The 42,318-nt window shown below is 33.6% G+C and carries 30 protein-coding genes, 1 pseudogene and 1 other annotated feature; of the genes and pseudogenes, 11 read left to right on the top strand and 20 right to left on the bottom strand.

From position 1 onward, the window contains the following. Positions 1–22: 22 nt before the first annotated feature. The 6 genes and pseudogenes from ACTYA4_RS20195 to glnA form a co-directional block, all read right to left on the bottom strand. A complete protein-coding gene (locus tag ACTYA4_RS20195) occupies positions 23–526 on the bottom strand; it encodes a PepSY domain-containing protein (protein ID WP_443483337.1) in 504 nt (167 codons plus the stop codon). A gap of 136 nt (positions 527–662) precedes the next feature. Further along, positions 663–1,349 carry a PepSY domain-containing protein gene (locus ACTYA4_RS20200; RefSeq protein WP_443483338.1) on the bottom strand — a complete coding sequence of 229 codons (687 nt, stop codon included), beginning with the start codon at positions 1,347–1,349 and terminating at the stop codon, positions 663–665. After that, complete coding sequence (locus ACTYA4_RS20205; protein WP_443483339.1) at positions 1,350–2,729, bottom strand: sensor histidine kinase; 1,380 nt, start codon at positions 2,727–2,729, stop codon at positions 1,350–1,352. Continuing rightward, a pseudogene (locus tag ACTYA4_RS20210) lies at positions 2,726–3,423 on the bottom strand (response regulator transcription factor). Before ACTYA4_RS20210 ends, ACTYA4_RS20205 begins: the two are co-directional and overlap by 4 nt. Positions 3,424–3,667: 244 nt before the next feature. Continuing rightward, positions 3,668–4,600: a manganese-dependent inorganic pyrophosphatase gene (locus ACTYA4_RS20215; RefSeq protein ID WP_443483340.1), complete on the bottom strand. Its 933-nt coding sequence runs from the start codon at positions 4,598–4,600 to the stop codon at positions 3,668–3,670. Positions 4,601–5,156: 556 nt separating this feature from the next. Further along, entirely contained in the window at positions 5,157–6,491 is a 1,335-nt protein-coding gene (gene glnA / locus ACTYA4_RS20220) for a type I glutamate--ammonia ligase (RefSeq protein WP_443483341.1), read from the bottom strand. A 564-nt stretch (positions 6,492–7,055) separates the two neighbouring features. Between glnA and ACTYA4_RS20225 the strand changes: the two genes are divergently transcribed. The 3 genes from ACTYA4_RS20225 (at position 7,056) to ACTYA4_RS20235 (ending at position 9,745) form a co-directional block, all read left to right on the top strand. After that, the gene (locus ACTYA4_RS20225) at positions 7,056–8,276 is read left to right on the top strand and encodes an aminotransferase-like domain-containing protein (RefSeq protein WP_443483342.1); all 1,221 of its coding nucleotides are present in this window, start codon (positions 7,056–7,058) and stop codon (positions 8,274–8,276) included. After that, positions 8,273–9,259: a D-2-hydroxyacid dehydrogenase gene (locus ACTYA4_RS20230; protein ID WP_443483343.1), complete on the top strand. Its 987-nt coding sequence runs from the start codon at positions 8,273–8,275 to the stop codon at positions 9,257–9,259. The genes ACTYA4_RS20225 and ACTYA4_RS20230 overlap by 4 nt, the downstream gene beginning before the upstream one ends. 153 nt (positions 9,260–9,412) lie before the next feature. Further along, on the top strand, positions 9,413–9,745 hold the full coding sequence (locus ACTYA4_RS20235) for a cupin domain-containing protein (protein ID WP_443483344.1): 333 nt from the start codon (positions 9,413–9,415) through the stop codon (positions 9,743–9,745). A 108-nt stretch (positions 9,746–9,853) separates the two neighbouring features. Here ACTYA4_RS20235 and ACTYA4_RS20240 read toward each other — a convergent pair whose 3' ends face one another. The 4 genes from ACTYA4_RS20240 to ACTYA4_RS20255 form a co-directional block, all read right to left on the bottom strand. Continuing rightward, complete coding sequence (locus tag ACTYA4_RS20240; RefSeq protein ID WP_443483345.1) at positions 9,854–10,549, bottom strand: SAM-dependent methyltransferase; 696 nt, start codon at positions 10,547–10,549, stop codon at positions 9,854–9,856. Positions 10,550–10,610: 61 nt separating this feature from the next. Further along, positions 10,611–10,862 (bottom strand) — a binding site (T-box leader). Between the two features lie 431 nt (positions 10,863–11,293). Next, on the bottom strand, positions 11,294–11,683 hold the full coding sequence (locus tag ACTYA4_RS20245) for a rhodanese-like domain-containing protein (RefSeq protein ID WP_443483346.1): 390 nt from the start codon (positions 11,681–11,683) through the stop codon (positions 11,294–11,296). Between the two features lie 203 nt (positions 11,684–11,886). Next, positions 11,887–14,592, bottom strand: coding sequence for an aconitate hydratase AcnA (gene acnA / locus ACTYA4_RS20250; protein WP_443483347.1), 2,706 nt, complete (start codon positions 14,590–14,592; stop codon positions 11,887–11,889). Between the two features lie 267 nt (positions 14,593–14,859). Beyond that, positions 14,860–15,117: a hypothetical protein gene (locus ACTYA4_RS20255; RefSeq protein ID WP_443483348.1), complete on the bottom strand. Its 258-nt coding sequence runs from the start codon at positions 15,115–15,117 to the stop codon at positions 14,860–14,862. 350 nt (positions 15,118–15,467) lie between these two features. Here ACTYA4_RS20255 and ACTYA4_RS20260 point away from each other — a divergent pair, with 350 nt between their 5' ends. Beyond that, positions 15,468–15,611, top strand: a complete 144-nt coding sequence (locus ACTYA4_RS20260) for a small acid-soluble spore protein P (protein WP_443483349.1) — start codon at positions 15,468–15,470, stop codon at positions 15,609–15,611. Between the two features lie 202 nt (positions 15,612–15,813). Next, a complete protein-coding gene (locus ACTYA4_RS20265) occupies positions 15,814–16,200 on the top strand; it encodes an Hsp20/alpha crystallin family protein (protein WP_443483350.1) in 387 nt (128 codons plus the stop codon). A gap of 6 nt (positions 16,201–16,206) precedes the next feature. Here ACTYA4_RS20265 and ACTYA4_RS20270 read toward each other — a convergent pair whose 3' ends face one another. Continuing rightward, positions 16,207–16,779 (bottom strand): hypothetical protein, encoded by a 573-nt coding sequence (locus ACTYA4_RS20270; protein ID WP_443483351.1) that lies wholly within the window; start codon positions 16,777–16,779, stop codon positions 16,207–16,209. A gap of 37 nt (positions 16,780–16,816) precedes the next feature. After that, positions 16,817–18,211: a MocR-like pyridoxine biosynthesis transcription factor PdxR gene (gene pdxR, locus ACTYA4_RS20275; RefSeq protein WP_443483352.1), complete on the bottom strand. Its 1,395-nt coding sequence runs from the start codon at positions 18,209–18,211 to the stop codon at positions 16,817–16,819. A gap of 108 nt (positions 18,212–18,319) precedes the next feature. Here pdxR and ACTYA4_RS20280 point away from each other — a divergent pair, with 108 nt between their 5' ends. From ACTYA4_RS20280 to srtD, 4 genes are all read left to right on the top strand, one after another. Continuing rightward, entirely contained in the window at positions 18,320–18,871 is a 552-nt protein-coding gene (locus ACTYA4_RS20280) for a pyridoxamine 5'-phosphate oxidase family protein (RefSeq protein WP_443483353.1), read from the top strand. 170 nt (positions 18,872–19,041) lie between these two features. Next, positions 19,042–20,595, top strand: a complete 1,554-nt coding sequence (locus ACTYA4_RS20285; RefSeq protein WP_443483354.1) for an ABC-F family ATP-binding cassette domain-containing protein — start codon at positions 19,042–19,044, stop codon at positions 20,593–20,595. 135 nt (positions 20,596–20,730) lie between these two features. Beyond that, a complete protein-coding gene (locus ACTYA4_RS20290; RefSeq protein ID WP_443483355.1) occupies positions 20,731–21,687 on the top strand; it encodes a processed acidic surface protein in 957 nt (318 codons plus the stop codon). A 52-nt stretch (positions 21,688–21,739) separates the two neighbouring features. Further along, on the top strand, positions 21,740–22,267 hold the full coding sequence (gene srtD, locus ACTYA4_RS20295) for a class D sortase, LPxTATN-specific (RefSeq protein ID WP_443483356.1): 528 nt from the start codon (positions 21,740–21,742) through the stop codon (positions 22,265–22,267). Between the two features lie 93 nt (positions 22,268–22,360). On the opposite strand, the gene ACTYA4_RS20300 is transcribed toward srtD, so the two are convergent. After that, on the bottom strand, positions 22,361–25,717 hold the full coding sequence (locus ACTYA4_RS20300; protein WP_443483357.1) for a hypothetical protein: 3,357 nt from the start codon (positions 25,715–25,717) through the stop codon (positions 22,361–22,363). A 177-nt stretch (positions 25,718–25,894) separates the two neighbouring features. On the opposite strand from ACTYA4_RS20300, the gene ACTYA4_RS20305 reads away from it, so the two are divergent. Further along, the gene (locus tag ACTYA4_RS20305) at positions 25,895–27,271 is read left to right on the top strand and encodes a dipeptidase (protein ID WP_443483358.1); all 1,377 of its coding nucleotides are present in this window, start codon (positions 25,895–25,897) and stop codon (positions 27,269–27,271) included. Between the two features lie 268 nt (positions 27,272–27,539). Here ACTYA4_RS20305 and helD read toward each other — a convergent pair whose 3' ends face one another. After that, positions 27,540–29,843: an RNA polymerase recycling motor HelD gene (gene helD, locus ACTYA4_RS20310; protein ID WP_443483359.1), complete on the bottom strand. Its 2,304-nt coding sequence runs from the start codon at positions 29,841–29,843 to the stop codon at positions 27,540–27,542. A 244-nt stretch (positions 29,844–30,087) separates the two neighbouring features. Next, the gene (ltaS, locus tag ACTYA4_RS20315) at positions 30,088–32,034 is read right to left on the bottom strand and encodes a lipoteichoic acid synthase (protein WP_443483360.1); all 1,947 of its coding nucleotides are present in this window, start codon (positions 32,032–32,034) and stop codon (positions 30,088–30,090) included. Between the two features lie 667 nt (positions 32,035–32,701). On the opposite strand from ltaS, the gene ACTYA4_RS20320 reads away from it, so the two are divergent. Then, complete coding sequence (locus tag ACTYA4_RS20320; RefSeq protein ID WP_443483361.1) at positions 32,702–33,745, top strand: M42 family metallopeptidase; 1,044 nt, start codon at positions 32,702–32,704, stop codon at positions 33,743–33,745. Between the two features lie 91 nt (positions 33,746–33,836). Here the strand turns inward: ACTYA4_RS20320 and ACTYA4_RS20325 are convergent, their stop codons facing one another. The 5 genes from ACTYA4_RS20325 to ACTYA4_RS20345 form a co-directional block, all read right to left on the bottom strand. Then, positions 33,837–34,784 carry a response regulator gene (locus ACTYA4_RS20325; RefSeq protein WP_443483362.1) on the bottom strand — a complete coding sequence of 316 codons (948 nt, stop codon included), beginning with the start codon at positions 34,782–34,784 and terminating at the stop codon, positions 33,837–33,839. Between the two features lie 5 nt (positions 34,785–34,789). Continuing rightward, positions 34,790–36,085: an ATP-binding protein gene (locus tag ACTYA4_RS20330; RefSeq protein WP_443483363.1), complete on the bottom strand. Its 1,296-nt coding sequence runs from the start codon at positions 36,083–36,085 to the stop codon at positions 34,790–34,792. Positions 36,086–36,415: 330 nt separating this feature from the next. After that, the gene (locus tag ACTYA4_RS20335; protein ID WP_443483364.1) at positions 36,416–37,690 is read right to left on the bottom strand and encodes a cation:dicarboxylate symporter family transporter; all 1,275 of its coding nucleotides are present in this window, start codon (positions 37,688–37,690) and stop codon (positions 36,416–36,418) included. Positions 37,691–37,881: 191 nt separating this feature from the next. Continuing rightward, positions 37,882–41,019, bottom strand: a complete 3,138-nt coding sequence (locus ACTYA4_RS20340; RefSeq protein WP_443483365.1) for an SbcC/MukB-like Walker B domain-containing protein — start codon at positions 41,017–41,019, stop codon at positions 37,882–37,884. Beyond that, on the bottom strand, positions 41,016–42,158 hold the full coding sequence (locus ACTYA4_RS20345; protein WP_443483366.1) for an exonuclease SbcCD subunit D: 1,143 nt from the start codon (positions 42,156–42,158) through the stop codon (positions 41,016–41,018). Before ACTYA4_RS20345 ends, ACTYA4_RS20340 begins: the two co-directional genes overlap by 4 nt. Positions 42,159–42,318: the final 160 nt, after the last annotated feature.

A 42,318-nucleotide genomic window follows, 5' to 3' on the forward strand; every position in this document is an offset into this window, starting at 1 on the left:
ACAACAGTTTTCTACTGTTGTTTTAATAACGGTCAATTTGAATTATTTTTCCATTTTCCGCTGATATTTTAATATCTACATCTTTTCCATTTACTTGCACTACTTCGATATCATAATAATATATTCCATTATTATCATCTAGTTCTATGTCTGTCACTGTTCCAGCTTTTTTTTCTAACGCTATTTTTTTTGCTTTCTCATCTGTTATTTTAATATTTTTTAGCATGCTGTTTTTTGACAACACTTCCCCAGTTTCCGCATTAACATATAAATCTTCGTCTTCTTTTTGATCTAATACATCATCCTGCAATTCCACTTCATAAACTGTTTCCCCATTTGCATTCGTTTGTAATTCTACATCTTTTACCTCTTTATTGGTTTCTTCAGCAGCTAGTTTTGTTGCTTCTTCTTTTGAAATTTTTTGTTGTGCTGCTACAGAATTTCCGTTTCCTTTCCCAATATAATAAGCTGATGTACTAATAATTATTACAGCAGCAATTCCAATCCAGATCCATTTATTTTTCATTTTTGCTTCCTCCTTTTTTCTATACGTATATAGTACCGTGGTAAAATGATAAGAAAGAAGAACAAAAATGAGAAATTGATGAGAAATAAGAAATACGTCTCCTAAAATATGAAGACCAAATGTAGTTTACAATATCCTAATCATCTTCCCAATTAATTGAAATCACATCTCCGCTATATGCGTTTATATAAAGTTTTACCTCTTCCTTTTTTTCCGTTTCTATTTCTACTTCATATACAAATTGATCATCCTCTTCCTCTAAATCAATACTTATTATCTTTCCTTCTATTTTTTTTAGCGCAATATCTTTAGCAGCTTCTTCCTTAATCCTGCCCGTTGCTTCGTTATTTACTGGTATTATCTCTTTCGATTGACGGTTAACTAATATTTTATACGGATCTTTTTCCGACTTTAAACTAATTTGAAAATAACGAATGCCATTTTCCGTTATTGCTTGTACTGCTATTATTTCTCCGTCGTATTTTTTTTGCACTTGTTTAACAGCGTCTCTTTCTGTCAATAGACTTTGATTATTCGTATATTTTTTTGATAAAACGACAATATTTGCAATTTTTCCGGTTTTAGCATCCACAGAAATATGATAGGACCCTTTATTATTTTCAATCTTTGCTTCATATACCTCTCTTCCTTGCTGCTTTTTTTTGGATAAACCCATCACATCTCCTTCATACTTACTCGATATGATTTCTTTTACCTCATCTTTAGATAAAAGATCATCCTTTTTTAAAAAAGTAAAAAAGATATAAAGGATAAATGCTGCTACTAGAAAGACTAGCAGCTTCAGCCAGCTTCGCGTTCTCACTTATGCGCCATCTCCTTTTGATTTTTCTTTGTAATCTTCTATTAAAGGAAATTGACATATAAACGTTGTACCTGCTCTAACAGCACTTTTTACAAAAATGATTCCTTTATGTGCTTCCACAATTTTTTTGGCTATCGATAATCCTAATCCTGTACCTTCACTTTCACGTGTTCTCGCTTTATCCACTCGATAAAACCGCTCAAAAATTAAAGCTTGTTCCTCTTTTGGAATGCCTGGTCCTTTATCAGAAATTTCTATCATCAAACATGTAGTGGTTGTATCAATCCTAATATGGATGCTATCAGAACTAAATTTAATCGCATTATCTAATAAGATAAATAATAATTGTTTTATTTTTTGTTGATCTCCATACAAGGAGACTTTATTTTTTTCACTGTAAACGGAGATTTTTCGATGATGTACTGTTTCCATATTTCGAGCTGTGTCTTGACAAATAGCTAGAAGATTAAGGTGATTCATTTCCAACTTCCAATGGCCATCTGCGTTTGCCAGCTCAAGCATTTGATTGGTCATCTCTTTCATGCGAATGGATTCAGAATGAATGGCCTCTATAGCTTCTATTAATACTTCCTCTCTTTTCATTCCCCACCTTTTTAACATATTCGCATAACTTTCTATCACTGTTAAAGGTGTTTTTAATTCATGCGATGCATCAGACACAAATTGCTGTTGCTGCTCAAACTGTCTCTTCAATAACGTAATCATCTTGTTAAAAGTTGCTCCAAGTTGATATAGTTCATCCTTTTTCTTTTCGGGAAGGTCTATTTCTTTCAAATCACCTTTTATTTGTATTTCTTCCATCGTATTAATCATCGATTGAATCGGGTTTAGAATGACATTTGATAATATTCTTCCTGCTAGAAAGGTCGGAATAATTACAATAAGGGTTGAAATAATTAAAATAATACGTAAAGCATGTAAAATAGTCATACTACTTTGGATATTTTCTGCTAGTTCTAATGTTACAACATCGCCATTATGCCAAATCACTGGAAGTGTTGTAACAGTAAATACACGATCATCTTGTTCTATTATTTGTTCTGTTTGTTTTCCGATAAAATGTGCATTTATGTCTACATACTTTTTATCTGTTGTTGAAGTAAAGACTACTGAATCATTACTATTTATCAAACGAATCATTCCGTCTGTAGGTATGTACGCACGCAGTAAACTTTCTGTATTGGAATCAGAAATTGAACGCAAGCTCTTGGCTATTTGTTCCATTTGCACCGTTGTTTTATTTACATTGTCTGTAAGAATTAGTTTTTGAAAAAGAAAATAAATAAACATGTTTACTACTAGTATAATAATAAAAAGAAATAAGGTGGAAAATAGTTGAATTTTCAAGCGCACTTTCATGATGCAACATCCTTTATGATATACCCAACACCCCTAATCGTATGAATGATGGATTCTCAAACTGATGATCAATTTTAATCCGAACATAACGAATATACACATCGACTACATGTGTATCACCTAAATAATCATATCCCCATACATTCGTTAAAATTTGCTCTCTTGTAAGCACAATATTTTTATTTTCTAGTAAGTATACTAATAATTCAAACTCACGTGGTGTTAAGTCTATTTCAATATTTTCTCGTATTACACGATATGATTTTACAAATACTTGTAAATCTGCAACCGTTAATACTTTTTCTTGTTCTTTTTTTATTTGTTGCTGACTTATTCGAAGAGCAGCACGAATTCTTGCCAAAAGCTCTTCGATTTGAAATGGCTTAGTTACATAGTCATTTGCCCCTAAATCTAGCCCAGCAACTTTATCCGGTATCGAATCTCTTGCCGTTAAGAGAATAACTGGCACGTTATTGTTGCCATTTCTTATTCTTCTTAATACTTCTAAGCCACTTAATCCTGGTAACATCACATCTAGTAATACGAGACTACAATCTTCCTTCATTACCCTCTCTAAACCCGTTGTACCAGTATTTTCTATACAAACATCATAACCCTCATATTCTAATTCCATCGTTATCACTCTTGCTATTTTCTGTTCATCTTCAATAATGAGTATTTTTTCTTTTTTCAAAAATGAACCTCCTGACTTTTCTTTTTTTTTAGATTAACAACTTTTTATATAGAGTGGTATCGAATCCACACTATTTACTGTGTAGACAAGGCACCTTTACAACAAATGCAATTATATATAAACTATTGAAGCATTTTAATAAGAAGACTACAAAAAATAGTACTAATTTGCAAATAAAAATGCCCTAAAAGATGACGCTTTTAGGACATTTTTATAATAATTTGTTTTGTAGATTAATTATAAATTAAAGATTATTAAAAGTATCAGTTAAAACTGGAACAATTTGCTTTTTGCGAGATACAACACCTTTTAATAGAGCAGTATTATTTTTTAAATCGACATTAAACGCTTTTTCCACAACTGCTGCTTTATCACCTAATGCTAAAGCGACAGAATCATTGTTTAAAATATCAGTTACAACTAATAAAAATAAATCAAGATTTTTCGCAGAAATTGTGTTGTTTAATGCTGCTTCTAATTCAGCTTGTTTTGCTAACACATCGTTTGTATCAACAGCATTTACTTGTGCAACTTCGACTTTATATGTACCCATTGGAAATTCTTTTGCATCAAGTGAAATTAATTGTTCAACTGTTTTATCACTTAAATCAGCACCTGCTTTTAACATTTCAAGACCATACTGTTCCGCATTTACACCAGCAATTTCAGCTAATTCACGTGCAGCCGCTACGTCTTGCTCTGTGCATGTTGGCGATTTAAATAATAAAGAATCCGAAATAATGGCAGAAAGCATAAGACCTGCGATTTCTTTGTTTATTTCTACGCCATTTTCTTTGAACAGCTTGTTTAAAATAGTTGCAGTACAACCAACTGGCTCGCAACGGTAGTATAACGGATCGCTTGTTTGAAAATTTGCAATACGGTGATGGTCGATAACTTCTAATATACTAACATCTTTAATATCTTCCACACTTTGTTGGAACTCATTATGGTCCACTAAAATGACACTGTTAGTTTCAGTTGAAGCTTTTTCAATAAACCTTGGTGCTTCTGTATTAAAATAATCTAGAGCAAACTTAGTTTCCCCGTTTACTTCGCCAAGGCGAACTGGTTCTGCAGCAATCCCTAAGCTATTTTTTAAGCTTGCATATGCAATTGCTGAACAAATAGTATCCGTATCTGGATTTTTATGACCGAATATTAACACTTTTTCCATGAAATAATTCTCCTTGTAACAATAATAATGATGGTTCATATAGATGTACATCTTAACTATCCTATGGAGCCACCTACAGTTATTTTAACATATCCCAATAAAAATAAAAGAACTGAACAAAAATTTCTACTATTCATATAGAAAAGCGTAGTTGCCTTGTTCAGCCCTGTAGAAAAATGGTCTCTTGACTCAAAAAGTGTTTTTTTATTTAGGCTTTTTTCGTATAGATTATTGTGATTTACCCCGCAGCCTGAATACGCTTCGCTTTCCGCGGACGAGTGCCGAGCCTCATCGTCGCTACGCTCCTGCACAAGTCTCGTCTTTCGCGCTTTTCTAAGCAGGAGTCTACGTGTATTCAGGCAGCTCAGTGCTTAAGCCATATTTATTATTTTATTCAAAAACAACAAACTTTTAGAAAACAGCCTTACTTTAAGAAAACGTGCGGTTATCTTTCATGAGAGCTAGACACTTATCTAAGTTAAAAACCTAATATTTCCTCATCTTTCCACAAAAAAAGAGAAAGGAGTTAACCTTTCTCTTCCCTCTATTTTACAAATTAGAATTTAAATTTGTAGTTATCAATTTCCCAAGCATGGATTGTTGTACGGTAGTTATCCCACTCTTCTTTTTTCGCAGCTAAATATTCTGTGAATACATGCTCTCCAAGAGTTTTAAGACCGATTTCACCAGCTTCTAACTCAGCAATAGCTGCATCTAATCCACCTGGCAAGCTGTCAATTCCAAGCTCTTTACGACGATCATCTGTCATATGGAAGATATCTTCGTTAATTGGAGCTGGAGCTTTTAAGCCTTTTTCTACTCCATCTAAACCTGCAGAAGCGATTACTGCAAATGTTAAGTATGGGTTAGCAGATGGATCTGGACAACGAAGCTCAACACGAGTAGCCATTCCACGTTTAGCAGGAATACGAATTAATGCTGAACGGTTTGATGCAGACCAAGCAAGGTAGCAAGGTGCTTCATAACCAGGTACTAGACGCTTATAAGAGTTTACTAAAGGATTTGTTATCGCAACAAAACTCTTAACATTTTCTAATACTCCAGCAATGAATGAATATGCTTCTGTTGAAAGCTGTAATTCATCAGACTCATCAAAGAATAGATTTTCTCCATCTTTAAAGAATGACATATTAACATGCATACCTGAACCATTAATACCGAAAACTGGTTTTGGCATAAATGTTGCAAATAATCCATACTGAGCTGCAATAGTTTTAACAACCCATTTATATGTAGTAGATAAATCTGCTGCAGTTAATGCATCAGCATATTTAAAGTTAATTTCATGTTGGCCTTCTGCTACTTCATGGTGAAGTGCTTCAATTGTAAAGCCCATAGCTTTTAACGTTTTGAAAATTTCAACACGAACTTTTTCGCCTAAATCTTTAGGAGATGGCTCAAAATATCCACCAAGATCGCCTAGTTCATCAGTTGGATATCCTTTTCCATCTGTTTCGAATAAGAAAAATTCTAATTCTGGACCAACTGAGATTGAATAACCTTTTTCAGCAGCACGTGCAACTGTTTTCTTAAGAACGTTACGAGTATCCCCTTCAAATAAAGTTCCATCAGGATTTGTAACAGAGCAAAGGAAACGTGCTTCAGAATAACCTTCTGTTTCAGTCCAAGGCATTACTACAAATGTATTTAGATCTGGTTGTAGGTAAGAATCTGATTTATTAATAGGTGAAAAACCTTTAATAGATGAACCATCAATCATGATTTTACCTTCTACAGCATCTTCTAATTGTGCAGCAGTAATAGTGATATTTTTTAAGATTCCTTCAATGTCAACAAATTGAAGATGTAATAATTGAACGCTTTTTTCTTTAATTGTACTTTGAATTTGTTCTAATGTAATCTGTGCCATGTCATTTTACCTCACAATTCATGTTCTATTATTTAACCTGAATCCATTATAAGTAATCTTTGATTTTTATACAATGTTTTTTTAAAAAGTTTTTCAGTATTTTTTAAAAATTTTACTAGATAACGCTTTCATCCTTTTGAACAAATTTAAACATAAATAAATTTGGTGAATTTGTGAAAAAAACAAGGCAATACTACGTATTTTTTATCATTCCTTTCTTTTTTATTTCCCTATTCGAAATAAATAGCATATATTAACACTAGCGGGATTTATGTAATGGTTTCCTAACTTACAGAATGAAGAACAAAATAGGATGTTTCTTTCCATAATGAAATTCTTAATAGAATAGAAGTGAAATTATAGATATTTAGTAAGGTAGTTTAGTTTTTTGCAATAGCCTTTCAATCTTTATATCTTTAATTATTTCACTATACCGAAAAAAATTAAAAATTTTTCCAAAATAACACTATTTTTTTTATAATTATAATGGATAAATTTTTAGAATAGTGTTAAATTTTCAAATAAGCAGTTAATTTCAACTAATTTTAGGATGGTGTTACCTTTATGAATGCATTAAAACCTTTTACTCTTAGCAAAAGATTTCCTGATATGCCTATCATAGGTTCTTCCTTTGCAGGCAGTTTAGAGGATGTTATTCCGTTGTCATTTGGATTTCCTGCACCAGAGTCATTTCCACTTGAGACTATGGTAACAGCAACGGAAGCAGCAATGAAAACACAAGGAACTGGTGCACTTTCCTATCTTGGAGGTACTGGTCCAAGCAATATTGTCAAATGGATAAAATCTCGTTCCAAACTCCGTGAAGTTTATGCAAACGAAGATCAAATTCTCGTTACAGCAGGAAGCATGCAAGCCATTGATCTTGTGACACGAACATTGACGGACCCTGGTGATGATTTATGGATAGAAGCCCCTTGTTTTTTTGGAGCAATCCGTTCTTTTCATCTAGCAGAAGTAAAACTTACTTCCTTTCCTATCGATGAAAATGGTTTACAAGTAGATCTAGTAGAGCAAGCATTAATAAAAGCAAGAGCAAATAATAAACCGATGCCAAAAATCCTTTATGTCATGCCGAACTATCATAATCCAGGTGGGGTTAATCTTTCGTTGGAAAGAAGAAAAAAACTTGCCGAATTAGCGTATGAATATAACTTTTTTATTTTGGAAGATGATGCTTATGTTGAACTTACATTTGATGGAAGTTATTTACCATCCATTCATTCCTTTGGACCGGAAAGAGTCATTTATTTGAGTACTTTTTCTAAAGTGATTGCACCAGGTATTCGCATGGGCTGGGCTATAGGAAATAAACAAGTAATTGATAAAATGCGCATCTTAAAAACGGACGGTTTTACAAGTGTTTACGTACAGGAAGTAGTATACAATGTGCTTCAGAAGCTCGATATAGAAGAGCATATTCAGTATTTAAGCGCCACATATAAATCGAGAAAAGATGCGATGGTAAGTGCAATAAAAGAATATTTCGGAGATGATGTATCTTTCGTAGTGCCAGATGGTGGTTTTTTCCTATGGTTAACCTTCCCCCTTGGTGTTAATACAAGTGCTTTTGTTGACGAGGCAATGCAGGCAGGCGTGTCCTTCTTAGATGGACGACATTTCTACTTAAAGGATGAAGGTTTTAATACGATGAGACTATGTTTTACTTATTGTAATGAAGAAAAAATTACAGAGGCAATCAAACGTCTTGCCAACACGTATTATGCTTATGTAAAAAGATTAACGCCTGAGGAAATTAATAAATGATTCATACAGACCAAAAGAAATTAGTTATTTATATTCGAAATAATATTCCAGAAAAATTTATAGATCAATTAAAACAGCTTGGGGCAACGGTAATGTTTGAGCCTTGGACATACGGAGAAGATGAACCTATAGTGCAGCATAATTTGTCCGAATGTACTATTATACTAACATTAGGTTTACATGATCATTTAAACATTATCGAGCAAGCACCTAATATACAGTGGATCCAATCCATTAGTGTTGGCTTAGATAGTGTTCTGAATGAAAGAACACTGAACAGTGATATTATTATTACGAATACAAAAGGCTGCACTTCTGTACCTATTGCAGAACATACTATTGCCATGATTTCTAGTTTTGCTAGAGGAATTCCAGCGATGATTCAAAATCAGCAAAATAAAATTTGGCAAAATACTTCCATTACTGATTTAGAAGGTGCAACAGTAGGGATTATCGGATATGGAGAAATCGGGAAAGAAATTGCCAAGCGTTGTAAAGCATTTGATATGACCGTTATTGGCTGCAGAAAAAGGCCTACCCGTACAATAGAAGAGGATCCAGCTGATCAAGTAGTCGGATTAGAAGAAATGGATATGGTCATAAAAGAATCCGATTTTCTTATATTAGCACTTCCTTCTACACCAGAAACATTTCATATTATTAATAAAGAAAAGCTCCAATTAATGAAGCCAACGAGCTTTTTAATAAATGTTGGGCGTGGGAACACGGTTGCAGAGCAAGATTTATTAGAGATTTTACAAACAAAAAAACTTGCAGGAGCAGCTTTGGATGTGTTTGATGTAGAACCTTTGCCAAAGGATCATCCTTTTTGGAAACTAGATAATGTCATTATTTCGCCACATAACGCCTATTTTTCACCAAAAAGCATGGAACGTTATATGAATATATTTTTAGAAAATGTTTACCGTTTTCAAAATGGGCAGGAACTCATTAATGTGGTAGATAAAAAATTAGGGTATTAAGAAAAGTACTTACAATGACAATAATAGACGAATTGGTATTGGGTGTAGGGAAAGGAATATACCTTTCCCTAACTTGCTAATTTAGTTTATTATTGTTATCTACTACATAAATGATAGAATGTTTATTTTTAACTTTGAAAGGAGATATATAAGTTGGAACAAAATTTACAAAAAATCAACTTATTAGACTTAGTCTCAGATGTTAATAAATATAATAATTTTGTAGTTACAGATATAAACGATCATGTTTTAAGAATCGCTGTTATCGATGGTGAATTTCATTGGCACGAGCATGAAACCGACGAATTATTTATGGTACTCGAAGGTGAACTGATAATTGACCTAGAAAATAATAAAAGCATTTCATTACTACCTGGAGAAACCTTCACTGTACCAGCACATACACAACATAGAACAAGATCAAATACTAGAACTGTAAATCTTTGTTTCGAAAAAAAAGATAACGATATTAATGGAATTTCTTAAAGCACCAATAATCATTGGTGTTTTTACTAATCAACAGAGACTATTAATCTTATCAATTCTACTTTTTTTACAAACTTGCTTAATGAGTTAATATTATAATTAGCTCTCCTACCCTATTTTCTTTATTCTCAACATCGAATTAGCATTTTTTTGAAACTCGTATGAAACCTTAACCTCCTCAACCTTACAGCCATTGTCTTCGAGATAACTTATTATTTCATCTAAGTGTTGATATCGGTTTCCTTCTAAATCAACTAATGGAAAAATACGAACTTCTTCTTTTGAAACCCTCAATAATTCCTTCAATGTGCTGATATGGAAATCAACATCTAATCGGTCAGAATACGTAAATAAAAAATGAGCAGAAAGGATAATATCAAATTCCTTATCTTTAAACGGCAAAGATGGAAGAGTAGTTGGTATATATCTCTTGCTATTTTTCTTCCTATCGTTATAAGAATCTATTAAAGCATTGGTTCGATGCCTTCCTAATCCCTCTACGCTTTCAAAATAATCCCATAGAAAATTGTCTTTCGCTTTTTCCATCGTTTCCACTGTGTGTTCAATATCCTTCAGCCCTTTATTTTTTAATTCTTCATTTGAGTGATAATAGGCAATATCAGCTGCCGTCACATCTAACCCAAACTTGTTGCCAACTGCTGTAAATGAGCAAGCTCCTGCTGGACAATCGAGTATCTTCTTGCCATTTAGTTCTAATGATGAAAGGGAAAACATATGTAAATATTCTTCATAAGTTCTACCAATAAAAATGATTCGTTCCAAGTCTAATCCAGATTTACTCATAGGTTTCCATCTCCTTAAATATTTCAGTTTTTATGCATAAAAAAAGGGTTTCTCATCCTAGTAAAAGGACGAGAAACCCGTGGTGCCACCTTATTTCGTTTATTAAAAATAAACGCACTTACTGTACAGAAATAATCTATGCTATTTCGATACATTGTCTCTTTTATATCGGTAAGACTTTCCGCCATAACCTACTATTCGTTCAGTTTGGCTGCTCAGAAGCCCATTCAACAAGATTTCCACACTGATTTCCACCAACCATCAGCTCTCTGAAGTGTTCTTTATGTTTACTCCTCTTCATCATCGCATTTTTTATTCGAATGTCATTTACCAAAATTACCATTTTCTTGATTTTATCATTTTATAACAAACTCAGAAGATAGTCAAAACATTTGCAATCTTATTTTACTAACGCATCCTTAGTAAAACAAAATGAGAATTACCAATTAGCAATAAAGAAATCTTCTTTGATTGGAGCCAGGAAGCACGATATTATAGGTGCGAATAATACTGGAATTCATTCTATTGGAGTTACTTATGGATATGGTTGATTTAAGGAATTAAGTCATTCCAACCCTACTCAAAACACTATCGTCTCATATATTAAGCGTAAATATATGAATAATAACAAGACGAAAAGACCAAATCATCGAGCGATTTGGTCTGCTAATTGCATTTGTTTTTCTATAAAAATAGAATTACATACCTTATCTATTATATAGATATATAGAAGTCTCTTCTTATTTAAACTGTTTCAAAACCTGCGTCTTTCCATGCAGTTGTTCCACCTTCAATAAAAGCAACGTCTGTAAAGCCCATTTTTTTAAGTAAATAGGCACCTAACGCAGCTTGTCCTCCTAAACCACATGTTACTAAAATTGGGCGGTTGCGATCCGCTAACTCTGGATTGCGAAATTCTTCTGGAAGTTCTAAATCAGCACGAATTGGAAGCATGCCTAAAGAAATATTTACACTGCTTGGAATCAGCCCACATGCACCAGCATCAGCTGCGTCCTGTACATCAATAATATATGTAGTTGGTTGTTCTTCTATCTTTTTTTTCGCTTCAATCGATGAGATGCCTGGAACATTATTTTGTGCTTCTTCTACTAATTTACCAAAAGTTAAAGTCATTTTCATTCCTCCTTTTGTTTGTCATGTAAATCGTATCAAATTACGCTGTATTTATCTAATAATTTGCTTTATATATCGACAACATGGAACTTTTAAAAAAAGAGCTAATCAGTATGTACAACTCCTCTAGTTCATAAAATAAAAATATGAATAGTGGAATTTTACGTACATACTAATTTAGCTGCCCCATCGTTTACTTGGTTTTAGTTTTTTAATTTATCTCTTAATACCATCGGTAAAATACCGCCATGTCGATAATAATCGATTTCGACTTCAGAATCAAAACGAACTAATGCTTCAAATGTTGTTTTGTTACCTTCTTCATCCATTGCTGTTACTTTTACATAATCTTGCGGCTTGACTGTTTCATCTAAATTCACATGATATGTTTCTTTTCCTGTTAATCCTAAAGATTCGGCGTTTTCTCCGTCTTTAAACTGAAGCGGCAGCACACCCATTAAGACAAGATTGGAACGGTGAATCCGCTCAAAGCTTTCTGCAATGACTGTTTTTATACCTAAAAGGTTCGTACCTTTTGCTGCCCAGTCACGTGAAGAGCCCATCCCGTAATCTTTACCTGCAATAACCATTAATCCTGTTCCGTCTTGTTTATATTTCATACATGCATCATAAATAGACATGATTTCTCCTGTTGGCCAGTAAGTAGTATAACCGCCTTCTGTTCCAGGAGCAATTTTATTGCGAATACGAATGTTGGCAAATGTTCCTCTCATCATTACCTCATGGTTCCCCCTGCGAGATCCATAAGAGTTAAATTCACGAGGTTCAACACCGTTTTCTTTTAAATACTTGCCGGCAGGAGTATTGATGCCAATTGCACCTGCTGGAGAAATATGATCTGTTGTAACAGAATCGCCGAATTTCCCAACTATTTTTAATCCTTTTAATGGAAGCACTTTATTTGGCTCAGGTGTTAATCCTTCAAAGAATGGCGGGTTTTGAATATAAGTGGATGTTTCATCAAATGTGTACAATGGATCACTATTTGTTTGAATGTCATTCCAACGTTTATTATCATCAAATACTCGCTCATATTCTTTTTTAAATAGTTCAGGTGTCACGGTACGGTGAACCACTTCATTTACTTCTTCAGTAGATGGCCATATATCTTGGAAAAATACATCATTGCCATCTTTATCTTTTCCGATTGCTTCTTTCTGCAAATCAATATTTACCGTTCCTGCCAAAGCATATGCTACTACTAATGGCGGTGAAGCAAGATAGTTTGCTTTTACAAGCGGATGGATGCGTCCTTCAAAGTTGCGGTTACCAGATAAAACACTTGTAACAAGTAAATCAGAATCCGCTACAGCCTTTTCAATTTCTTCAAGTAACGGACCAGAGTTTCCAATACATGTTGTACAACCATAGCCAACAAGATTAAAGCCGATTTGTTCTAAATATGGCAATAGTCCAGAATCTCGCAAATATCCAGTTACTACTTTTGAACCTGGCGCTAATGATGTTTTCACAAATTTAGGGACTTCCATACCAAGTTCTACTGCTTTTTTCGCAACTAGTCCTGCACCTACTAATACGTATGGATTAGATGTATTGGTACAGCTTGTAATCGCAGCAATGGCAACTGATCCTGTTTTCATCGTTGTCTTGTCGCCATTCGTAAAATCAACGACCACTTTTTTGTCGAATTCTTCCTTTTTTAAACCAAAACCTTGATTTCCTTCTGGCGCAGTCACTGAATCAACAAATGATTGCTGCATTTTTGATAATGGAATCAAATCTTGAGGTCTTTTTGGCCCAGATAGGTTTGCTTCTATTGCAGAAAGGTTTATTTCTACCACATCTGAATAAACTGGTTCTAAAGCAGGATTAAAAAATAATCCATTTTCTTTGCAGTATGCTTCTACTACTTTAATTTGTTCTTCAGATCGTCCAGTTAAACGCATATAGGTGAGAGATTCTTCATCAACAGGGAAAAATCCGCAAGTTGCTCCATATTCAGGTGCCATATTTGCAATGGTCGCACGATCAGCAAGTGGCAGCTGCGTGACACCAGGACCGAAGAACTCTACAAATTTTCCAACTACCCCTTTGCTTCTTAACACTTGCGTTACTTTTAAAGCAAGGTCTGTAGCTGTTGAACCATTTGGCATATCACCGACAAGTTTGACCCCTACTACTTCCGGCACTGGGAAATAAGAAGGCTGACCTAACATGCCTGCTTCTGCTTCAATTCCACCAACACCCCATCCAAGCACACCGATACCATTTATCATGGTCGTATGTGAATCAGTTCCTACTAAAGTATCAGGGAATGCTTCAAACTCGCCAGCATCGGTTTCATTAACATGAACAACGCTTGCTAAATATTCTAAGTTTACTTGGTGCACAATACCGGTTGCTGGCGGTACAGCACGATAATTGTCAAATGCTTTTTTAGCCCAGCTTAAAAATTGGTAGCGTTCTGCATTGCGTTCAAATTCCAAATCCATATTTGCTTTTAATGCATCAGGTGTACCAAATTTATCTACTTGGACACTATGGTCAATAACTAAATCTACTGGTTTTTCAGGATTAATTTTATCTGGGTCTCCTCCAAGATCAGCCATCGCTTTACGCAAAGATGCTAAGTCAACGACAGCTGGAACGCCAGTGAAATCTTGTAAAATTACCCGTGAAGGTTTAAATGGAACATCGATTGCTTGCACTTTATCTGTTCCCCATTTTGCTAAGTTTTCAACGTGTTCTTCTTTAATTACAAATCCATCCATTTGTCTTAACACGGATTCTAATAGAACTTTAATAGAATACGGCAAGTTGGAAACTTTACCGATTCCAGCTTCTTCTAAAGCAGCTAATTGATAATAATGATAACGCTTCCCATCCAATTCAAATGATTTTCGAGCATTAAATATATCTTTTGCCATATGTATTACCCCCTCTATGTAATCATATACCAATAATAGAATAATAGTCGAACAATTCGTACTTTTCATCCGTTCTATTCCCTATTTACTGCTTTTAATTTTAATATAACTTTATTCATAAGTAAATTATAATAAAGTTATCATTTATAATAAGATAATCTTATGTTATTGCAACTGAAGGAAATATATAGATGACAAACAAAAGCCAGACAACTCTACCTAACAAAATTTAGTTAGATATTGTCTGACTTGTTAGTCGTTTACTTTTTAAATGTCGTTTACCTCATCTACTATTGTTTTTAAATCTTTTTGAAATGTTTCTAATTGTTCTCTTTGATGTTCAGAAGCAACTTCTAATGCATTTTCAATTTGTGCATATGTTTCGTTAATTTCTTGTTTTAAATGCTTTAATTGATGTCCATAGCTTGCAGAATCTTTGACAATATCTTCATATAATGTTTTTGTTTCAATTAAGCCTCTTTGAGCTGCTTGAAACGCTTGTTGTTTATTTTTTGGATATAACATGGAATTCCTCCTAAATATATTAAAGTGTTTCCTCACATATTAAAAAAAGGCTCTGTTAAACTTGCCTATTGATTGCAGCGAGAGGCGTTCGCTTTCCGCGGGCGGTTCGGGAGCTTTCTCGGCGCTGTGCGCCTGTGGGGTCTCCCTTTGACTCGCTTTTTGCCGCAGGAGTCTTCACGCCTTCCGCTCCAATCAACAACGTATCAAAATCAACAATTAGCTTTAACACAGCATTAAAAAAATCTACTTTCTATATAAAAAACTCTACCGTTAAAATGTGCAAGAGTTCAAAAAAATATTCGGTATAAACTGATGATATTTCTACATTCTAATAAAAGGAGGGATGTTATATGAATAAAAATGACAGTAAAGATATGCGCAAAAATGCTCCAAAAGGCCACCAAACTGGACAACCAGAACCGTTAAGCGGCAGTAAAAAAGTAAAAAATCGAAATCATACTCGTCAAAAGCATAACAGCAGCCATGATATGTAAAATCACTTTTCTTAGGAGAAGCCTTTTCTTCTCCTAAGGCTATCGGAAAACGATTGTATAAAAAGTGAAGCGTTTGTCAGTTTAAAATCTTTTTACACACTGAAAAATAAAGAACCCGTTATCTTTAGTACATGACATTCTCCTTTGATTCACATCTTCCTTTTTAACAGAATAAGATGTGTAATAATAAGGAGGATTTACTATGAATAACAAGAAAAAACCTTCGAAATGGAATGGTGAAATGGAAGAATGGTTAAAAGAATTTTTTTTAGATCCTTTCACCACATATTTAGATGAAACGGAATTCAGAATTGATATATACGAAACAGATACTAGTTATATTGTAGAGGCATTGTTACGTGATTACTCCAAAGAAAATATTACGATCACAGCAGAAAATAACTTTATCACCATCTTCGCTTTTTCTCCCTTAAATTCACAGACGATTAAAAAACAACGAACGATATTTTTTCCGTTTTCGGTTGATACAAAAAAAATAACAGCCGTTTTTACTTGTGACATTTTGGAGATTTTTGTTTGCAAACATTCTATTTGTACACGCCAAAATAAACTTATTCCTATTCATTAAAATTATTTAGATGCCATATTTTCCCCAATAATACTTTTTCAATTGATAATACTGAAAGCCTCTTGCAGCATGTATCGCCTTTTTTGCATGTAACTGTGCTTCTTCCATTTGTCCTAGCATTTCTGCTTGCTCGGCAAAAATAGATTCCTTCATCCACTTTCGTTTCATATTCATTAATGGTTGAGCTTTTACGAATGGTCCTTCTTTTTTCAGAAGAAATAATGTTTGATAATACAAACGGTATTGCGGTGATTTTAGTTTATTTATTTCGTCTTCCATTCCTTTCATATTATTAAAATAAAAAGAAAAAAGGACCGTAAAATAAGCATAGTTCTTTTTGTTTGTTTTTATTGTTACCAGTTTGCGGTAAGATTCGATCACTCCTTTATCATCATGGTTAGTTAAAGAATATAAAAAACGATAATATGGACTCTCCAGCCTTTTTTGCAAAAAGGTATGAATTGCGTGCTCATCTGTACTAATATAGGCATTAACTATCCCATGAATAAGAAATACGATAATTAATATAGAGTCTATTATTTCTTTTAATCCAAAATAAGCAGTAAAATATGTACCCATAAAAGACCCTCCTTCCTACCTATTCGTCAGATGCTGATTATCCCTTATCAGCAAACCAGGCATGAGCCAATAATCTAATGCCCTCTTCTATCTCTTCTTTCATTATTCCTCCAAAACCGAATATGATCGGGTATGTTTGCCTTCCTTTTTCTCTCCAATAATATTGTTCTGCAGAGTAAATGTTAATGTTGAATAACTTTGCTTTTTCGCAAAGTTTGTCTGGATCATTCCCTTTAATGAAAACCAATAAATGCAACCCTGAATTTTCTCCAATAATCTCTACCTTATTGCCCATATATTTTTTTATACTTCGCACTAATATTGTCCGTTTTTCTTCATATACTTTGCGCATTTTACGAAGATGCCGGTCAAACTCCCCTTTTTGCATAAACAAAGAAAGTGCTTTTTGAATGATAGGAGAAGCTGCCTGCGATTCAACATGTTCATTAGCATGTTTTAATAAACTTTGTGGCAACACCGTATAACTTACTCTAGCAGCAGGCAAAAATGACTTAGAAAAGGTGCCTAAATAAATGACTCGATCATTTGTATCCAATCCTTTTAAGCTTGGAACCGGGGCCCCTTCATAACGAAACTCACTATCATAATCATCTTCTATAATATAAGCATTATTAGCGTTAGCCCATTGCAGCAATTGCATCCGTTTAGCAATTGGCATGATCAAACCTAATGGAAACTGATGGGATGGTGTTACATAAGCTAGATGACAGTTGCTATTTTTTAAACATTCGACACTATACCCATCCTCTACAGATACTGGAATATCATGCAAATAGCATCCTTCCTTTTGAAAGACCTTTTTCACCCCATCATATCCTGGGTTCTCCATTGCCACTTGCAGAGATGGCTTAATAAAAGAAAGTATTTGCTTGATTGCATTTCGTGTACCTGCAGTAATCATAATTTGCTGAGGATCGCATATGATTCCTCTTGCCTTATATAAATATTTGCTGATTTCTACTCGCAATGGATAGTATCCTTTTTTATCCCCATATAACATGACTTCTTTTTCTAAAGAATCGATGCTTTCTGCGATATTTTTTTTCCAAGCTTTTAATGGAAAATGGCATAAATCAATGTCACCATACTCAAATTCAATCATGTGTTCTTCTGTTGTTGGTTGTTCCAATGGAATAGGAAGTGGTTTCAAATTTCGTTCCGGAATCGTTACGTTATCCCCCAGTTTCAAAGCCCAAAAACCTTTTTTCTGTTTACTCTCCACATAACCTTCTGCCAATAATTGCTGATATGCCTCATTTATCGTATTTTTACTCACCTTTAACATTTCCGACAACTGTCTAATAGAAGGAAGTTTTGTTCCTTCCTTTATATTGCCAGTTAATATTTCTTTTCGATAATATTCATATACTTGCATGTAAAGTGGCGATTTAGTCTCTTTTTGTAAAAACATGTTTCCCCCTCTAATCTGTACCTATTAAAATTTTATTTCTGTCACTTTTCTATAAGACATATATTTTTTACAATAAGTGTAACATACATAGAAAGGAAGAAAAAGGATATGAATAAAATGAGATTCTCTACAAGAGAAATAACTGATCAACAGGCGATTGAAGCATTTTTGCATACTGCAAGAACGGGATACCTTGGTTTAACAGACGGAGTAGAGCCCTATGTTATTCCATTAAATTTTATTTGGCATCAAAACACGATTTATTTTCATGGAGCAAATGCTGGCAGAAAAGTACGGATTATTGAGAAAAATAATCACGCTTGTTTTACACTTAGTGACGATCTAGGGACAATATGCCACCCTGTTCCAGCACACACAGATACCGCTTATAAAAGTGCTATCGTATTTGGAAAGGTGAAAAAAGTAGAAGATGTATTAGAATGCACAGAAGTAATGCAAAAAATGCTCGAAAAGTATGTCCCTGGCTACTATGATCGTCCATTATCTTCATCACATGTGGAAAAATATCAATCTTCATTAGGAAGCCGAACAGTTGTCTACCAATTGATTCCCGAAAAAATAACAGGAAAGGAAAATCCGCTGCAGGAAGAAAATAAATTCACTCCTGGCAGAACGGTACAGATGGATAGGAACAATTAGAATAGTTTTTTTCCTTTCTTTTCTATAAAAACTTATATGAAGCTGACTCGCCTGCATGATATTAATATTTTAGGAAAAATAAAAATAGAATGAAGTCTAGTTTTCTACTGCTACTTCTAGTATGATGAAACGTATGAATTACTTTTTTAATAAAGCGAGGATAATGATACATGAGTTTATTAAATGTTGAAAATTTAAGTCATACATTTGGGGATCGAACATTATTTAAAGATGTTTCTTTCCGCCTTTTAGCAGAAGATCATATTGGCTTAGTAGGAGCAAACGGTGTCGGTAAATCGACATTAATGAATATTATTACAGGTCAGCTTATCCATGATGGTGGAAAAGTCGAATGGATTCCTAGTGTTCAGTATGGCTATTTAGATCAGCACACTGTTCTTACACCAGGAAAAACGATTAGAGACGTATTAAAAGATGCCTTCCTGCCTCTTTTTAAAGAAGAAGAAAAATTAAATGAAGTAACTGCGAAAATGAGCGATGCTACTCCAGAGGAATTGGAAGCTTTACTAGAAGAAATGGGCAAAATTCAAGATAAATTGGACGCTGGTGGATTTTATACACTTGATATAAAAATTGAAGAAGCTGCACGCGGTTTAGGCTTGGATGCAATTGGACTCGATCGCGATGTATCCGCACTCAGTGGTGGACAAAGAACAAAAGTATTGCTTGCAAAACTTTTGTTAGAACAGCCAGAAGTATTATTATTAGACGAACCAACCAACTATTTAGATGTTGAGCATATTAAATGGTTGACATCGTATTTAAAAGAATACCCGTATGCTTTTCTGCTAATTTCACATGATACGGAATTTATGAATCAAGTATCTAATGTGATTTTTCATCTTGAGTTTTCTAAATTAACAAGATACACGGCAAGTTACGATAAATTTTTAGAACTTGCTGAGATTAATAAAAACCAGCATATAAACGCCTATGAAAAACAACAGGAGTTTATTAAAAAGCAAGAGGATTTTATCAGCAAAAACAAAGCGCGCTACTCAACAACTGGTCGTGCAAAAAGTAGACAAAAACAATTAGATCGTATGGAACGCATTGATCGTCCGGAGACGGCCGTTAAACCGACCTTTGAGTTTAAAGAAGCTCGCGGAAGCAGCCGATATGTGTTTGAAGGGAAAGATTTTGAAATTGGCTATACACATCCCCTTCTGCCTAAAATGTCGATTTCGATTGAACGCGGCGAAAAAATTGCAATCGTTGGCTGCAATGGTGTCGGGAAATCCACTTTATTAAAAACAATGCTTGGAAAAATCGATCCAATTAGCGGAAAAATCGAACGTGGCGACTTTCTATATCCATCTTACTTTGAACAAGAAGTAAACGCAGGAAATATGACGCCGATTGATGATGTTTGGAATGCTTTCCCTATTATGGATCAACATCAAGTTCGTGCTGCTCTTGCACGCTGTGGATTAAAAAATGAGCATATTTCAAGACCTCTGAACCAATTAAGCGGTGGTGAACAAGCAAAAGTACGCTTATGCAAACTATTAATGGAAGAAAGCAACTGGATATTATTTGATGAACCAACGAACCATTTAGATGTAGTTGCAAAAGAAGAATTAAAAAGAGCGTTAAAGGCATATAAAGGGACGATTGTCCTTGTTTGCCATGAACCGGATTTTTATGAAGATTGGGTAACAAAAGTTTGGGATGTAGAAGCTTGGTCTAATCAAAATGCTTAAATAAAGAAGAAAAGCGCAGCTGTTACATACAGTTCTGCGCCTTTTTTCATGGCGGAAAATATTATTTTTTTCGTATTTTTTTCATGTATAAACAAATACTACCAATGATGTAAATTTAATTGGAGGTTTGTTTTCATGAAATGGATTCTTTCTATATTATTTGTTTATGTTTGCTGCACTTTTTCAAGTGCTGCATTAGCAGCTCCATCCGAAACAGAAGTTGCCGCACTTGCCAAATCATTAGGATGGACAACAGAAGATTTAGAAAACTACTTGTCTTTTAAAGAAATAAAGCTCGACGATTTTGATAATATAAAGGAATTAAAGGAGTGTTTAGGAACTCCAATTACCCCTGATTCACTTGAGCAATTATTACAATCCTATAATTTGACAAGAGAAGAGTTAGATATTTTATTAGCAGGTTTTCACGAAACAGTCCAAGATTTCTGGTTTATAGAAGACTTGGATGTTGCAATTGACTTTTATCAAAACCATGAACAAACAATGGAAAATCTAGAACAATTTCTAATTAGTGTTGGTATAACGGAAAAAGAAAAAAAACAATTGTACGACCATTTTAAACAATTAGATGCAAAAGTTTTACAAGATAAAGTGTATGAATGGAAAGAAACATTAGAGACGATTGATTCCCTTGATCAAGAAGAGCCATTAACAACAAAACAACAAGGGCAATTAATTTCCCTTTGGAAAAATATGATGGATACCCTCGGATTACAGCCTATGTTTTACACGGTAGATGATAATGGAAAACGTTCAGCATTAAAACCGCAACACTTCTTAGATCATATAACTGATGATACTGTAGCATTGGAGCTACATGACGAAAAAGAAAAATTAGTAATGGATACGGTTATTTCACCTGAAAAATTATCCAGCCGTTTTGCTGTTGATGCTGCGGATAAAGTGGTTCGTCTTACTGAACTAAGCAGCGAGCTATCTACCTTGTATTATTCCCAATTGCCGAATACAGCTTCCAATCACCCATTGTTCCTTTTTCTTGGATATCTGTTCCTTTTAGTTGGCGTTCTATATATTTTTTTGAAAAGAAATAAAAAAATTCATGATAAATAATCGGTTTCTTTCTTCTAGATGGATCGGGTACTGTTGTCTTTTTATTGGAGGCTTGCTTGTTTTTTATCATGGTGGTTTGCTTTTAAAAAGTGAGATTCCATTACGTATTCCAGATAAACAATTTAACAAAATGGAGAAGCAAGAGTTAAATACGCGGAAGTTTTATAAAGAAGGAGCATGGATCGGCGCTATTTATTTACCATCTGTAGATCAGTCTATCGATATTTATGAAGGAACGAATGATAAAGTATTAAATAAAGGAATCGGTCATTTTACTAGAAGTTCTTTTCCAGGAGAACAAAATAATAGTGTATTATCAGGGCATCGAGATACTTTTTTTCGTGTATTAAAGGATGTAAAACGAAATGATTTTATTTCGATCCAAACAGTTTATGGAGCATTTTATTATAAAGTAAGAAAAATTGATATCGTATCTGCTGATAGCCGAGACATTTTAACTCCAAAATCAAGACCTGTCTTAACATTAACTACTTGTTATCCATTCTATTTTATTGGTGATGCACCACAACGATATATCATTACAGCAGATCTAATTAAATCTGTCGACGCTACATTATGAATGGTTAAGGAGGATATAATAAAGCAAAAATACTGCTTATTAACATCCTCCAACCTTCATTTTTCCATTAACCTAAAAAACGTGTATCATTGATTATTGCCACCTTGATAAAGATTTTCTTATTTTATTCTTCCATTCTGTTACCTTCAACATAAATTTCCCGCCGCTTTTTTGCTTTTGCATTTCATAAAAACTTGCAACAATGATGAGAACACTTCCAGCTATAAGAAGATAAGCCCACCATGGGAAATTTCCCCAATACGGTCTTGTTTGCAGCATAACATTTAGCAAAAGCACGATGATGCCAATAAAGAAATACGATTTATATTTATAATAAAATCCGCAAATAACAGAAAGTACAGATAAGCTTCCAACGATAATAGCATCAGTAATAGTGGCAGTTTGCAGTGCATCTATAATTAAAAAATAGGAAACGAGCAGTAAAATCCCCCACTCTACCTTGTTGATTATATGGATATAGTTTCCCTTTACAATTTTTTTGCTAATAATGACCATTAATACCCAGGGAAGCACGATACTTTCTTTTGAAAAATAATATGGTATCGACAATTGCTCTATTATTGCATAATACGGCTGCAGCAAATAGACAACTGCTGCTAGCACAGGAACCCACGCTATCTTTTGTGGTACTCTTCCTTTTTGGATAAATAAAGTGACTGAAATAAATAAACCGGGAAGAATCTTTCCCCAAACAAAATCGATATTGAAAGAATATAAATAGACAAAAATCACAATACTTGTAAAACTATAAAAATCAAGATAAGCTCCTTCCCTATTATAGACAGTTTTATAAGCACATGATCCTATAAATACAAGCAATACACCGATCACACTGTAAAGCAAAAATTGATCCATCGCCATCATATTAATGGAATATACAAGCCGTTCTGTGCCTGCTACTAACATGATAAGACCAGCTATACTGAAGTAATGCTTTTTTGATATATACATAAGCAGTAAATATATAGAAATATAACATAATACCACAATATAAGCAGTTGTAGAAAATGCCGAAGTGATGATCCAACATCCAATCCCAATGATGGACAAAGGGATAAAGAAATAGATTACCGCTTCTTTATTCAGTTTTTGGAACAAAACATAAACAATAAATAATAGAATGCTAGTTAATAAAAAGGCTTGAGAAAATGCACCGCCTCCAGCAACATCTTTTTGAATGGTATTTGCAAAAAATAAAAAGAAACAACAGTAACAAGCATATTGGAAAAGAATTTTCATCCAATTTGACTTTACAATAAACAGACTAATCAAATAAGCACATAAAGCATATAAAAAATGCATATACATCCCATTTCCATTGGTAACATAATCTACGGAAATCGAAATCAACAAATATACATGAGCAAGAATAATAAATGGACGTTTAAACAGTTGTTCTTTTACCATCCATCTTAAGACAAATAGTACAACCCAGCCATATGTGTGCCATTTCATTTGCATGGACTCAGATTGTGCAAATATGTCTGATATACAGGCAAAATAGGTCATCGTGGCAACTATACTGATTAACCAGGCTACCAACTCATCCTTCCTTGCTTGATAAAATGCGATAAAAACGAGTATGCCTACAGCGTATATGCATGTTCGTGTCCAATCACCATAAACTGGATATGTCAACGACACAAATATAGCGATAATATACAACCCTTGCCCAATTAAAAAGCTATTTCGTTTTAAAACCAGATCATTCTTAAAAAAGAATGTTTTAGTTGCTAATAAAATAACACTTGAAACGGCAATGTTGAATGCCATCCCCTTATTTCCTAAAAATGAAAAAGATTCACCAAAAGCAAAATAAGCAGCAGCAAAACATAACGGAATCAAATATCGTAAAACGGACAAATAAAATACAGACCAACCTTCTTTTTTTACAAGTATAAAACTAAACCCTAACAGAAGGAATAAACAGCCCACATACCATTTTCCTAAATAAAAGATTCCCGAGACTAAAGCGAAACAAATCATCATTCCTAATCCAATTGTTGCAGAGCTGTACTTAATTTTTTTAAATATTTTAATACGATTATAAAATCCCAAAAGAGCGAACAAAACGAAGCCAATACTATATAAAGTAATCAGTGCTGATTGAAACGACGTAATAACATCATATTTTAAAGCAACTTGACATAAGGAGAAACCGATAAATACAGCAGGTAAATATTTTAAGATCTTAACTTCTAACTTATATACAAGATAAGTAAATTGACAAGCTATCAATAAATATGTGATTGCTATTACGATAGAACCTTGAGAAATAATTCCCATGTTAAATGACTGACTATATACAAAAGTTAAGACAATTACAACAACACTTGTAATCTCCCACGTTTTCCCCCAGCTTATAGAGCCTTTTAGAACTGATCCAAACATCAAAATGATCAAAACTACACATGCAAAAAGAAGCGGACTCCAATTATAAAAAAGATCGGTTGTAAAAATTCTATAACATCCAATAACAAACATTAATGTTACAAAAACATGATACTGCTTAAATTTTGTTTCATATAAAATGCCAAAATATAAGACACTTAACAATAAAAAATTTATTCCGTGTAATATTGCACCTCCATAAAATATCGATAAACAAATAGTAGTAAGGACAAGATGAATCTGCGTATAAATGGGCAGTTCTCTTCCAAACCTCTTTACCCACTTCTTCTCTTTCCATTTAGAGAGAATGATGATCAAAAGGCTATTATATCCGATAAAAAAGAAGAAAAATAAATTCTCTGATACGTGTAAGCTTAATAAAAAGAAAGCTGCCATACAAGAAATCGTGGCTAATGTTACGACACGAAAAAAACGGGAAAGAAGCAAATTGGCTAAATAATAGTAAATTGGTATCAAGCAGGCAGTACCTATCACACCAAGGAGATAGTTTCCCTCTCCCTCAAAAGATAAATAATTTCCTAATAATTCAAACCAACTAACTGATAATATACCAATTGGTAAAAAGAAACTTCCTAACACAAAAAAAGCAAAAGCTGTTTTTTCTATTTTTACTATTTTTTTTGCAAATACAGCAAATCCGTAAAAAAGAAACGAAACGAAAAAGATCGAGCCTGCTTTCATCCATCCTGTCATACTATCCCAATTGCTTGTAGCAACAAATAATCCGCCAATTAATAGTAATAGTACACCAATATATAATAAAAACCCGATATTTCTTTCACGCAGCTGCTCTGCTGTGCGGACTTTTTTTTCTTTTTGTTTTTTCGGAGATGACTCTTTCCTTTCTTTTTGATTTGCTAATTTAATAGATGCATCTGATGTTATTTTCTTGTCTTCATAAAATGTATGATACGCATGTAATACATGGTCATGTTCTGCAGTTGTTATGTATTGATGGATATGCAGCTGTTTTAATTCGGATGTAAAGATATCTTTTTTGCCTTGTTCAGCAGACATTTTTCCCCCACCTCTTCCTGATAAATTCAACACAAAAACAATTAATTTATACTTTATGTGTAATTTTACATTATTCTATACTTTTTTTCAAACATTTTCTTTAAGTGAAAAAAGGAAACACAGGCTTTTTTATCGAATTTTTATTTCGATACTCTAAATTACATGAGGAGGTTGGAAATGGATAGTCGAATTATTTCTTATTTAACGAAAAATAGAGAGGATCATTTACACGAATTATGCCAATTTTTATCAATAGAAAGTATTAGTGCACTTCCTGATTACAAACAGAAAGTGAAAGAAACAGCGGAATGGACAGCAGAAGCATTAAAAAAATCTGGCATGGAAAATGTGAAAGTGTACGAAACAGAAGGTCATCCTGTTGTTTACGGCGATTACCTTCATGCAGTTGGAAAACCGACGGTGCTCGTTTATGGACATTACGATGTTCAACCTGTTGATCCGCTGCATTTATGGGAAAGTCCCCCTTTTTCGCCTGAAATAAGAGACGGTAAAATTTTTGCAAGAGGCGCTAGTGATGATAAAGGCCCAGTTTTTATGCATATTAAAGCAGTTGAATCCATTTTAAAAACGACTGGAACGCTGCCGGTTAATATTAAATTTTGCATAGAAGGAGAAGAAGAAATCGGCAGTCCCCATTTGCCATTATTTGTAGAAGAAAACAAGTCATTGCTAAGTGCTGATGTGATTGTGATTTCCGATACTACTATGCTAGATAAAGGGAAACCAACCATTTGTTATGGTTTGCGAGGTCTTTGTGGGCTGCAAATAAATGTAAAAGGTCCAAATGGAGATTTGCATTCAGGTCTTTTTGGCGGAGCTGTGCAAAATCCGATAACAGCACTTGTACATACTATATCGACGTTTCATAATGAAGATGGAGAAATAACCGTTTCCGGTTTTTACGATAAGGTAGCTTCCTTAACAGAAGAAGAAAAACAAGCATATAAAGCACTGCCTATTCAAGATCGTCAATTTATCGATCAAACTGGTGTTCCAGCACTAGTTGGGGAAAAAGGATTTAGTACATTGGAAAGAATATGGGTTCGCCCAACACTTGACATAAATGGAATAAATGGTGGATTTCAAGGAGAAGGAATCAAAACCGTAATTCCATCTGAAGCGAGCGCCAAAATAACTTGCAGATTAGTTCCAAATCAAGACCCAGACGAGATACTTTCCTTGCTGCAAGCACATATAAAAAAACACACTCCTGCTGGTGTTGAAGTGACAATGCAATTATTTGATAAAGGAGCCCCTTTTCTCACACCATTTGATCACCCTGCCATTCAAGCTGCTGGCAAAGCATATGAACAAGTGTATCAAGTACCAACTTCTTATACTCGTGGAGGAGGATCTGCAGCTATTGTAGCTGTATTCGATGAACTGCTGCAATTGCCAATTGTATTGATGGGTTTTGGACTTCCAGATGAAAACTTTCACGCTCCTAATGAACATTTTCATTTAGAAAATTATGATAAATGCTTGCTAACCATCTGTACATACTGGTATGAACTGTCTTCAATATTATCATAAAGAATAAGCCTTCCATTAGTCGTTCTGCTATTGGAAGGCTTTATTAATAGTTAAGGCTGTTTTCTCAAGTTTGTTGTTATTTACGTAAAAAAATGGGAGAAGAAGTACTCAGCAGACTGAATACACGTAGACTCCTGTGGGAATGCGAGAAAGACGAGACTTAAGCAGAGCGTATGCGACGAGGAGGCTTGACGCTCGCTAAACTGACGAAGTGTATTCAGGCTGCGAGTTTAAAAGCAACAATCTATACGAAAACAGCCATAGTTAATTATATTCTGCCTCTTTCAAAAAGATAAGTATTGTTATGGATCCTTTTAATAAATGGATTAAGACGGTCTTTTTCTGTAAATAGAATTAATTCATGCATCGCTCTTGTGCATGCTGTGTAAAATAATTCTTTCTCTAGCTCATTGTGATAAACCGAACTATTATAAATAATGACTCCATCAAACTCAATTCCTTTTGCTAAATAAGCTGGAATCACCGAAATTCCTTTTTCATAGGCAATCGTGCCTTTTTCAATTAAACGAACATCCATTTGTTTTTTTATTACTTTATACAACGTATTGCTTTCTTTTTGTGTTTTACAAATGACTGCAATGGTTTCATAACCCTTATTTTTTAGTTGCTGTAATTGCGTCATCACATCAGTTGGTAGCGATGTTACATTTGCTATTTCTTTCACTATCGGCTTTTCTCCGTGACGATTAAAAGGTTCAATCAATTCTCCATTTACAGCGATGCCTCTTGTAAACTCAACGATTTCTTGTGTCGATCGATAGCTTTTTGTTAATACAATCCTCTCTACCTGTTCTTCTCCATCATCTCCCATTAACATTTTGTTGTCGTGTGCATATATAGCTTGATTCACATCCCCTAATAAAGTCATTTTACTATACGGATACAGTTCTTTTAAATAAGCCATTTGAAATGAGGAATAATCTTGTGCTTCATCAATAAATACATGCTTTATACTTGTAATGGACTTTTTCCCTTCTATTTTATCTTTAAAATAGGCAAATGGTGTTGCATCTTCATTCCATAGCTGCTTGTTTTTTAGCGTATGAATCGTTTTTTCTCGGATTAGCTCCCACTCTTTTTCCGTAGAAGATTCTCTTGAAAATACTGCTTGATACATCGCCGCATAATCAATAAAACGCAATGATTTTATGTCTTTATATATTTTTTTAAACCTTTTATTTACAATCAATTTTCGTAATATTTGCTCCTCATGATGAAAATAGGAAAAATCATCTTCCTTTTTTTGTGTTGCTTTATACGCCTCTAAATACTCCTCTTTGTCTAATAACTGTATCTCTTCTTCTACCCAGGATTGCTTTCTTTCTTGTTTTGCATGCAGTTTCATTTCTTTTTGAACCCATTCTTTTAATAATTGCAGTCTGTTCGTTATCGAAATAGATGGATCCAATTCATAAAATTTTCTTGTCAGTTCTTCTTTTGAAAAAAGCACTTTATTCCGAAAAGAAATAGCATGAAAAATCATTCCCTCGGTTGATAATTTTTCTACATATTTATCTAATTTATTTTTAAATTCGATGCTGCTTTTATAGGAAATGCTTTTTAGACGCATCGTTTGTAACTTCTGTTTTCCTTCTGATAACAGAACCTCTAATTGTGAAAAAGGATCTTCTACTTTCCATCCAGCCCCAATTCTATTCACTACATATTCCTGAAAAGTCGACTGTTGCATATTCTCTTCTCCAAGCTCCGGAAGCACGGTGGAAACATAACTATTAAACAAAGGATTGGGTGAAAACAGCATAATATGATCAGACTTTAATGTTTGTCGATGCCGGTATAATAAATAGGCAACACGCTGCAAAGCAGCAGAGGTTTTCCCACTTCCTGCAACACCTTGAACAATTAATATTTTACTTTTATCATTACGTATGATTTTATTTTGTTCTTTTTGGATCGTTGCAACAATTGTTTTCATTAAGGTGTTAGCATTATTTCCTAACACCTCTAATAATAATTCATCACCAATTGTTACCCCTGTATCAAATAATCGAACTATTTTGCCATTACGAATAATAAACTGTCTTTTTAACAACAGCTCCCCATCAATTTTGCCTGCAGGCGTATTATAACTTGCTAATCCTGGTAAATAATCATAATAAATACTCGATATAGGCGCTCTCCAATCATATATATAAAAATTTTGTTCTTCTTTATCCATAAAAGAAGCAATACCAATATAAATTGCCTCTATTCCTTCTCCTGTTTCTTCAAAATCTATTCGTCCAAAATAAGGGGAATATTTTAACTTGCCTAATGTTTTAAGTTGTTTATGTAATTGGCCGTAGCTTCTTTCCCGTTCACCTAATAGCTCTGCTTGTTGTTTTATACTTATATAGGTTTCCGCCAAATCATCAGGTTCATCTACATTGACGGTTACATCCTGCCAAAATGTTTTACGAATTTGTTCTGCATCTCCAACTATCATATTGCTCGTTTTTTTATCTTTTTCCATCTTTTCGTCAATTTCTTTTATTACTTTCTCTACTCTCTTTTGCTCTAAAAAAACTTCTTCTTCCTTTAAATCAGCCATATAACCCACTCCTTAAAGCTTTTTATTTGACTAGTAAGAATAATGATGGTATAATTAAATTAGGTATATTTATACAAAATTGAAAATAGTTGTATTCTTTAATTATACTATGCTTAGAAAAATAATTCTACTCATAAAAAACCCATGTCTTTTAAGGAAGGCATGGGTTTTTTATGCATTTGCCAATTTTCTTATAACTCAAGAAAAAACCTCTTATCTGATGGAATAAGAGGTTTTTTCCTAACTATTTATTTGTAGTTGTTTCTGCATTTTTTATATAATTATAATCTTCACGATTGATTGGTTTAAATCCTTCAGGTGTGTAAAAGCGCAATAAATCTTTATTGACGATGTTGTCCGAAACTTTTAATTCTGCCGCTGCACCTTCCGCTTGTTTATCACATGATTCTCCAGCAAGAATTTCACCAGAATTTGTATCATAACAATTATCCCCTATTTTAGTAACCGTTGGCGATACAAAATCTCCATTTCTAAACGGGATAGTTTCACGATGATCTTTTGATAATAAATCGGAACCAACTTGTAAATAATCTTTTGTATTAACACCTAATAAATGTAATACAGTTGGCATAACATCTACGTCTCCGCCATATTTGCTTACGACTTTACCTTCCACTCCTGGCACATGGATAAACAATGGCACGCGCTGTAATTTTGCATTTAATAATGGCGTAATTTCATCTTCCCCCATCACTTTTGCCATCGCGCTGTTATGATTTTCTGAAATACCGTAATGGTCTCCATACATAACAATCATTGTATTATCGTATAATCCAGCTTCTTTTAACTGGTCAAAAAACAGTTTAATCGATTCATCTAAATAATGGGCTGATTTGAAATAGTCATTAACGACAGTATCCCCAAAATCTCCAGCTGGGAAATCAGTGTCGCCTTCATCCATTTCGAATGGATGGTGATTTGATAAAGTAATAAATTTCGTATAAAACGGCTCTTTTAAGCCTTCTAACAACGGCATACTTTCTTGAAAGAAAGGTATATCTTTCATTCCGTAGTTTTTTATTTTTCCTGGTGACATATCATAATATTCAGCATCAAAAAATTTATCATATCCGATGGATTTATACATTTCGTTTCTATTCCAGAATGTTTTATAGTTTCCATGGAATGCTGCTGAAGTATACCCTTTTGTTTTTAAAATAGCTGGTGCAGCTTGCAAAGTATTTTGTGCTTTATTAACAAAAACAGATCCTTGTGACATCCCATACAATGAATTGTCCATCATAAATTCGGCATCTGAAGTTTTCCCTTGACCTGTTTGATGGAAAAAATTATCAAAATAAAAAGTGTTTTTATCCTTGGTTAGCGAGTTTAAAAATGGTGTTACTTCCTGTCCATTTAATTTGTAGTCAATAATAAAGGATTGCAATGACTCTAATGAAATATAGACAACGTTCATACCTTCAGCTTTTTTAAAATATACAGAATTAGGTGCAGCAAAGTTTGCACTTATGTAGTTCTGTACTTCTGAAATATCACTACTGTCTGCCAAGGCTCTTTGGCTTTCAGAACGGGCATTTTGGACAATATCATAAATAGTAAAATTATATGCCCCTAAATATTTCACTAAATAATTGCGGTCAAAAGAACGACTCAATAATTCTGGACGATCAACCTCAGCTAAACCAAGATTAATAATAAAAGTTAATATCGCTAAAGCAAAAATAGACTTTGCTTTTCTTCTGTTTTTTTGCACAGTTGGTTTATAAATCTTTTTGACAAGCAATACTATCAGTATGATTACATCTAAGAAGTATAAAACATCATATACTTTAATTAAGGATAAAATACTGTCACTCAATTGACCGCCATTTACTTTTACTTGCATCATAACGGGAACAGTGATGAAATCAGTAAAAAAACGATAATAGACAATATTTGCATACAGTAACGCAGACATCAGGCCGGTAATGACTGTTATCATAATTGGCTGTAATTTGCCTTTAATAAATAATGCAAGTCCGATAAAAAATAAAGCGGAGCTGATTGGATTTATAAATAAAAGAAACTGTTGAAACGCTCCATTTACCCCTAAACTAAACTCAATTTGATATGCTGCATATGTTTTAACCCAAAATAAAACAATGGCGATTAAAAAGAAAGAAGAATGTTTAGATATAAATTTATTAAATAATTCTACTGTACCTTTCAATCTTGTTCACCTCAATTCAAAATATAACCTCAATTAAACTTAATCTTTTCTTTCAGACTGTCAACAAACGCTTTCGAGCAGACTGTAAAGTTTCCAAATAATAATTACCACTTGGAAGTTTCGTTTCATATAAGAGAAAATTGATCTTTCTTTTCCCTTTTCCGTTTCTACTTGTGTTCCATTTCCAACATTAATCTTCACAAAAAATTTACATGATTTTTACAAATAACGTATCCAATTATAACATATACCTATCAAAATCAAAATAAATAAATCTACCTGTTTTTCCATATTATTCTAGTTGTTAAGTATATCACACAGGATCGATTAGTGTAAACAAAAACGATAGGACACTTCGCATTCGTCTGCAACTAGCCAGTACCTTCACTTCTTTGTCCTCTTAACCTCTGAGTTGGGAAGATTCTTCATGTTTATGGGGAAAAACGGATAATTTTGTTAATATTCAAACCAACATATATCTTACATTAATTTTTTATAAATTTCTAGTAAAAAACTATTTACGTTTATTAATAATAATAATCAGGAAACTTATTTATGTTCATTTTTTTAAAATTTTCATCTTTCTTTTCAAATGGACATAGCAAAATTATTGATTTGTCCATTTTTTAAGTATAATGTAACTAAGCGACTAAAGGAGGCGTTTTCATTGGTAAAACTAAATCAAAAAGAATACATAACGATACTAGAAAAACTGCTAACCATCAGTAGTCCATCTGGAAACACACAAAAAATAATTGATTTTATTGAACATTATTTGCAAGAGCTTAAAATTAACACAAGCAGAAATAATAAAGGAGGATTAATGGCAACTATACAAGGTGAGTCAGGCGATAAGCAAAGGGTCGTTACTGCTCATGTTGATACATTGGGTGCAATGGTAAAGGAAATAAAAACAAATGGTCGATTGCGGCTCGATTTAATTGGTGGATTTACCTATAACAGCATCGAAGGAGAAAATTGTTTTATTGAAACCGCAGATGGGACGATTTACAGTGGCACTATTTTATTGCATCAAGCTTCTGTACATGTGTACAAAGATGCAGCCAAAACGGAACGAAATCAAGCGAATATGGAAGTAAGAATTGATGAAAAAGTCAAAAATGCGGAAGATGTCAAAAAATTAGGCATTACAGTCGGTGATTTTATTTCTTTTTATTCTAGGGTAGAAATAACATCCTCAGGATTTATTAAATCAAGACATCTCGATGACAAAGCAAGCGTAGCTATTCTATTACTTTTGCTAAAGGAAATAAAAACGAAGAACATAATACTTCCGTATACAACGAATTTTTTCATTTCTAATAATGAAGAAATCGGGTACGGGGGAAACTCTAATATTCCAAAAGAAACAGTTGAGTATTTAGCGGTTGATATGGGCGCAATAGGAGATGGACAATCCACAGATGAATATTCTGTGTCTATTTGTGTAAAAGATGCAAGCGGTCCTTATCACTACGGATTAAGAAAAAAACTAGTTCAACTTGCTACAGATCATGATATACCTTTTCAGTTGGATATTTATCCTTATTATGGTTCAGATGCATCTTCTGCCATTCGAGCTGGGAATGATATTGTTCATGGATTAATCGGACCTGGCATTGATTCCTCTCATGCATATGAGCGTACTCATTTTTCTTCGATTGAAACAACTAGTCGGTTAATTTATTATTATTTGTTATCTTCTATGTAATGAGGTTGTTCAAAAAGAACAGTCCTTTAGTTGGATTATTCAACTGGAGGACTGCTCTTTTGCATTTTTGAAAATCAACTATCATTTATGTTTATTCCAAATCATGGCGGGTTGGATGAACAAGTTTTTTCGCTTCAAAATAAAGTACTTGAATAAATTTTTTCGTATGAATTTTTACTTGTTTTGATTGTACTGCTTTGTCTTTTTTGAGCTCAGTCATTTTACTTCTTATTATAGAGAAATCAAAAAATTTCAAAGCATAATTTTCAAATTTCGGATTAGAAAAATCTGTTAATCCAATACTTGCCAAATGAGTAATAGATTGATTTATTGCTCTTCTAACACGCTGTTCACTAGCTTTTGTTTCTCTTAAAACTTCATGGGCAGAAGCATGCTCCCCGACACGCAGCTTTGCTATTCCTTCAAATAACTCTTTCATCGAAGGAAAATTCTTTTCGAATACATCGTTTGCTTCATGATGGTATACATATTGAATAATTTCCATTAAATCTTTGCTGCCATTTTCGCCAATTATCCCTAATTCAGATAAAAGAAATTCACCAGCTTCTGTAATCGTATTATTGGTTTTATACTGCTTTTGTTTGCTTTCCTGATTGGTTATTCCTAAAACGCCATTTAACGTTCGACTTATTTCTCCTACTGTTCTCTCTAATAAAATATTTTGAATAACCTTTTTTGTAATGGTTAGAAACTCAGTACTGTTTATTGGTTTTGTCACGTAATACTCTATTCCTAATGTATAGGCCTCTCCAATTAGTTCTTTTGATTCTACTTGGGAAAGCATAATCGTTTTTCCTTTATATTCACCTTTCCAAGAACGAATGGTTTCAATTCCATCCCGAATAGGCATTAAAAGATCAACAATGACAATATCCACCTTTTTAAAATTTAATAATTGACTTGTTACCATTTCTCCATTTTCCGCTTCTCCAACTACTTCACCAATATCTTCATCTTCAATGATATGTGTAAGCAAAGACCGAATCACTTCATCATCATCAATTAGAAAAAAACGCATCTTATTTACTCCTTTATTAATCGTACTTTCGGTAATTCCACCATAAATTTAGTGCCTTTACCCGGTATTGTTTCATGACTTATAGCACCGCCATAATTGGCAATCGTTTCTTTACTATAGGACAGGCCTATTCCAGTTGACGATATTCCTTCATCGTCAAATTTAAGAGAAAATCCAGGTTTATATATTAAATCATTATATTTTTCTTCGATGCCAAGTCCTGTATCTATCACTTCTAAATACAACCAATCCGTCTTTTCGTATGCATGAACCGTTATTTCTCCTGTATCCTTAATAGCTTCAATGCTATTAGACACAAGATTATTTAATATAGAAAGCAAAAAATATACTTCATATTTATCAGTTGAAACATTTATTTCTGTTGAAAACTGAATCTTTTTTCCAAGGGTTTGTGCATATTTATTATTGCTGCTTATGATAATTTCCAGCAGATCAGGTAAATACATATATTCTGAGAAGTTTTCACTTGCGATTAATTTTGAAATTCCTGCATATATTCTTTGATTATCTTTTTTTATGTCATGAATTTCACCAGCAATTTTTAAAGCTTCTTGACTTAAATGCTGTACTTCTAATCGTGTAATCTCTTCATTTTTTAATGATCGATACAATTCAAAAGAATCTTTTGTTATTTTTTCGACATTATTTAATGTTTTTTTCACTTGCATTTTTTCCTCGTATAAACTGGATAATAATAATAGCAAATGTTTATTTTTACTCGTAATTTCTTCTTCTCTAATTTTTGCCTCATATAAAACAATCATACTATAGAAAGAAACTACAAAAAAACTGCGAAAGATAGCAATTGTTCCTATCGGCATAAAAGCACTTAAGTCTAATTTAACACCAATGATCGTGGATTGTATAGCTAACTCTATTAATTGAGAAGTTAATTCTAGTATGATCCCGAATACACCAATTTTCCATACTTGATTTTGCATTTTTTTTACGTTCCAAATTAAAAAAAAGAGAGAATAGCTTATGTAATAAAAACATGCTGGTAATCGCATCATAAATGAGTGTTCCAATGTATAAGACTCTAAAAAGAAAAAGTCTCCTAACATTCGAAAAATCCCAACAGCAATTCCTGTTATTATACCTGCTTGAATTATTTTCTTTTGAGGTAAAAATAGAAGCAAAAAAAAGAAAATCGTTGGAGCGAAGCTAACCCTAAACTGGTCTTGCAATGGAAAAAATTTAAATTCCCCAGCAATAGGCACCATAATAATCATCATGAAAATAATAAAAGTATTCGATTTAAGCAATTGATGTATTTTCATTTTGTCTCTCCACCTACCTTTAATGCAGATAAGTATATCTTTTGTTGCTTTACAATTCAATTGCTGATTTGTTTTTTACAGAAGGCTGATTTCGTATAGATTGTTGCTTTTAAACTCGCAGCCCGAATACACTTCGTCCGTTTAGCGAGCGTCGAGCCTCCTCGTCGCATACGCTCTGCTTAAGTCTCGTCTTTCTCGCATTCCCACAGGAGTCTTCGTGTATTCAGTCTACTGAGTACTTCTTCTCCCATTTTTTTAAATAAAAAAACAACAAACTTTGAGAAAACGACCTTACAGAAAGAGAAAAAAGAGTGATAAAGATCACTCTTTTTATGCAGCTTCTGACTTTTTAATATTAGAAATATACTCGTTTGATTTTTGTTCATCGAACTCGCCTTCCCATTTACTTACTACAATGGTTGCTACAGCATTTCCAACTACGTTAACAACAGTACGAAGCATATCCATTAAACGATCAACACCTAAAATAACAGCAATTCCCTCTATTGGAATATTCATAGAACTTAATGTCGAAGCAATTACAACAAAGGAAACACCTGGTACACCTGCAATTCCTTTTGAAGTTAACATCAACACGAGCACTAATGTTATTTGTTGGGCAATGGAAAGGTCAATCCCTGCCATTTGTGCTATAAATAAACAAGCAATACTTTGATAAATCGTGGAACCGTCAAGGTTAAACGAATAACCGGTTGGAATAACAAAGGACGTAATCGCTTTTGGACATCCGAATTTTTCCAGCTTGTCCATCAACCTTGGCATAACAGATTCAGAACTAGCTGTACTATATGCTAAAATCAACTCATCTTTTAAAATTTTCATTAAAGTAAAGATATTTACTTTCACTATTTTCGCAATAATTCCTAATATCACTACAATAAAAAACACCATGGTTACATAAACTAATAGGACTAGTTTAGCTAGTGGATACAATGTTTCAAGTCCAAACTTTGAAACGGTAATACTGATCATAGCAAATACACCGAACGGAGCAAACTTCATTACTATGTTTGTTACCCAAAACATCGTCTCCAGAATTCCCTCAGAAACAGATAAAACCGGCTTTCCTTTTTCTCCAATTGCAGCTACGCCTAAACCAAATAATACACAAAAGAAGATAATTGGCAATAAATCACCATCTGCCATACTTCCGACTACATTTGTCGGTACCATATGAACAAGAATGTCTCCAACTCCATGACTATCTTTTGTTTCTTCGGTAGATTTTTCATATTGAGAAATATCAGACTTTGCTAATCCTTCTTCATGAATACCAACACCAGGCTGGAAAACATTAGCAACAAGCAAACCAAATAAAATAGCAAAGGTTGTGACAATTTCAAAGTAAAGAATTGTTTTTCCGCCAAGTCTGCCGAGCTTTTTAATATCACCTACTCCCGCAATCGATACAATTAAAGCGGCTACTACGATTGGAACAACAATCATTTTAATTAGATGAAGAAAAATATCACCTACTGGTTGTACAAACTTAACAAATACTTCGTTCCCGTGGAAAATTGCACCTACTATTATTCCTAAAACAAGTGCAATTAAAATTTGAACCGCTAATCCATATTTTTTCATTCATTTTCCCCCTATTATTGTTAACTTTTGTTACATTAAATTCATTTAATTAATACTATATAACACCGCCTACCAAATCCGACATAAGTCGACAAAATCTAATTTTTTTTGTTTTCTTTTTCTAACATCTCATTTATTAATACAAAAAAGCATGTTTGACTATTTCGTCAAGCATGCTTTTTGTGATCTATTTAATGAAGCGAATGGAATGCCGTTGTACTGCCTGTTTGTCCAGCAATTACTTCTAAACGAATTTCCATTCTTTCTTTTAGTTCCGGTACATGTGAAATAATGCCAACTAATCTTCCTGAACTTTGTATATCCATCAGTGTTTCGATTGCTTGATCTAATGATTCTGGGTCCAATGTTCCAAAGCCTTCATCAATAAACATCGTTTCTAACGATACACCTCCAGCATATTGCTGCACGACATCAGCCAAGCCAAGTGCTAATGATAATGCTGCTTTAAAGCTTTCTCCGCCTGATAATGTTTTTACATGTCTTTCTTGGCCAGTATATTGATCATACACTAACAGCTCTAAGCCACTTTGCACATTGCCTTTGGAGCGATCTGTTTTTCTTAATAATTGATATCGTCCATTTGTCATTTTTATTAAGCGCAAGTTCGCTTCTTGTAAAATATCATCTAAAAAGGATGCTAAAACATATCTTTCAAATGTGATGCGGTACGTATTTTGACCTCTTGTTATATCGTATAAATGACCGATTATTTGATACGCTTCTTCTAATTGTTTTATTTCATTATTTATTGTTACAACTTGGTTCATCACGTCTTCATTATCCCGCTTTTTTACCATTAAATTAGTATGTTCTTGCTGGATATGATGAATTGCTGATTCTATTTCTGCTAAGTTGGCTTTTAAGATTGTGATATCAGGTTTTTTTACATCTTGTAAACTATCCTGCAAATCATGATAACGATCACTTACAGAACGATATTCTTCCCGATATGTTTGAATGCTTTTTAATCTATTTTCTATTTCCTCTTTAGGAAGCTTAGATTGTATATAAAAAGAATACGTTGAAAATCCTTGTTCTTTCATGCTATCTAGAAAAATAGTACGTTCTGATGTCAAAGCTTTCTCTAGTCCTTTAAGGTTCGCTACTACACTTTCTTGTTTAATCGTTACTTTTTGCAAAGCATCTTTTGTTTCTTGTAAAGTAGCTTGCGCCTTTTTATATAATTCTTCTAATCTTTGCAACGTAGTTTTAGCAGTATTACGGGCATGATGATAGTGTTCAGCATCTCGCAATTCTTCTGGAATCCTTTTCTTAATATTATTTAATGTCGTTGTCTGCTCCGCTAATTGGATGGAAGTTGATTGAATTTCATTAGAAACCTGTTCCGTTTCAATCTGTAGTTTTTGCAGCTGTTGTTCAATCGTAGTGATTTCTTCTTCTGTATTTTTCAGCTTCTTTTCCGCTTCTATTAACTCTAGTTGTTGTTTTTTTAATAGGTTTAGGTCTGAATCCATTTTACTGTTAATGGATTCAGCATTTTCTGCTGTATAATCTGGTATTAATTTATTTATCTCTTTTAGCCATGATCTTTGATCCTCTTGTAAAAAGGATAGTTGTGTTTGCAATTGCAACAAATTCGATTCTGCTGCTAACTTGTCCTTTTCTATTTGTAAAAGGTCCGCTCTAGCTGCTTTTACATCTTCCTCATTCATGATGTGTACAACAGTATCATTAGCTAATCTTGGATGTTCGGTGCTTCCACAAACAGGACATGGCTCCCCTTTTTGCAGTTTTTCAGCTAAAAGATAAGACTGTGCTGCAAGCCAATCTCTTTCGACTTTTTCTGCTAACTCTTTTGCATCTTGATAACGGCTTGTAATTTTTTCTACTATTTTTTCATTGTTCGTTATTTCCGCAAACAAAGGTACAGTTTTTTTTGTTACTTCTTTATATTTTGCTGTTTTTTCCACCATATTTTGCAAATGGATTAGTCGCTCTTTATTTTCTAAATACAATAGTTTGGAAGTTTCTAGTTGTTTTTTTTGCTCTTTTTTCTCCACAATGATTTTTTCTATTATCTCTTTTTTATCAAGTAGTTCCCTTTTTTTCACTTCTGTTTTTTTTAGAAATTGAGACGTTTGAGCGACGTTTTTTTCCATTTCTGAAATAACCTGTACATCTGGTTTAATACTATTTAAATAAGTAAGATGTTCATTTAATCTTTTACGTTCCTCTTCATTATGTTCTTCTTTTTTATACCGTTTTACTGCTTCTACCCAACTTGCTCGTTCTTTTTCTATTAACTCATTTAATATTGCCTTTTCTTTTTCCCCATCATCAATCTGTTTTTTAATATGGTGGCATATTTCTTCCTGCTTTGTTAATACCGCTGCTTTTTGGGCAAATTGAACAGATTGTTCTTGTTGTTTATAATAATCCTGTTTTTCTAACAGTTCCTGCTTTTTTGCTTTTAATAAATCACGAAGCTGCATTTGTTTTATAATAGCTTCCGATTCAAATAATTGCTGTCTTATTTGATCTCTATTTTTATTTTTTTCGTTTATTGTTTTTTCTAGTTCTTTTAGAGCCTTTTCCATGGCGACTATTTCTTTTTCTAACAATGGGAGAATGATAACATCGTTTTCACTATTTTCTTGTATTTTAGTTTGTAATTCTTCTATATAGAAACTCGTAATATTCTGTAAGGCTGTATGACGCTTATACAATTGCTGCTCTACCGATTTTTTTAATCCGGAAGCTTGTTCTTTTAGCTTGTCTTCAATCCGCTTATACATTTCTGTATGAAAGAGTCTTTGTAGTATAGCCTCTTTTTCCTTGCTGTCTGATATTAAAAGTTTACGAAACTCACCTTGAGGTATCATCAGTATTTGTCTAAACTGATTGCTATCAATTTGCATAATTTCTTTTACTTTTTCCTCTACATCGCGAATAGACGATGCAAGCACTTTTTGTTCGCCATTTTCATCAAAAGTATACAGTTCCGCTTTGGCACCTATCGGCGTATATCCGTCCCCTCGTTCTTTCTTTTTATCTTGTTGTGGGGATCGAATAATTAGGTAGCGTTGTTCCCTTAGTTTAAATTCAAGTTGTACTTCGGTTAAAAGAGAATTGTGCGCAAATTGACTTCTAAGTTCTGGTCCATTGCGGTCTTCTCCACTTGCTTTCCCGTAAATTGCATAACTGATGCCATCAAAAATCGTTGTTTTACCTGATCCGGTTTTCCCTGAAATCACAAACATTGTCCGATTTCCTAATACAGTAAAATCAATTACCTCTTTTCCTGCATAAGGGCCAAATGCCTGCAACGTTAATTTTAGCGGTCTCACTTGATTTCCTCCTTTAAGCAATCATCAATCATTTTCCCCATTAATTGGCGCTTTTCTGCTGAAAAGGTGGAAGTCGTCATTTCTTCATAGAAAGCTGCAAATAAATCTAACTCTGTTTTTTTATTTTCTTTATTGACCTTAACAGACGTCTTTTTCTTTTGATCTACATTTTCAATCTTTCTTTCTAAATGCAAAACGTTCGGATAAACTTGCCGTAATTTATTAATTGGATCCAAGATAGCTCCTTCATCCAACAGCGTTATTTTTAAATAATCATCTATTTTTTGCTTTTTGTAGAAGTCAGGATGTAATAACTCCTCTATATATCCCTCTAATTCTCTCATATCTTTTTGAGGAACAAACGTATGAAATCTTTCAGTAAAGCTTCCGTTTTTTTGCACTTCAATAATAGAAACAGATTTTTTTTGCTTTGCTTCTGAAAAAGAATATTTCATTAAAGATCCAGCGTATTTAACGGTATCATGTACTAATGCATCTGGACTATGTAAATGTCCTAATGCAGTATATGTAAATGGAGAAAATAATTCTGCACCAACACATCCAGTGCCGCCTACAGAAAGAACTCTTTCTGAATCTGTTGTTTTTCCTCCAAGCACAAAGCTATGTCCTACTAATACGTTTGGCTCCTCTTCGTTTAGTTGCTCCTCAATTTTTTTTATGATTGCTACCATTGCATCATGATGGTTCATGATTGATTCGTCATTAAATAATTGTCGTACGATAACCGGTTCACAATATGGAACTAAATAGAAATTTACACCGTTAATGTGTACTGGTGTAAAACTATTTTCCATTCTTCCGTTTAAATAAAACTTGTTTTGCTGATACCATGAGCTCCCAAAGGATAATCTTTCTGAACTGTCATGATTACCTGAGATCGCAAGAACCGGTGTATTAAGTTCCACATTGATGGTATATAATATTTCATCCAATAAATTAATCGCATCTGTCGGCGGAATGGAGCGATCATAAAGATCACCTGCTATTACTAAAGCATCTGGCTGCTCTTCTTTTACGAGTTCAACCAATTGATTTAATATGTATCGTTGATCCTCTGTCATATATAGACCATGTACAAGCTTTCCTAAATGCCAATCAGCTGTATGAATAAACTTCACAAAAGTCACCCTATCTATTTTTTAAAAATTTGTTTTTATGTATAGTTACTATTATAGCAAACAAACGATCTATCGGATGAAGGAAATAATGGTTATTTATAGTCAATTTATCAATGACTATTTTCCATCCAAAAAATCTGCCATTCCATGGAATGGCAGA

The sequence above is a fragment of the Niallia yueguangensis genome (assembly GCF_052663115.1).

Excerpts from the sequence above, each read along its gene's own strand:
- ACTYA4_RS20245 (WP_443483346.1), bottom strand. The coding sequence starts at position 11,683 with ATGACTTTAACTTTTGGTAAATTAGTAGAAGAAGCACAAAATAATGTT.
- pdxR (WP_443483352.1), bottom strand. The coding sequence starts at position 18,211 with ATGTTTTTACAAAAAGAGACTAAATCGCCACTTTACATGCAAGTATAT.
- ACTYA4_RS20260 (WP_443483349.1), top strand. The coding sequence starts at position 15,468 with ATGAATAAAAATGACAGTAAAGATATGCGCAAAAATGCTCCAAAAGGC.
- ACTYA4_RS20305 (WP_443483358.1), top strand. The coding sequence starts at position 25,895 with ATGGATAGTCGAATTATTTCTTATTTAACGAAAAATAGAGAGGATCAT.
- ACTYA4_RS20325 (WP_443483362.1), bottom strand. The coding sequence starts at position 34,784 with ATGCGTTTTTTTCTAATTGATGATGATGAAGTGATTCGGTCTTTGCTT.
- ACTYA4_RS20225 (WP_443483342.1), top strand. The coding sequence starts at position 7,056 with ATGAATGCATTAAAACCTTTTACTCTTAGCAAAAGATTTCCTGATATG.
- ACTYA4_RS20335 (WP_443483364.1), bottom strand. The coding sequence starts at position 37,690 with ATGAAAAAATATGGATTAGCGGTTCAAATTTTAATTGCACTTGTTTTA.
- ACTYA4_RS20255 (WP_443483348.1), bottom strand. The coding sequence starts at position 15,117 with ATGTTATATCCAAAAAATAAACAACAAGCGTTTCAAGCAGCTCAAAGA.
- ACTYA4_RS20330 (WP_443483363.1), bottom strand. The coding sequence starts at position 36,085 with ATGAAAATACATCAATTGCTTAAATCGAATACTTTTATTATTTTCATG.
- acnA (WP_443483347.1), bottom strand. The coding sequence starts at position 14,592 with ATGGCAAAAGATATATTTAATGCTCGAAAATCATTTGAATTGGATGGG.
- ACTYA4_RS20270 (WP_443483351.1), bottom strand. The coding sequence starts at position 16,779 with ATGGGTACATATTTTACTGCTTATTTTGGATTAAAAGAAATAATAGAC.
- ACTYA4_RS20205 (WP_443483339.1), bottom strand. The coding sequence starts at position 2,729 with ATGAAAGTGCGCTTGAAAATTCAACTATTTTCCACCTTATTTCTTTTT.
- glnA (WP_443483341.1), bottom strand. The coding sequence starts at position 6,491 with ATGGCACAGATTACATTAGAACAAATTCAAAGTACAATTAAAGAAAAA.
- ACTYA4_RS20230 (WP_443483343.1), top strand. The coding sequence starts at position 8,273 with ATGATTCATACAGACCAAAAGAAATTAGTTATTTATATTCGAAATAAT.
- ACTYA4_RS20240 (WP_443483345.1), bottom strand. The coding sequence starts at position 10,549 with ATGAGTAAATCTGGATTAGACTTGGAACGAATCATTTTTATTGGTAGA.
- ACTYA4_RS20280 (WP_443483353.1), top strand. The coding sequence starts at position 18,320 with ATGAATAAAATGAGATTCTCTACAAGAGAAATAACTGATCAACAGGCG.
- ACTYA4_RS20215 (WP_443483340.1), bottom strand. The coding sequence starts at position 4,600 with ATGGAAAAAGTGTTAATATTCGGTCATAAAAATCCAGATACGGATACT.
- ACTYA4_RS20285 (WP_443483354.1), top strand. The coding sequence starts at position 19,042 with ATGAGTTTATTAAATGTTGAAAATTTAAGTCATACATTTGGGGATCGA.
- ACTYA4_RS20290 (WP_443483355.1), top strand. The coding sequence starts at position 20,731 with ATGAAATGGATTCTTTCTATATTATTTGTTTATGTTTGCTGCACTTTT.
- ACTYA4_RS20265 (WP_443483350.1), top strand. The coding sequence starts at position 15,814 with ATGAATAACAAGAAAAAACCTTCGAAATGGAATGGTGAAATGGAAGAA.
- ACTYA4_RS20300 (WP_443483357.1), bottom strand. The coding sequence starts at position 25,717 with ATGTCTGCTGAACAAGGCAAAAAAGATATCTTTACATCCGAATTAAAA.
- helD (WP_443483359.1), bottom strand. The coding sequence starts at position 29,843 with ATGGCTGATTTAAAGGAAGAAGAAGTTTTTTTAGAGCAAAAGAGAGTA.
- ACTYA4_RS20195 (WP_443483337.1), bottom strand. The coding sequence starts at position 526 with ATGAAAAATAAATGGATCTGGATTGGAATTGCTGCTGTAATAATTATT.